This is a genomic window from Spirochaetota bacterium (assembly GCA_017999915.1).
Classification (GTDB): domain Bacteria; phylum Spirochaetota; class UBA4802; order UBA4802; family UBA5550; genus RBG-16-49-21.
The window spans coordinates 1-44,165 of record JAGNKX010000027.1; the positions used below are offsets into that span (position 1 = coordinate 1).

At 56.0% G+C, this 44,165-nt stretch carries 39 protein-coding genes and 1 tRNA gene; 20 read left to right on the forward strand and 20 right to left on the reverse strand.

The genetic code is table 11. The features are described 5' to 3' along the window. Window positions 1-127 (reverse strand): flagellin (locus tag KA369_23925; GenBank protein ID MBP7739039.1); only part of this gene is annotated, 127 nt, incomplete at its 3' end. Between the two features lie 177 nt (window positions 128-304). On the opposite strand from KA369_23925, the gene KA369_23930 reads away from it, so the two are divergent. From KA369_23930 to KA369_23940, 3 genes are read left to right on the forward strand one after another with little or no spacing between them, the layout of a single operon-like run. After that, window positions 305-3,055: a PBP1A family penicillin-binding protein gene (locus tag KA369_23930; GenBank protein ID MBP7739040.1), complete on the forward strand. Its 2,751-nt coding sequence runs from the start codon at window positions 305-307 to the stop codon at window positions 3,053-3,055. A gap of 41 nt (window positions 3,056-3,096) precedes the next feature. Further along, window positions 3,097-4,050 (forward strand): hypothetical protein, encoded by a 954-nt coding sequence (locus KA369_23935; GenBank protein MBP7739041.1) that lies wholly within the window; start codon window positions 3,097-3,099, stop codon window positions 4,048-4,050. A 25-nt stretch (window positions 4,051-4,075) separates the two neighbouring features. Then, on the forward strand, window positions 4,076-4,639 hold the full coding sequence (locus KA369_23940; GenBank protein MBP7739042.1) for an isochorismatase family protein: 564 nt from the start codon (window positions 4,076-4,078) through the stop codon (window positions 4,637-4,639). Window positions 4,640-4,652: 13 nt separating this feature from the next. On the opposite strand, the gene KA369_23945 is transcribed toward KA369_23940, so the two are convergent. The 3 genes from KA369_23945 to KA369_23955 all read right to left on the reverse strand — a co-directional run bounded on the left by KA369_23945 (window position 4,653) and on the right by KA369_23955 (window position 7,371). Further along, window positions 4,653-5,633 (reverse strand): hypothetical protein, encoded by a 981-nt coding sequence (locus KA369_23945; protein MBP7739043.1) that lies wholly within the window; start codon window positions 5,631-5,633, stop codon window positions 4,653-4,655. Next, entirely contained in the window at window positions 5,634-6,560 is a 927-nt protein-coding gene (locus tag KA369_23950; GenBank protein MBP7739044.1) for a hypothetical protein, read from the reverse strand. It abuts the gene before it with no gap. Between the two features lie 67 nt (window positions 6,561-6,627). Further along, window positions 6,628-7,371 (reverse strand): dihydroorotate dehydrogenase electron transfer subunit, encoded by a 744-nt coding sequence (locus tag KA369_23955; GenBank protein ID MBP7739045.1) that lies wholly within the window; start codon window positions 7,369-7,371, stop codon window positions 6,628-6,630. 195 nt (window positions 7,372-7,566) lie between these two features. Here KA369_23955 and KA369_23960 point away from each other — a divergent pair. Continuing rightward, a tRNA-Arg gene (locus KA369_23960) sits at window positions 7,567-7,638 on the forward strand. Window positions 7,639-7,676: 38 nt separating this feature from the next. Here the strand turns inward: KA369_23960 and thpR are convergent. Together thpR and KA369_23970 are read right to left on the reverse strand one after the other, a co-directional pair. Next, window positions 7,677-8,255 carry an RNA 2',3'-cyclic phosphodiesterase gene (gene thpR, locus KA369_23965; GenBank protein ID MBP7739046.1) on the reverse strand — a complete coding sequence of 193 codons (579 nt, stop codon included), beginning with the start codon at window positions 8,253-8,255 and terminating at the stop codon, window positions 7,677-7,679. Next, window positions 8,245-8,973, reverse strand: a complete 729-nt coding sequence (locus KA369_23970) for a hypothetical protein (GenBank protein MBP7739047.1) — start codon at window positions 8,971-8,973, stop codon at window positions 8,245-8,247. The genes thpR and KA369_23970 overlap by 11 nt, the downstream gene beginning before the upstream one ends. Before the next feature lie 140 nt (window positions 8,974-9,113). Here KA369_23970 and KA369_23975 point away from each other — a divergent pair, with 140 nt between their 5' ends. Next, window positions 9,114-10,109: a potassium channel protein gene (locus KA369_23975; protein ID MBP7739048.1), complete on the forward strand. Its 996-nt coding sequence runs from the start codon at window positions 9,114-9,116 to the stop codon at window positions 10,107-10,109. 28 nt (window positions 10,110-10,137) lie between these two features. Here the strand turns inward: KA369_23975 and KA369_23980 are convergent, their stop codons facing one another. From KA369_23980 to KA369_24000, 5 genes are all read right to left on the reverse strand, one after another. Further along, a complete protein-coding gene (locus tag KA369_23980; protein MBP7739049.1) occupies window positions 10,138-12,015 on the reverse strand; it encodes a response regulator in 1,878 nt (625 codons plus the stop codon). Window positions 12,016-12,075: 60 nt separating this feature from the next. Continuing rightward, window positions 12,076-13,422, reverse strand: a complete 1,347-nt coding sequence (locus tag KA369_23985) for a hypothetical protein (GenBank protein ID MBP7739050.1) — start codon at window positions 13,420-13,422, stop codon at window positions 12,076-12,078. 16 nt (window positions 13,423-13,438) lie between these two features. Further along, window positions 13,439-14,008 (reverse strand): hypothetical protein, encoded by a 570-nt coding sequence (locus tag KA369_23990; protein MBP7739051.1) that lies wholly within the window; start codon window positions 14,006-14,008, stop codon window positions 13,439-13,441. Window positions 14,009-14,295: 287 nt separating this feature from the next. After that, the gene (mnmH, locus tag KA369_23995) at window positions 14,296-15,330 is read right to left on the reverse strand and encodes a tRNA 2-selenouridine(34) synthase MnmH (GenBank protein ID MBP7739052.1); all 1,035 of its coding nucleotides are present in this window, start codon (window positions 15,328-15,330) and stop codon (window positions 14,296-14,298) included. Window positions 15,331-15,365: 35 nt separating this feature from the next. Continuing rightward, a complete protein-coding gene (locus KA369_24000; protein ID MBP7739053.1) occupies window positions 15,366-16,043 on the reverse strand; it encodes an NUDIX domain-containing protein in 678 nt (225 codons plus the stop codon). 179 nt (window positions 16,044-16,222) lie between these two features. Here KA369_24000 and KA369_24005 point away from each other — a divergent pair, with 179 nt between their 5' ends. The 5 genes from KA369_24005 (at window position 16,223) to KA369_24025 (ending at window position 23,030) form a co-directional block, all read left to right on the forward strand. Next, on the forward strand, window positions 16,223-17,233 hold the full coding sequence (locus tag KA369_24005; GenBank protein ID MBP7739054.1) for a hypothetical protein: 1,011 nt from the start codon (window positions 16,223-16,225) through the stop codon (window positions 17,231-17,233). Window positions 17,234-17,237: 4 nt separating this feature from the next. Beyond that, window positions 17,238-18,053, forward strand: a complete 816-nt coding sequence (locus tag KA369_24010; GenBank protein ID MBP7739055.1) for an STAS domain-containing protein — start codon at window positions 17,238-17,240, stop codon at window positions 18,051-18,053. 404 nt (window positions 18,054-18,457) lie between these two features. After that, window positions 18,458-20,284: a long-chain fatty acid--CoA ligase gene (locus KA369_24015; protein MBP7739056.1), complete on the forward strand. Its 1,827-nt coding sequence runs from the start codon at window positions 18,458-18,460 to the stop codon at window positions 20,282-20,284. A gap of 330 nt (window positions 20,285-20,614) precedes the next feature. Then, entirely contained in the window at window positions 20,615-21,691 is a 1,077-nt protein-coding gene (locus tag KA369_24020) for a choloylglycine hydrolase family protein (protein ID MBP7739057.1), read from the forward strand. Between the two features lie 598 nt (window positions 21,692-22,289). Then, entirely contained in the window at window positions 22,290-23,030 is a 741-nt protein-coding gene (locus tag KA369_24025) for a GGDEF domain-containing protein (GenBank protein ID MBP7739058.1), read from the forward strand. Window positions 23,031-23,242: 212 nt separating this feature from the next. Here KA369_24025 and KA369_24030 read toward each other — a convergent pair whose 3' ends face one another. From KA369_24030 to KA369_24040, 3 genes are all read right to left on the reverse strand, one after another. After that, entirely contained in the window at window positions 23,243-24,007 is a 765-nt protein-coding gene (locus KA369_24030) for an SDR family oxidoreductase (protein ID MBP7739059.1), read from the reverse strand. A gap of 21 nt (window positions 24,008-24,028) precedes the next feature. Then, window positions 24,029-24,937 carry a 3-hydroxyacyl-CoA dehydrogenase gene (locus KA369_24035; GenBank protein ID MBP7739060.1) on the reverse strand — a complete coding sequence of 303 codons (909 nt, stop codon included), beginning with the start codon at window positions 24,935-24,937 and terminating at the stop codon, window positions 24,029-24,031. A 95-nt stretch (window positions 24,938-25,032) separates the two neighbouring features. Then, complete coding sequence (locus KA369_24040) at window positions 25,033-26,235, reverse strand: acyl-CoA dehydrogenase family protein (GenBank protein MBP7739061.1); 1,203 nt, start codon at window positions 26,233-26,235, stop codon at window positions 25,033-25,035. Window positions 26,236-26,662: 427 nt separating this feature from the next. Here KA369_24040 and queF point away from each other — a divergent pair, with 427 nt between their 5' ends. The 5 genes from queF to KA369_24065 all read left to right on the forward strand — a co-directional run bounded on the left by queF (window position 26,663) and on the right by KA369_24065 (window position 30,259). After that, window positions 26,663-27,058 carry an NADPH-dependent 7-cyano-7-deazaguanine reductase QueF gene (gene queF, locus KA369_24045; protein ID MBP7739062.1) on the forward strand — a complete coding sequence of 132 codons (396 nt, stop codon included), beginning with the start codon at window positions 26,663-26,665 and terminating at the stop codon, window positions 27,056-27,058. Window positions 27,059-27,091: 33 nt separating this feature from the next. After that, window positions 27,092-27,661 carry a DUF2937 family protein gene (locus KA369_24050; GenBank protein ID MBP7739063.1) on the forward strand — a complete coding sequence of 190 codons (570 nt, stop codon included), beginning with the start codon at window positions 27,092-27,094 and terminating at the stop codon, window positions 27,659-27,661. Between the two features lie 127 nt (window positions 27,662-27,788). Beyond that, complete coding sequence (locus KA369_24055; GenBank protein ID MBP7739064.1) at window positions 27,789-29,048, forward strand: ATP-binding protein; 1,260 nt, start codon at window positions 27,789-27,791, stop codon at window positions 29,046-29,048. An 89-nt stretch (window positions 29,049-29,137) separates the two neighbouring features. Beyond that, complete coding sequence (locus tag KA369_24060; protein MBP7739065.1) at window positions 29,138-29,437, forward strand: hypothetical protein; 300 nt, start codon at window positions 29,138-29,140, stop codon at window positions 29,435-29,437. A gap of 12 nt (window positions 29,438-29,449) precedes the next feature. Then, a complete protein-coding gene (locus KA369_24065) occupies window positions 29,450-30,259 on the forward strand; it encodes an RNA methyltransferase (protein ID MBP7739066.1) in 810 nt (269 codons plus the stop codon). Here the strand turns inward: KA369_24065 and KA369_24070 are convergent. Beyond that, a complete protein-coding gene (locus KA369_24070; protein ID MBP7739067.1) occupies window positions 30,231-32,702 on the reverse strand; it encodes a WG repeat-containing protein in 2,472 nt (823 codons plus the stop codon). The two genes, KA369_24065 and KA369_24070, sit on opposite strands and share 29 nt — an antisense overlap. 335 nt (window positions 32,703-33,037) lie before the next feature. Here KA369_24070 and KA369_24075 point away from each other — a divergent pair, with 335 nt between their 5' ends. From KA369_24075 to KA369_24090, 4 genes are all read left to right on the forward strand, one after another. Further along, window positions 33,038-37,900 (forward strand): glycogen/starch synthase, encoded by a 4,863-nt coding sequence (locus KA369_24075; protein MBP7739068.1) that lies wholly within the window; start codon window positions 33,038-33,040, stop codon window positions 37,898-37,900. Between the two features lie 243 nt (window positions 37,901-38,143). Next, window positions 38,144-38,770 (forward strand): hypothetical protein, encoded by a 627-nt coding sequence (locus KA369_24080; protein ID MBP7739069.1) that lies wholly within the window; start codon window positions 38,144-38,146, stop codon window positions 38,768-38,770. Then, a complete protein-coding gene (gene holA / locus KA369_24085) occupies window positions 38,767-39,783 on the forward strand; it encodes a DNA polymerase III subunit delta (protein ID MBP7739070.1) in 1,017 nt (338 codons plus the stop codon). Before KA369_24080 ends, holA begins: the two co-directional genes overlap by 4 nt. Before the next feature lie 15 nt (window positions 39,784-39,798). After that, complete coding sequence (locus tag KA369_24090; protein ID MBP7739071.1) at window positions 39,799-40,542, forward strand: hypothetical protein; 744 nt, start codon at window positions 39,799-39,801, stop codon at window positions 40,540-40,542. Window positions 40,543-40,825: 283 nt separating this feature from the next. Here the strand turns inward: KA369_24090 and KA369_24095 are convergent, their stop codons facing one another. After that, window positions 40,826-41,446 carry a hypothetical protein gene (locus tag KA369_24095; protein MBP7739072.1) on the reverse strand — a complete coding sequence of 207 codons (621 nt, stop codon included), beginning with the start codon at window positions 41,444-41,446 and terminating at the stop codon, window positions 40,826-40,828. Window positions 41,447-41,743: 297 nt separating this feature from the next. Here KA369_24095 and KA369_24100 point away from each other — a divergent pair, with 297 nt between their 5' ends. Next, entirely contained in the window at window positions 41,744-42,028 is a 285-nt protein-coding gene (locus KA369_24100; protein ID MBP7739073.1) for a hypothetical protein, read from the forward strand. Between the two features lie 303 nt (window positions 42,029-42,331). Here KA369_24100 and KA369_24105 read toward each other — a convergent pair whose 3' ends face one another. The 4 genes from KA369_24105 to KA369_24120 form a co-directional block, all read right to left on the reverse strand. Further along, window positions 42,332-42,736: a putative toxin-antitoxin system toxin component, PIN family gene (locus KA369_24105; protein MBP7739074.1), complete on the reverse strand. Its 405-nt coding sequence runs from the start codon at window positions 42,734-42,736 to the stop codon at window positions 42,332-42,334. After that, window positions 42,733-42,951: a ribbon-helix-helix protein, CopG family gene (locus KA369_24110; protein ID MBP7739075.1), complete on the reverse strand. Its 219-nt coding sequence runs from the start codon at window positions 42,949-42,951 to the stop codon at window positions 42,733-42,735. Before KA369_24110 ends, KA369_24105 begins: the two co-directional genes overlap by 4 nt. A gap of 325 nt (window positions 42,952-43,276) precedes the next feature. Next, window positions 43,277-43,582 (reverse strand): helix-turn-helix transcriptional regulator, encoded by a 306-nt coding sequence (locus KA369_24115; protein ID MBP7739076.1) that lies wholly within the window; start codon window positions 43,580-43,582, stop codon window positions 43,277-43,279. 1 nt (window position 43,583) lies between these two features. Then, window positions 43,584-43,913, reverse strand: coding sequence for a type II toxin-antitoxin system RelE/ParE family toxin (locus tag KA369_24120; protein ID MBP7739077.1), 330 nt, complete (start codon window positions 43,911-43,913; stop codon window positions 43,584-43,586). Window positions 43,914-44,165: the final 252 nt, after the last annotated feature.

Here is a 44,165-nt window from a genome sequence, read left to right on the forward strand (position 1 = left end):
CGTCATCGCCGGCCTTGTTGATCCGCATGCCCGATGAGAGCTTTTCGATGTCCTTGGTGATGTTCCAGTCGTGAAACTTGAGGGTGCGGTGGGAAAAAATGGCCGCAACGTTGTGGTTTATAATCATATTTTTCCTCCTTGAAATTCGTCACCATCATCCGTGATGGCGCTATATTTATGATTTCCTTCTTTGATGTTCGTCATAATGCACTATTTGCTTAATATATTATTTTATGAAAATGTTCATTTTTATTCTTGAAATTATATAACGGCGGAATGATTTTAACCTGGAAACGAGGATACCATGGCTAAATACGAGGGAAAGGGGACACGGCTGTCGAAGGACGGCATAGGCAATGCCTCTCAGGCAAAGCCTCCCGTGTCTGAAAAAGTTAAAGGCGCCATCGCTCCGGCCGTCACCCTGTTTCGCAGGGGCGCGGCAACCATCGGCGGCGCCGCAATGGCCCTGTTCGGCGCAATAAGGGGAAAGATCCCGGAGAAAGCCACGGTGAAAGCGGGGGCGATCCTGAGGTCGGTGCAGGTGAAGAACGCCAAGCGCTACGCCCTGTCCGCCTATTCCATTACCGGCACCCTTGACCGGGCCGTAGGCGCGGCCGTTGACCTGGTCCGCTCTTTCGTCGGGGCTCTGCGCCGCTCTCCGGCCCTGGTGGCTGGCATTGCGGCAGGCGTCATTCTCGCCTTCGGCATCATCCTTGCCATCGATTTCAGCAGGGTGAAGTCCCTGGCCACCTTCCAGCCCAGCGCGACGACGAAAATTTACGACCGCAACGGCGTACTGGTGTCGGAGCTCTTCACCCAGAAGCGCGACGTGGTCCCCCTGAAAAAGATACCCAAAGACCTGGCCAACGCCTTTATCGCCATAGAGGACAACGAATATTACGAACACTGGGGGGTCAATCCCAAGGGGATCGTGCGCGCCTTTCTGGTAAACATCTTCTCCGGCAGGATCAGGCAGGGGGGGAGCACCATCACCCAGCAGCTGGCCAAGGTCCTCATGACCTCTCAGGAACGCAGCTATTACCGTAAAATAAAGGAAGCCTTGATAGCGGTGATGATGGAGGCCACCTATTCCAAGGACGAGATACTGAGCCTCTACCTGAACCAGATTTTTCTGGGCCACGGGAGCTATGGCGTCGAGGCGGCCGCCCGTCTCTATTACGACAAGCACGTGTGGCAGCTGAACCTGGCCGAATGCGCCCTCCTGGCGTCTCTCGCATCAGCCCCAAACCAGTTTTCGCCGATACGCCACCCGAAACGGTCCATGCAGCGCCAGAAGATCGTTCTCGCCAAGATGGTGGAGACGGGCGCAATCTCGGTCAGGCAGGCGGAACAGGCCTATCTGGATTTCTGGCCCGACTATCTTGATTACCTGAGCGGCCTGTCGCCTTCCATGACCGCCATGAGCTCCCGGACCAACAAGGCCCCATGGTTCACCGAGTATGTGCGGCGGGAGCTGGTGAAGAGATACGGCGCCGAGATGGTCTACGAGAAGGGGCTGCAGGTCTACACCACCATGGACCTGAAAAAGCAGGTCGCGGCGCAGGAGACTCTGAAAAAGAGCCTTGACCGGCAGAGCGTGACTTCCGCGAAGCTGGCTTTCCGGAAGGAGGACTATATCGTAGAGAACTACTCCGACATGATAGAGCTTTTCTCGGTCCTCTTTGACATGCCCTCCTTCAAGAAGAAGGGATCGCGGCAGAGGGAAAAGATCAACGGCTTCATCCGCGATGAAATCGTCGAGGAGCTGGACGCGCTCAATTTCCTGGTCGGCATGGACAGCGTGAGCAAGTTCCTCGAAAAATACAAGGAAACCTACCTGGAAGACAAGAACCTCCAGAGGGTGGAGGGGTGCGTCATTTCCATAGACCACCGGAACGGCTTCATCGAGGCCATCGTCGGGGGGAGCGAGTTCACCTCCATCAATCAGCTGAACCGGGCCATGCAGGCGAAGCGCCAGCCGGGATCGTCCATCAAGCCCCTCATATACGCCGCAGCCATCGAAAGCGGCGAATTCACTCCCGCAACCACCGTCCTCGATTCGCCGGTGGTGTTCCTCGATAACGAGGGAGGCGACTGGATACCGGAGAATTACGAGGGGGATTACTCCGGGTTTGTCCGCCTCCGCAAGGCCCTGGCCCTGTCCGTCAACGTGGTGTCCATACGGATATCCCAGCAGCTGGGCATTGAATACATCATGAAGTATCTGGCGAAGCTCCTCAAGTTCGACAGGACCGAGGCGAAGGAGCGCATCCAGCGCAATTTTTCCATCGCCCTGGGGTCCATGGAAGTGAGCCCCTTTGAGCTCACCAGGGCCTACAGCATCATCGCCAACGGCGGCAGGGACGTCATTCCCTTCGCCATCCGGTACGTCAAGGACCGGGAGGGGAACATACTGGAAAACCGCGAGGAAGAGGTGCAGAAGCTCCTGGCCGACGAGGAAAAGGACGGCGACATCCAGATCATAAAGCCCGAGACGGCCCAGGTCCTGATCAGCATGATGCAGAGCGTCATCACCTCCGGGACGGGCGGCGCCGCGTCACCGGGCCGGCCGGCCGGCGGCAAGACCGGCACCACCAACAGCTGGAAGGACGCGTGGTTCGTCGGGTTCACGCCCCAGGTCACCACCGGCGTCTGGGTCGGGTACGACAAGATGGGGCTCTCCCTCGGCATCGGCCAGGCGGGGGGCGCCGTGGCCGCCCCCATATGGGGCGATTACATGCGTGAAGCCCTGAAGGACGAGCCGGTCCTGGATTTCCCGCAGTTTGCATCGCTTCAGACCCATGAGGTATGCGACAAGTCTGGGCTTCTTCCCTCGTCGGACTGTCATGACACCGTGGAGGAGATCTTCGTTCCCGGCACGGTGCCGGAAAAAACGTGCAATGTCTGCGCCGGCGTCATCGGCGGCGTCAGGGTCCCCAAGAAAGGGCCCGCAAATAACATTTCGAGAGACCAGAAGCAAACCATCATTCAACAGATGGAAAAGAAGAAGGACGAGTCGATCATCGACCATATCGGAGACGACCTGCTGGAATAGCGGGCGCCGGGATGAACGGGCGCGGGGGCATTGTGCAATCCATGAAGAGAACAGTTCGTATCTGCGCGGCCGCGATGGCGGCCGTCATCGCCGCATCGGCCGCCTATGCCGGTCCCATTTCCGCGCGGATCGGCATCAGCGGGCAGGTCTGGTACAGCTGGTGGCAGCCGCCGTGGAAAAACGGCGACCGCCTCACCGTTCCCCAGGCGGATATCCTCGCCTCCTTCCCCTACAGGATCAAAGGTTATGAGACCTCGCCGGCTCCGCTTTTCGGGTTCGGTGTTTTCGCCGAAATCCTCAAGACATGGTATTTTTCTTCTTCGTTAATGTTCGGCAGTTACCTGTCCCGGTCCGCCTCGGCCGGCCCCAATCCTCCCTACGCCCTGTCGAAGCTCTCATTCCACCGCGAGATAAACAAATACGATTTCGACGCGAACATCGGCTACCGGGTGAACCGCTATTTCAGCGTCTTTCTCTGCGTCAAGACCAGGGCCTACGATTATACCGAGCGTATCAATAACGCCATCGTTACCGCGGCCGAGTCCATGGTCTACAAGGCCTCGGCCCGGGGCGAGCATGTCGACGTGGGCCCGGGCCTGGGCGTGAGCGTCATCGTGCCGATGCCGAAGTACGAAAATATTTTTTTCCAGTTCCATGGCTCCGGCATGGTGCTGGCAACGTCCGCTTCCTACACCAACGACTACCAGTACCGGATGCTGAACGGCGCCCTCTCGCTGCCCGTGGGGCAGTATGAGAAAGAAAGCTTTTATTCATGGTGCGGCCAGGGAGACCTCTCCCTGGGCTACACCCTTCAGTCCGCCGGCGTGACCTTCATGGCCGGCGGCAGATACGAGGTCACCTATTACCGGCACCACCGCCTCATCAAGGGGTTTCTCCGCTACAACGGGCGCTATGACCACTCCTACGGCATGACGGTGTCCATTGCCTATGCCGTGACGCTGTTCGGCCCGGACCCGGTGAAGATGTACGAATAAACAATATAACCAAGGAGAACGAATCATGGACGCCAATGCTTTTTTGCTGAAGCGCGACGATACCGCGTTGATCGTGATCGACATGCAGGAGAGGCTCGCCGCGGCGATGAATGAAGCGGTCATGGCGCAGGCGGTAAAGAATACCGCCATTCTCATCGAGACGGCCAGGACCTTCGGGATGCCCGTCGTAGTTTCGGAGCAATACCGGAAGGGGCTGGGCCCCACGCTTCCCCTGCTGCAGGAGAAGCTCGCCGGCTGCGACGTGCTGGAGAAGCTGCATTTCGACTGTACGAGGGACGACGGCCTTGACAGGAAGATCGCATCCGTCGGAAGAAAGACCTTTGTCGTCACCGGGATCGAGACGCACGTGTGCGTGTTCCAGACGGCGCTGAGCCTGTTGGCGAGGGGATACCGGGTGGTGGTGGCGAGCGATGCCGTCGCCTCGCGGAGGAAGCACGACTGGAAATACAGCCTGCGGGCCCTGGACCGGGCCGGGGCGATAATCTATCCCACGGAGACCATATCGTTCATGCTGCTGGAGAAGGCGGGCACGCCGGAGTTCAAGAAGCTATCGCCTCTCTTCAAGTGAGGGGCGCGCCGTCCTACAGGAGGTGCTTCATGCGGAAGATCTTCCTCCCCTCGTATTCGCCGGCCGGTATGTAATAATCCAGCAGGCTCTTGGGGAGCATGGCGAAGATATCGTCGGTAAGGAAGAAGCTGTTCGGTTCCGCGTACTTCTGGCCCAGGTGGAACACGGAGTTGATCGAGTCCGACACGATTTCGCCGGTCTCACCCTTGCTCTTGTACACGGTGTTCCCGACGTGCATGGCGATCCGGTAGGAGAGGTTCATGTCGTACTGGATGTTCTCGGCGCTCATGAGCTTTCGGTTCACCATCAGCCGCAACGCCGCCTCGACAATATCGCATTCCTTGCCGTTGTAGGGGAACAGCACCAGCCCGCCGTAATGCATCCACATCCATATCCGCCCGTTCATCGGCGCCACCGAATCCTCGACGTACTGCCTGAAGGTCTCGGTGATATCGTTGAAGAGCTCCGGTGACAGTTCCTTGAGGGCGTTTTTATTGTCCAGCTCGATGAGCATGAAGTAAAAGGTGTAATCCTGGCCCTGCTTGATGTTTTTCCAGTCCGGGCCGGAAATGATGTAGTTCTTTTTCTGCGCCGCGGGCTTTCCCGGTTTCTCTTCGGCGGCGGCTTCATACTGCTTGAATTTCATGATCAGGTCGAGGCGCTTCTGGTCGACGCCCTTTTTCAGGGAAGCCGCCCCTAGGTAGTCGGAGGCGCCGCCGTGAAACAGCTCGGCGATATCGGTAACGGCACCCTTCGGGTCTATAACGCCGTACAGGGACCCCTGGAGCTTGGCCAGGAGCTTCATGGCCTGGGGAACCTCGGTCTTTTTGAGGGACGAGATGTCCACGTAGACAAGGGTCCCGGCGGAAAGGCCTTTGGCGCTTTTTTTCAGATCGGACGCCGGAGAGACCCGGAGGCTGTGCTTCTTTCCCTTCACCGCCGCGGCGAAGCTCTTTTCGATGTTCTTCGTGTTGGAAAAAACCTCTATCTTCATTTACTGCTCCAATGACACGCTGTACGCGTAGAATTTCATTCGATTGTCGATCAGGATGGTCTCAAAGCCCTCGAGAATCGACGCGTCGAGCTTTGAGCTGACCGTGGGGCCGATGGTCATGGAATCCGGCTTGGTGTATTTCGACTCGATCTGCACCGTCTCCTTGATGACGTCGTTTTTCAGGAGATCCGTTACGCTCTGGGTGTACTGGCACATGCCGGTATTCACCGCGGCCCTGATCTTCACCGGCTCGTCCAGGCGGCAGTGAAGGGCGTTGTACACGAAGAGCTCGTTGATGATCTCCATGCCGCTCATGGTCGCCAGGTGGCTCTTGTTGGCGAAATAAAACGCTATCAGGCCGCCGTCACCCTCCCAGTTCCATATGCGGCCGTTCCTCTTGTCGATGGCCCGGTCGACGATTTTTCTGAGGTCCGCGTAGGTGGCCTGGATAAGGTTGTCCGGATACTTCCGGACCAGCTGCGAGTTGCCGACGATGTCAAGACGGAGGAATGACAGGATGTAATCGTGGCCTTCGAGGAGGGCTCCCCAGTTCCTGGTGCGCCGCTTCGCCGGGTCCTCCACGAAAAGATTGTTCTCCATGTCATATATGAAGCCGCATTCCTCGTTGATCATTCTCACGATGTCTTTCAGGTACTTGATGGGGTAGATCCGCCCCTTGTACCCGGTGGTGTGCAGCTGGATGAGAAGCGAGATAAAGTAGAAGAACTTCCCTGATTTAGCCATGTCCCTGACGATCTGGTTTGCGGCGTCTTTCTGGGGGACGACCATGCTTTCGCGGAACCCGGTCCGCTTAAAAAGATCATACCCGTCGATGATGTCCTTGGCTACGTGGGTCATCACGTTGGTGTCCATTGATTCGGAAACCGCCCGGGAGGTGAGGGAGATGAGGCTGCTGGGAATCTGCATTGTCATGGTCCTTGGGTTGTCGTTTGATTCCTACATTTTTAACATTGTATACATATATGGTCAAGTATTAATCTGGCATTTCGCTCCAGTTGATCGCGGCGCCGTTGAATACCGGCCCGTCAACGCAGGCGCGCTTCCGGCCGCCGGTCGTTTCAATGACGCACCCGGAGCAGAGGCCGATGCCGCAGCCGAAGTAGTTTTCCACCGATACCTCGATCGGCGTGGTCCCGGCGAGGGCTGTCAGGGCCTTCATCATGGGCCCGGGACCGCAGGTATAGACCATGTCGTAGCGTTCCTTCCTGAAAAGAGAGGCGGCGATGTCGGTCACGAGCCCCCGTTCTCCCTCGGACCCGTCGTCTGTCGCGACAATGAAGCGGCCCACCGTGTCCCGGAAACGGTCCGGCAGGTAGATGTACTCCCGGGACCGGGCGCCGTATATGAAGGTGATGTCGCAGCGGGATGCCGCCAGCTTCCTGGCCAGATAGTAGAGGGGGGCGTTGCCCACGCCGCCGCCGGCGATGAGGACCCTGCTGCCGGACACCAGGGTGAACCCTGTGCCGAGGGGGCCCAGCAGATCCATCTTTCCCGGATCGCGGCGGGCAAGGATCTCCGTCCCCTTTCCCACGGTGCGAATGACGCAGGAGATGATGTCCCGCTCATGGTTGAATATGGAAAAGGGCCGCCTGAGGAGCGGGTCTATCCGGTCTGATACGCGGATGTTGAGGAATTGGCCGGGCAGGGACGTCTCCACGCAGCCTTCAAATTCAAGAAGATAATGGTCTTGTGACACGGGACGGGGTTTTTCTTTCATCCGGATCATACAACCTATCCATCTTTCAGATTGGGCCCCATGGTCAAGTAGAAATTTAATGTTTTTCCCGAAGGCTTGGTTCCGCTCCTGAAGGCGGGGTCATGTGATCCCGCCTTCAGGAGCCGTGTTTTTTAAAATTAATTCATTGACAATGGTGCCGTGTTTATTTCTTTTTAACATTCAAGCCGAACGAGCGCCCCCGTAGCTCAGTGGATAGAGCAGTGGCCTCCGGAGCCATGTGCGTACGTTCGATTCGTACCGGGGGTAATGGCCAAGGCGAGGATGCGCATCCTCGCCTTGGCTGTCTATGATAATACCTTTTCTTCCAGAACCGTGTAGAGGGGCCCCTCCTTTCTCAGCTCCGATTTGAACAGGACAATCCGGTCAAACGCCGATTTCCCGAAAACCGTGTCTTTCCGCGCCGTCACGAATTCCGCGCACTCCGGCGGGAGTCTCATTTCCTTTTTTACGCGGGCCAGGGTGAGGTGCGGTTGAAAGGGCCTGGCTTCCTTCCGAAAGCCGTGTTTATCGGCAAGGTTCTCGATGAGAAGCCGCACCCGTTCCACGACCGCCCTGTCCAGGTCAAGGCCGCACCAGACCACGCGGGCCCTCCTGACGTCGGGAAACGCCCCGAGGCCATGGAGCGTGAAAGGTATGGCCCGGACGCCGGGATCAAGGGCCCTGAAGTCATCGCGCAGGCGCGCAAGGGCGCTCTCACCCGTAACGCCCAGGAACTTCAGGGTTATGTGATAGTTCTCGGGCTCGACCGTTTTAAGGGCGCGGCTGAACCTGTTCAGGTCCCCGTAAACCGGGCCGAGGGCTTCCTGAACGCCGTGGGCCGGCAGCGCGAAGAAACACCGTGTCATGTGCTCTTTATTCGTCATCGTCCGGAACCCGCTCATTTTTCCCGGTATCCGCCGCCCGGTATTCGCGGCGGGTGAAATCGATAAGGACCTCCCTGGTCCCTCCCAGGGCCGCTATGGAGAAGCGGAGTTTGAATCTCCTGATGCCAGGCGGTATTTTTTCAAAGGCCATGACCGCAAGGACCGTGTCACGGGGAGGAATGAAATCCAGCCGTGTTTCGATGGTGTCCCTGTCAATGTCGATTTTATACAGCGCTTCCTGCTCTCCCGTCATGCGGCGGATGGAGAGCAGCCTGTCGAAATCGCACCACCCGTAGGCCGGGGACCTGAATCGCGCGCCGAGACCGTCCGCCCGCAGGGCCTCCATGACGGCGTCGCCTGCCACGATCTGCGCCTTCTCGATGCGGAGCGGGGCATTGAGGGTGTTTTTCAGCAGCACCAGGAACGCCGACAGGGTGGGCGTGCGCTGAAGCGCCATTTGCGGCCCCGGTTTGCGATACGCCGCCGCCTTCATCAGGTCCTTCCACCGCGCTTCGTCGACCGGTTCCACCGTTATCTCGCAGTAGATGCTGCGGACCCTGGCGGCCCGGGCCTGGAGGATGTCGACGGCGATGTTTTCCGTGGGCAGTATCTCCCGCACCAGGGAGCTTCGCTGTCCGCACGACAGTGTGAGCGGGAGGACCAAGATGAGGGCAGCGGCCGCTGCGGAATGGATCCATTGCATGGGTGATGATTTCATTGGGACCGGACCGGCGCGCGTGATGCGCTTCTGGCGACAGGGTACCGCGGGGAACGGCGCCATGTCAATGATAAAGCGCTGTCCGGCCCCGGGAAAAATATATTGACGTGTGAAAAGATCGGCGGTTATAAGTAGGGGTAATGAAAAACCTCGGAAAATCATTCACCCTGCTTTTCATCATCATCGCCGTCGGCGTTTCCGGCTATTATGTCATCGAGGGCATGACCCTTTTCGAGGCCTTTTACATGACCATGATCACCATCTCCACGGTCGGCTTCCAGGAAGTGCAGCCCCTGTCGACCGCCGGACGGGCCCTCACCATCGTCATCATCAGCGGGGGGATCACCACCGCGGCGTACACCATCGGGACCCTCGTGAGGACGTTTGTCGAAGGAGAAATGAAAAAAACCCTCGGGAGAAGGAAAGTGGAAAAGAAGATATCCCATCTGAACAATCATTATATCATCTGCGGGTACGGCCGCATCGGGAGCCTCATCTGCAAGGAGCTTTCAGAACACGGCCAGAACTTCGTGGTGATCGAGAACGACCCCTCGGCGATCGAGCGCATGGAGGCCGACCGGGTTCTCTACCTGCCCCTGGACGCCACCGTTGACGGATCGCTCATCGAGGCGGGCATCATGAACGCCCGGGGGATCGTGACCGCCGTCGGGTCGGACGCGGACAACGTCTTCATAGCCCTGACCGCGAAGGGGCTCAGGCCCGATATCTTTATCCTGGCCCGGGCGTCGGACGAGGTCAACGAGATCAAGCTGAAGCGCGCCGGCGCCTCGCGGGTGGTGTCGCCCTACCTCATCGGCGGCAAGAGGATGGCCCACGTGCTGCTTCGACCCACGGTGGTCGACTTCATGGACATCGCCGCCGCCGAGAGGGACCTGGGGCTTCAGATGGAGGAGTTCCACGTCATGGCGGGCTCCCACCTGGTGGGGAAAAACCTGGTGGAGAGCAACCTCCGCAAGGAATACGGGGTCATTATCGTGCTTATCAAGAAGCACGGCGGCGAGCTCATATTCAATCCCCAGCCCGCCGAGGTTCTCGAGGCCGACGATACGCTGGTCGTGCTCGGTACGATCGATGACATGAAGCGGATGGGGAGTGAAATACTGGGCTCCCGGTGAGAGAATAGGGAATCGCGCCGGCGGCTCCTCAGGAGCCCCGCTTCTCGCCCAGGATCCTGGATATTTTCTTCAGCAGGTCGTCCAGCTTGAAGGGCTTCGGAAGGAAAAGGTCAACGACGTTTTTGTACCCCTTGATGTTGTCGAGCATCCACCCCGACAGGAGAACCGTTATGGTGTCCTCCTTGATCTCCTTGATGCGGGCCGAGAGCTCTATGCCGGTGATGCCGGGGATGCCGTAATCGGTGATCACCACGTCATAGGGTTTCCGCCTGAATTCTTCGATCGCCTTCCTGCCGTCGTCGCAGATGAACACGCGGTTGCCCATCTTGTCAAACAGCTCGAACAGTATTTTCTGGAGCGGCACCTCGTCCTCCACCACGATGATGTCGAGGTCGCGGAGCCGGTACGCGCTCTCCTTCGCTTCCTGCTTTTCCCGGTTGATGAGGATGCGCGACGGGATGATCGCCTTGATGGCGTATATCTCGGGGGACTCTTCCTCGATGATTTTCATGTTGATGACTTCGGCGACCTGCCGGATATCGATGCCGGAGAATATGTTGACGAAGGCGGGCGGTGGAGTCTGAGCCGCGGCCCCGGTGTCCTTCTCGGCTTCGACGGAGAGGTGCAGGTCGTGGTTCTGGCGCAGGGTGATGCCGATGGTGCCGGTCTTCTGTATCGTGTTGGAGACCTTCAGGATGATGGACGTGATGATCTCCCGCAGCAGCCGGGTGTTGGTGTTGATGTACACGTTGGAAAAGTATTTTTTGTCCACCCGGATCGTTTTCATGTTGTCGATATTGTAGACCTTGAACTGCATCTTCGAGAATTCGATGGCGTCCTCTATGACGTCAACGAGGGGCTCGGTGACGCTATCCCCCGTTTCCTGGGCGCTGCCGATGAAGTTCTGGATCCGCTTCACCTGGCCGGCGATCTCCAGGGCCGATTCCTCCATCATCTGGATGCCCTCGATGACGGAGTCCTTTTCCGTGATCTGCATCAGGAGCTGGGTTTTGTTCAGGATGACGTTTACCGTGTTGTTGAGGGAATGGAGGAATCCCTTGGTTATATCGGTGAAGAGCCGTATGCGGTTCGCGGCGTTGATCTGGTCCTTCAGTTCCTTGACCTTGGTGATGTCTTCCATGATGATCTCGATCGCGGTTATCTCCTTGTCTTCCACGATGGGATAGAGGGTGAGATTCGCGATCTTTTTTTCTTCTTCCCTGGCCGTCACCCGCGCCTCGCCGATGCGCTGGAACGTGGTCTGCCCCGAGACCAGGCCGGTTATCGCTTTCCTTACCTTGTCAGCGTCCGGACCGAATAGGATGTCGAAGGTGACGGTCTTTTCGTTCAGCAGTTCTTCGGCGCTGTAGCCGGTGAAGCCCTCGATGGAGTGGCTGCATTTTATGATCTGCATGTCCTCGTTGACGCGCACGATCGGCATCGGTGAAAATTCAAAGTGGAGGTTGTCGTACCGGAAGTTTTCCTCGGAGATGATCGACAGTGTCGACCGGTCGAAGGAAAGGAGACGGTCGTCGACAATGATCATGAGGGCCAGGATCGAGGCGACGGAGTCTCCCGCGAACATCGGAAAGAGGTATATTTCCACCGGGAGATGGTTTCCGCTGGGGGAATTGACGATGGCAAAGCAGCGTTTTTCGGTTCCATGCAGCGCCGCAAGGTACGACTGGGCGATGCGCTTGCGGTATTCCGGGAAAAACGGGTGCTCCCAGTCGAGGCGGATCTCGCCGTTGCCGGCGTCAAAAAAATCGTGGTACGCCCTGTTGCCATAGATGATCAACCCCTCCTTGCCGATGATCGAAACAGGGTGCTTCAACGCCTCAAAAATGGCATACTCGGAAGAAACGGACAGTTTCTCTTCCGTCTTGTTTTCGAAATCAACACTCATCTGAAAAATAAATCCTCTGCCGCCGTCATGGCTCCCGGGGCGGCCATGACGGCCGGTGTATTATTCTACGGTGCGAATATTGATGAAATGCTTTTCTCTGCTTTTTATTTCAAAATTAATCATCTTGGTGTCCAGCACGCCGCCGTTGTAGCCGATATACTGGACCCTGGCCGTGTACTTGCCCGGCCCGAGGCGCATCCTTCCCAGCTGGAGGTTTGCGGGAAGGGTGTGCCAGCAGCGCAGGTCCGGCCTGATGGTGGCGAAGAGGGCCGTCCCTGTGCCGGCGCCGACCAGGAGGCCCACCAGCGCCGAGAGACCGCTGTTGCCGTCGGAGAGGTGCCGGGTCGCTTCACTGGCCGCGACGCCCGCGGCTGCTGCGATGACCGCTTTCACGATGATCGATCCGGCGACCTTTGCCTGGAGACGCCCGTAATTGTCCTCCATGTTCTTCATGGCCGTGTACTCGATATTTTCAAGGGAATCCGTGGTGATCTGCTGGCCCAGAACGGCCACCCTCAGGTTCTTGACCTTGTTGGAGCGGATTTTAAACTTCGGTATGGGGTTTTCCGCCAGGCCCACGGTGGTCAGGATCGATGAGGCGGTTACGCCCGCGGCCAGGCTCTGCGCGCTCAGGGCGACGTTCACCGCCGAGTTCATGCCGGGATCTTCCAGGAGCTTGCCCCGGGATACCTTGATGGGGCTGCGGCCCGCCTGGAATATCACCACCAGCTCGCCGGTGTTGCCGGAAGTGTTCTGCTTGAGCAGGGCCAGGCCGTCACGGGCCATTGCCAGATCCGGTTTGAGCTGCAGGATCTGCTTGTATTCCACCTCCGCGTATTCCCGGTCATCTTCGCTGTTGCCCGCTACGAAGCGCTGCTCATGGGCGAGGGCGGTGAGGTACTTGGCCATGATGTTCTGCTTGTACCGCGCCTGGCCGTTCTCCGTCTTGATCTTCTGCAGCTCGTTATTGACGGCCTTGAATTCCACCGCCGCGTCGTCATACTGCTTCAGCATAAGAAAGTTGATCCCCAGGAACATGTGGACGAGGACCTTTTCGAAGTCCTCGCCGCGGTAGTTCGTCACGGTCTGGTCCGTTATGAGCGCTCCGACCTCCTGGGAAACGCTGATCGGTTTAATCTTGGCGATGCTCGCGGCCTTTAATAACACCTTATTGCTGTCCTCGTATTTGCCGGCCATGTGGAGAAGATAGCCTGCTTCCATCATGAACAGGAGTTGGTCCTTTCCCGACTTGTTCACATAGGGAAGGAGCATTTTCGCCGCTTCATACTCCTGTCCCTTGTAGAACGCTTCTTCCGGCGCGTTGATCACCTGGCGGTAATCCTTGGCGCAGGATGCCGTGATCACGATGACGAACAATACGGCAAGTGTGGTTAATGTTCGTTTCATTGGTATGTCTCTTGTCTTAAAAGTCGATCCGGTCGGTTGTCGTGGCTTTTAGGAATTCCTGCCTGTCCTGCCACCGCGTGAGCCCCGTTTTCAGCTCCTTCATGGAAAGGGTCACCGTCAGGTACTGGACTTTTTTGCCGTTGACATAGCGGACATTTTCATTGATATTGCCGAAGAGGAAAAAGTTGGGCGATCTGAGGTTGCCCGCCGGTATGGCGCTGTCGGGATCGATGAGGCCGGTCATCCCTTTCTCCATCTCGCTGATGGATTCTTTCGTGTATGATTCCTCGATGAACTGGATCCTCATCTGGATGAGGCTGGTGACCATTTCGTCCGCAAGCATCTTCGTGTCGATATGGTCCGCCGTGTCGTTCTTTATCCGCTGTACTTTGATCAGCGCCGGCTGTTTCCAATCGGCTTTCAGGTAGTTGTACAGTGAGCCGACCATCTTGTTGACCGTGGTCTTTATTTCCCGCGGACCCCACTCCATGGAGCCTTTGTCTTTTGACGCATCCCGGTACTGGGTGCTGCCGCAGCCAATCAGCAGAATGGATATCGCTATGATCGACAATGACACTTTCTTCATATCACAATCTCCTCGGAGTAATTTTTGCTTATACATCCAATGTATAATAAATTTGACATAAGTAAACCATTTTCCAGTTAAAATGGTTTTTTTTGAAGTTGCAACACCCCGCCGGGTGAACATATTGTGTATGTGGATCAATTGATAATTAATGGAAAGGGCCTCTGTAATTGTCAATTAAGTAAAATATTTTTTTATTTTATGGCACGCGCTCCGTCATGGAACTGACGGAGTGTCATTATGTCCCTCCTTGTGATACCGGAAGAACGGCTCTGCGGCAGGGGGATTTACAGGTGGGCCGGGTCCTTGTGCTGCGAACAATAGGCCGCCATGCGCTCCTTCAGCTCATCGATTGCGCCGGCCGTTGATGTATTGTGAACCGTTGCGATGAATTCTTTGCGCTGGAGCGAATGACGGTAGAGGGGATCGTAATACTTTTCGAGCATGATCCGTATGAACTCCCTGATGTGGCCCGCCCTGTACAGTTCCAGCAGGTGATCGACGGTGCCGCGGCCCAGTTTCGGAAAGAGGCTTTCCACGATGGCCGGAATGTTCCTGTCGTCGCAGTGGGGATGATACTCGTCGAAGATGATGTCCACGCGCCGCTCCATGGGCGTGTCAAGATAGATCACCGGCGATACCGCCATCAGCCCGTAGAGCGTTTCCGGGATGTGCAGGTCCCCGATCTTACGCGACTCCCCTTCGATGAGACAATAAGGGGCGCCCTGAAGGTCGCGCAAACGGTCCAGGAGGAGGCTCTCGAAGCGCTTCTGGCTCTTCTGCACGATACCGATGCTTCCGAACACGGAGCTGCGATGGCCGGCCATCTCTTCCAAATCGATGGACCAGGGGAAGTTCCTGATGATATCGGTCTTGCCGGATCCGGTGAGTCCTTGCAGGACGAAAAGGGTCGCCGGCGCGGTTATGATTTTCAGCCGCTCCAGGACATGGCGCCGGTAGCCCTTGTACCCGTGGTCCAGCTTGAATACGCGCAGGCCCAGTGAATCAAGGAGGGATCCCAGCGATCGGGAGCGCATGCCGCCGCGGGCGCACAGGAGCACGATGCTCCTTTCACGGTACGGCAGAAACGACTTCACCAGTTCCCGGAGCTTTTCCCCGACGATCTCGGTGCCGCGCTCGATGGCGGTGTCCCTGCCGGCCATGCGGTAGATGGTGCCCACCTCCTTCCGCTCGTCGTCGCCGAAGAGGGGGATGTTGATCGAGCCGCTGATGTGATCTTCCGCAAACTCCAGGGGGGATCGCACGTCGATATAGACGCGGTCGTCAATGGATAATGATTCGTGGTACGTTATTTCTTTCATGGTCTGGTACGCCGCCCCCGGCCGGGGCCCCGGTATTACAGCTCGGGCATTTTCACGGTCACCGTGACTCCGGCGGCCAGCTCCTCCGCCGCGCCGATTATGACCCGCATGTAGGGCGCCATCGAGATGTGGAAGAGCTGGGGATGGAAATCGGCCCGGCCGACTTTTTTCCTCACCGGCTCCCTGCCGTTGAAGCCGAGCACCTCGATGGCGCTGTCGCCGGCCAGTATCGTCTTCAGGTCGCCGAGGCCCACCGCGAAAATACCCGTCACCTCGCCGTCGGGAAAACGGTACTGGAAGAGATCGCGGTCGTCGCGGAGGATGTAGACGTGCTGCAGCTCCCTCTGGAAGAGAGGGCCGGTCCGCTCCTCGTAGCGGTACCATCCGAGGTCGGTCAGGTTTTTTTTGTCGGGGGTGATCCCCACCTCCTCCCGCGCTTCCTTGACGATCTTGTTGCCGGCGAAGCCGTAGGGGACATGGCCGCCCACCGTGATGTCCAGGCAGTTGGGATAGTTTTCCTTGTGAGGGGCCCGGAGCTGGAAGAGCATTTCCGGCTGCATGTGGACGTCGCGGAGGATCCAGAGGTGGACCGCTTCGTGGGGAACGCCGTCACGGTGGGCGACGTCGCGGGCGACTGAGTCTCCCGTGGGCAGGCCCGTTTCCCAGTCCCAGACTTCAAGAAGCTCCATGGTGGTGATTGAATTATTCTGCATACTGTTACACTGCCAGCGCCCCGGTGCGGTTCTAATCCGCCGGTCCCCGGCGCCATTGGCGGCTCTCCTGCACTGACAGGTTGAAATGATTAAACCTGACGCGATCTTGACAAGCTTTTTTTATTGAAAAATAGCCCCTGAGACTCCGATATATAAAAAGTATAAACAGGTTGAAGAATATGACGGAAAAAGATATCCACGAGGGAGGAAGCCGTTCCGCTTCTCCACTCGTTATAAAAAAGCCGGCTAAAATGATTTTTCCGGTGGGCATTTTTATCATGCTTTTCATCGTGGAGGCAATCATTGCGGCCGGGACGAGCCTCGCCTATTTTTATTACATCGGCAGGAGCAGCATTGCCACGATCGAAACGAACACCCGCTCCTATGCCATGCCCGTTGCCGAGGCCTTCGGCACCATGGCTGAAATGTGCTACCGGACCAAGAAGTTCGATCGCCTGCAGTTCCTATTCCAGGAAAAGATCGGGCAGCGGTCGATCAAGGAGGCGTTTTTCGTCCTCAGGGACGGCAGGGTGATAGCCCATTCCGACCCGGCCACGATGGAACGCCTGAAAGGGAACCTGGCCGGCGACGAGCTGGCGTACAACATGGACCTGATCCTGTTTCCCGTTATCCAGAAAAGCAGAAACGTTTTTTTTACCGATTATAACATCGTAACGAAGCGGGCGCCCTTCGAGCGCCAGTACCGCATGCTCCTGAAGCGCTATTTTTATCCCAACATCGATTCTACCGGGTGGCTCGCGAGCAGGGCAGTGTACGGCAGGAAGAAACCGGTGGGGGCTGTATGCTTCATCATCGGAAAGGACAGGGTCTTTACCTTTCTCGCCGCCCATGCCGAGCGGAGCGTGGGGATCCTGCTCATATCCCTGTCGGTGGCCTTCGCCGTTTCACTCCTGGTGACGCTGGTCGTCATGGTCCGTTACCGGAGCATCCAGAAGCGGGCCCTGGCCGGGGGGGCCGTCGAGACCCCGCACGCTTTCGGTCAGGAGAGCGGTTTTTACGACATGTCTGTCCCGCCGGCCGAGCAGGAGAGGGCCGGGGATGAGGAGCCAGTCGTCGTCGAGCTTATGAGCATCCCCGAGGAATCTTCCGGCGGAGACGCCGTGGCCGCAACGCCCTTTCACCAGCGGCGTGAGATAAAGGATCCGATCCCTGCCGATGACAAGGAGTGACAACGTGGTTATCAATCATACGGAAATGTTCAACGGCCGAGGGGCGATAGTTGAGATAGACGGGCCCCTGGACAGCGTTTCCAGCCCCGGCTTTGAGGATTACATCAACAAGCTCCTGGCGCGGAACATAGTCTTCATCCTTTTCGATTCGGGCAAGCTTGAATATGTCAGCTCCGAGGGGATCGGGCTGCTTCTCTTTTTGCAGAGGAAGATTTACGAGACGAACGGCTTTTTCGTCATCTTCAACATGCCCGATGAGATCATGTCGCTCTATACCCTTCTCGGTTTTGACAAGGTCTTTCGTATCGCAAAGGACCGCGCCGAGGCGGTCCAGGTGATGGACCGCCAGATGGAGCTGCGGAAAAAAGGACTGAAGGAAGAGCCGCCCGCGGCGCCGGCGGAAGAGGTCACGATCGGGCCCGTTGATTCCATGGAGCCCCTGGAGGAACCGGCCCCGCCGCCGAAGCCCGAGGAGAAGCCGGAGATCGGGCCCGAAACCGACGCCCCGGGACCGGAGCCTGCGCCGCCGGGGATACAGCAGCGGGCGCGGATCGTGGAATGCGCCAACTGCAAGTCCCTGATGCGCGTGAGCCGCGACGGGGACTATCTCTGCCCCCACTGCAACAGGGAGTTCACCGTGAAGAGCCAGGAGCCGGCGAAGCGGCCGGTGGAGCCCGCCGCGGGCTCGGCCTTCGGCTCCATCATCGTCGAATGTAAAAAATGCAAGTCCCTGATCCGCATCAAGAAGCCGGGCTCCTACCGGTGCCCCGACTGCAAGACGGCCTTTAAGGTCGCCGAAGACCAGACGGTGAAGTTCTGACCTCACCGGCCCTTGGCCCATATTTCGGATGACGGTTGTTTTCGGAGGAAGAGGGCCCCGAGTTTTTTTCGATCACTATTTTCCATAATTCATTTTTTTTAGTTGATAATATTGCCGATCGCTGTTTAATTATTCATCGAGCATGGTTCTTTGCACAATAATCGAAATAATTCTCAATTTCGGCCCGCCGCGCGACCTAGCGGCGGATTCAGGGCAAGAATTATAAGTTCACTGTCCGGTCTTTTCCTTTAATCATGGCCTTGAGTTGCTTCATGTTAACTGCCACCTGTCTCATCCGGCGGTACCGGTGATGCTGTATTTTCCTTTATAGTGTTTAGTCGTGTCCCTGGGTATATGTCTGGGACAACAGTGATTGATAAACAATAAAACACAGGAGGCAGTTCATGAGCAACTATCCGGAAACTTCTATTGCCGGGATATTCCAGAACCAGGCGGAGAAGCTGGGAGATAAGGCTTACGCCGCCTATAAAAAAGGCGGCGCCTATGTCGATATTTCCTGGAAAGAAATGAACGCAATGGTGCGCAATCTGGCGTACTATCTTCTTTCGAAAGGCATCGAAAAGGGCGACAAGGTGGCTCTTTTCTCGCCGAACCGTTATGAATGGCACATGGCCGCCCATGCCATCACGTCAATCGGCGCGGCGGACGCCGACATTTACGCCACCAATTCCGCGGAGGAAGCGGAATACATCATTGAAAATTCCGATTCGAAGATCTGCCTGGTGGGCGGCAAGAGCCACATGGACAAGGTGTTAAGCGTCAGGGATAAACTGCCCCTTCTCAGGGAGATAATCGTTTTTGATGACGTGAGCGACAAACCGGAGGGAGTGACCCTTCTTTCCGAAGCACTGAAGGCGGGCGAGGCCCAGGCGAATCCCTCCCTCTTCGACGACAGGATCAAGAGCATCCAGCCCAATGATCTATCCACCCTGATCTATACATCGGGAACGACCGGCAATCCCAAGGGGGTAATGCTAACTCACAGCAACTTCGTCTCCAATGTAAAGAACACGCTCTATGGGATGAGAGACAGGAAAACCGGCAAGGACCTTCTCGGTCCCGATGATGTGTATCTTTCCTTTCTTCCGCTTTCGCATTCACTCGAAAGGACCGCGGGTTTCCACGGGGCGATTATCATGGGCGCCAAGACCGCCTTTGCCGTGGATATTTCCACCATCATGGAAAACTTCACGGAAGTGCGTCCCACCCTTATCATCTGCGTACCGAGGATATACGAAAAAATTCACGCCGGGATTCTGGCAAAAGTTTCCAATGCTCCCGCGTCAAAACAGAAGATATTCAACTTCGCCGTCAATCAGGCGAGAAAGAACCTTCCCAATGTGTGCCGCGACATTCCCGGGAGAAGCTTCAAATACAAAATTGCCGACAAGCTTGTCTTTTCCAAGCTGAAGGCAACTCTTGGCATGGACCGCCTGCGTTTCGCCATTTCCGGCGGCGCCCCCCTTTCCGTCGCCGACTGTGAATTCTTCATCGGAATGGGTCTGAAAATCCTTGAGGGTTTCGGTCTTACGGAAACGACCCCGGTCACCAACTTCAACAGGCCCTGGCTAATTAAACCCGGCACCACGGGACAGGCCATCAAGGACACCATCGTTAAGATCGCCGATGACGGTGAAATCCTCATCAAGGGGCCCCAGGTCATGGCGGGGTATTACAAGAACGAAGCGGCGACCAGGGAAGTTATGACCAGCGACGGTTTCTTCAGAACGGGCGACATCGGCGCCATAGATGAGGACGGATGCCTGAAAATTACGGGCCGCATCAAGGACATCATCATCACCGCCGGCGGAAAGAACATATCGCCCCAGAATATCGAGAACAGCCTCAAGACCTCGCGCTTTATCGAGCAGGTCGGGATTATCGGCGACAAGCGGAAATTCCTGTCCGCCCTCGTGGTCCCGGCTTTCGTCGAGCTCGAGGCATGGGCAAAACAGCAGGGCATCGACTACAAGGATTCAGCCGAGCTGCTGACGAATCCCCGGGTGCTTGATATGATGCGCAAGGAAATTGATGAGAACACGAAGCAGTTTTCCCGCGTCGAGCAGATCCGAAAGTTCACCCTTATCAAGGCCGAATGGACCCAGCAGACAGGGGAGCTTACTCCCACCCAGAAGGTGAAGAGGAAGGCCATTTCCGAAAAGTACGCCAAGGAAATCGAAGAGATGTATGCCGGGGACACGGGGGATTGATCGCAGCGCGCGCAAACCCCGGAGCTCTGCTCCGGGGTATTTTATAATTCCTCACAAAACGAATTCAGAAGCTCGGCATGACGGAAGGCATGCCGAGTTTTTTGTGGAAGCGCCCTGCAGGGCCCATGCTCCTGTGGGTGAGGGCCCATCCTGTTGAGGAGCCGTTACGAGTCAGCTAATAGATAGATGGTAACACCGCCGGTGGGGAGCTTTTTCTGTTGAAAAAACCTGTTCCCTGTGCCACGCTGGATTAAACGGGGGCCATCATAATGCCCGGATCGGTGCGTGGTGCGACGCCTTTTCTTGGAATATAGTTGAGGAGAAAACAACATGTATAGAATTCCCATGATTATATGCGCCCTCTGCTTCGCGTTTCAGACCGCGGCGCTTCCCTGTACAAATTTCATCCTGAAAGCAAAAGACAATACTGTTGTGAACGGCCGGTCGATGGAATTTCCGGTTGCCCTTAAATCGGAAATCGTCGTCGTGCCAGCCGGCGTATATGTGGAAAACAAAGACGCCGGAGGCGTCCCGGGGATACGCTTTACGACACGATACGGGTTTCTGGGCATAAACGCCTTCGGCATGAAAGACGCTTTCGTGGACGGTTTCAACGAAAAGGGCCTCTCGCTGAGCGCGCTCATGTACACCGGAGCCGAGTATCAGCGGGCCGTGCCGGGAAAATTCATCAACCTGGATAATTTCAGCACGTGGGTGCTTGGATGCTTTTCGACTGTTGACGAGGTAAAGGCCGCCATGACCACGGTGAATGTTTACGCCGGCACTAGTAAGAAGATAAAAGACATGGGCCTGCATGTGGCGATAAGCGATATCTCCGGAAAAAGCATCGTCATAGAATTCATCAGGGGAAACGCGAATATCTATGACAACCCCATCGGCGTCATGACCAACCGCCCGAGCTTTGACTGGCAGATGACCAACCTGAGGAACTACGTGCACCTGGACCGCAACGACAGGAGGCCCAAAAATCTATCCGGAGTGAAAATCGAGTCTACCGGCGTGGGCAGCGGCATGCTGGGGCTTCCGGGCGACTGGACCCCCCCGTCGCGGTTCGTCAGAATAGCCATTGCCAAGGACGCCGCGCTTGCGCCGAAGAACGCGGAAGAAGCGGTGAACCTTTCGGAGCACCTTCTCAATATAGTGGATATACCGAAAGGCGTTATAAAGGAAAACCCTGTGCCCCTCGTCACCATTTATGGTTACGCGCAGTGGGTCATAACCAAGGATATGACCAACAGGGTGCTTTATTTCAAGACATATGAGAATACGGCCTGGAAGGCCGTTGATCTTAAAAAGTTCGACTTAAAGCCAGGAGCGCCGAGAAAAATGATGGCCATCGATGTAGTGAGGATACCCGCCCCGGACGTGAGCGGGATGCTCAAATAAACATCCGCTTTTTCAGTTGAAATAATGCGTACCCTCTTCCACTCTGGTTTGGATAAACCCGTTGCGTCTCATTGGTTGACGCCCTATCCGGAAAAATTTTCCGGAAATTATTATTGGCAATCCACCCCGCCCGCAGGGGCAGGGTGAAAACCTGTTCTGACTTGGGATATTCGGTGAAGTGATGCTAGACCATGTGATGAACATGTTTTTTATAACCAGAACCGTATTCCTGGTTGTAAATATCATATTACTCTATATTTTTTTAACACCCGGAAGGTCATACGGGTTCCAGATCCTGGTTTTTGTCCTTACGTGGATCGCAACCTATGTGCTGCGTCCGCTGCTATACCTGCTGAACCTTGATCCTCTGCTGGCCAGCTACCTTGTGGGCTTATTATATCTGCTCCCATGCGTGCTGATTTTTAAAGAATCCTTTCACGCTAAATTTTTTATTTTTTTCATGATATTTTCTTTAACCCAGCTTACATTCCTCGTATTCACTTATATAGACCATTTTTTATCGCCGGCGATACCACAGACTTTTATTTTGGCCGGTCTGCTGCTGGAGGCGATGGCTCTGCCGTTGATAAGGCGATACATGAGGTCGCCTGTTAAGGATGCCATCGAAATCTTAACACAGCAAAATTTAAGCTTCACGCTTTTCCCGGTGTTGTCGTTCGTATTGCTGACCTGTTATGCCTTGCAGAAAGAATATCTGCTTTCGGATTTCATAACGCTGGTGCTGTCAACCATCTTGATTTTCTTTGCCTATTACCTGATCGCAAGCACCATATCCAAAACCAGGCGGCACAGGGAGCTGGAGCTGATATCGATGACCGACAGCCTCACGGGTCTTTACAACCGGCGATACATGGAGAAAAAAATCGAGCAGGAGTACGAGCAGTACAAGAGAACCGGCCTTGAATTTGCCATAGTCAGCGCTGATATCGATTTTTTTAAAAATATCAATGACATATACGGGCATGACTGCGGCGACTACCTGCTGAAGTCGGTAACGGAAGACCTGCGCAAATCCGTCAGGACCTATGATACCGTCGCCAGGTGGGGGGGAGAGGAATTTCTGCTGTTATTGCCCGGGACAAGCATGGAATCCGCGTTGATACTGACCGAACGCATACGAAAGACCGTGGAAGCCCGCAGCTACGAATATGAAGGCGTTCACGAGCCGATAAAGGTGACATTGACATTTGGCGTGTCTGTGGCGGGCGCAGGGGATAGCGTTGACAAGATAATAAAGAGAGCCGACATGGCGCTGTACCACGGTAAAAGGAAAAGCCGCAACTGCGTTATCTCGTTTGATGAAATTAATACGCCATAGGCTGTTTTTCCGGCTTAAGCGCCTTCCATTCCCAAGCCGGTTCAGATAGTGGCGGCTTTCTGTATTGCCGGGTTTAAACCCGATACTACAGGGAGCCGCTGCATTCAATGAGATTGCCAGGTTCCCCCTCTCCTTGTTAAGGAGAGGGGGGTGGGGGGTGAGGTCGTAAGGACAGGGGGAAATCGTGAATGGGTTAGTGGTGAGGATCTAACTTACGCCAGCGCGCCGCCATCCACCACGATGGTCGCCCCGGTCGTGAAGGACGACGCGTCCGATACGAGGTACAGGACCGCCCCGGCCATCTCCTCCGGTTCGCCGGCCCGGCGCATCGGGATCATCGGTAGCAGCACCTTGTCCATCAGCTCCTCGTTCTCCGTCATGACTGAGGAAAATTTCGTCCTGGTAAGGCCCGGCAGGAGGGCGTTGACCCGCACCTTGAAGGGGGCGAGCTCCTTGGCGAAGGACTTGGTCATGGCTATGACCCCGGCCTTGGTGATGGAATAGACGCCCTGCATGAGGGCAGGCCTGATCCCGTTGATGGACCCCACGTTCACGATAGCTCCGCCGCCGGACTTCACCATCAGCTTCGCCGCGAACTGGCTCATGAAGAAGTATCCCTTCAGGTTTACCTCCATGGTCTTGTCCCAGGCAGCCTCGTTGGCGTTCAGAACGTCGCCGAAATAGAAGTTCGTGGCGGCGTTGTTCACCAGGATGTCCAGCCTGCCATAGCGGCTCTCTATCTCCTTGAAGAGGTTCGCGATCTCGTCCATCTTCCCGTTGTGGCAGGCGATGGAAATTGCCTTGCCTCCGGCAGCGATAATTTCCTTTTCCACCGCGGTAAGTCCTTCGATCTTGCGGCTTGTGAGGATTACCTCCGCGCCGTGGGCCGCCAGGGTCTTCGCTATCGATTCGCCGATGCCGCGGCTCGCGCCGGACACCAGGGCTGTTTTACCGGTCAGGTTGAAATCGATTTTCATTGCAATACACACTCCATGTTATTATTTGCTGCCCTTGAGAAAATCGGGCTTGCTGAAGGCCGGGTTGGGATAATCGTAGAACCCCTTCTTGACCTTCTGGCCCAGTCGCCCTTCGTCCACGACTTTTTTCATGAACTCCGCGTTCCTGACGGACTGCTTGTCCTTCGTGCGCTGTGCCCAGTAGTTGGTGATGTGGTAGACCGTGTCCGTGCCGATGCTGTCCATGATGGCGAAGGGCCCCATCAGCATGTGGGTGACGCCCATCCAGGCCCGGTCGATGTCCTCCACCGACGCGACCTCCCGCGAGGCCAGGGTCTGGGCCGCGAAGAAGAGGGCGGAGATCATGGCGTTGAACACGTAGCCGTGGTTCTCCTTGGTGAGCATGATGGGGAGCTGCCCGGTCTTCTCCGCGAAGGCCCTGACCAGGGCCACGGTCTCCGGCGCCGTGCCCGGGTGGGGCATGATGTCCACCACGTTGGTCATGCGTATGTCGTGGAAGTGGTAGGCCAGGAACTTCCCCGGCCTGCCGGTGGCCTCCGCGATCATGGAGGGAAGGAGCGTCGACGTGTTGGTGGTGAAGATCGTCCGCTCCGGGCAGAGCGTGTTGAGCTGGGCGAAGATCTTCTTCTTGAGCTCCGGGTCTTCCGGCACCGATTCGCTCACGATGTCCGCGTCCCTGGCCGCTTCCTCGAGATTGGTGGAGGTGCTGATGCGGGCCACGGCAGCGTCGGCCTCTTCCTGGGTTATCTTTTTGAAGGCCACGAAGCCGGCCAGGAATTTCGGAATTGTCCGGAGGGATTTCTGCAGCACCTCCTCCTTGATGTCGTAGATGACGACGGCGTATCCGCTCAGGGCGCAGGGGATGCTGATCTGCGTTCCCATGGTGCCGCCGCCGATGATGAGTACCTTCTTGATGTCGTTGATGTCCATTGTCCGCTCCTGTTCTGTTCTATGATTGCCCTATGGTTCCGGTGCGCCATTATGCCGGCGCTGCTTTTAGCCACCCTTTGTCATTCTATGTAATGTCATCGCGGCTTTTCGTATTTCCTGAGATAGCGCTTGGCAAAAGAGGACTTGTGCACCTCGTCGGCGCCGTCGTAGATCCGCGCGGCCCGCTCGTGGCGGAAGAAGTAGGCCAGGATCGTGTCGTCGGTCATGCCGAGGCCGCCGTGGACCTGGAGGGCCCGGTCGATGACGTGCTGCATGGTGTTGGCCACCACGAACTTGATCAGGGCTATGTCGTCCCGGGCCTCCTTGGCGCCCAGGTTGTCGATGCGCCACGCCGCGTTCAGGGTCATGAGGCGGGCGGCCTGGATCTCGGCGGCGGACTCGGACACCCAGTTCTGCACGGTCTGCCGGGTGGCCAGGGTCTTGCCGTCGGCCGTGATCTTCCGCTCCGACGCGCGGCGGCACATCAGGTCGAAGGAGCGGTTGCAGATGCCGATCCAGCGCATGCAGTGGTGGATCCTGCCCGGGCCCAGGCGGTCCTGGGCGATAACGAAGCCCATCCCCTCTTTCCCGAGGAGGTTCTTCTGCGGCACCCGGCAGTTCTGGTAGAGGATCTCGCCGTGGCTCGCGTAGTCGCTGCCGCTGTGGCCCATGACCGGTATGTTCCGCACCAGGTTGTAGCCGGGGGCGTCGGTGGGCACGATGATCATGCTCGCCTGCTGGTAGGCTGGTGCGTCAGGATTCGTAACCGCCATGACGATGGCGAACTTCGATCCGTCGGCGCTGGAGGTGTACCACTTGTGGCCGTTGATGACGTAGTCGCCGCCGTCCTTCACCGCCGTGGTCTCCAGCATGACCGGGTTCGAACCGGGCATGTCCACCTCGGTCATGGAAAAGCAGCTCCGGATATCGCCCGCGGCCAGGGGCTTCAGGTACTGCTCCTTCTGCTCTTTGGTGCCATGGAGGTGGAGGATCTCGATGTTCCCCGCGTCCGGGGCCTGGCACCCGAACACGTAGTGTCCCAGGGGAGAGCGCCCCAGCGATTCCGACACCAGGCCGTGCTCGACCAGGGTGAGTCCCATGCCGCCCAGGTCCCTGGGGATCTGGGGGCCCCAGAGCTCCATCTGCTTAACCATTTTTCTTTTTTCCGCCAGGGCGGGGACCATGTCGCGGAACTCCGCGGTAAGGTACTCCTGCTCCAGGGGGATAAGCTCCTTGTCGACGAATTCATCAATCATCGCGAGAATGGTTTTCATTTTGTCTGATATTCCGAAATCCATAATTGCCTCCGGGGTGTTTCCTGATTATTCCTCCCCCTTGATGGGGGAGGTCAGGTGGGGGTGAATTACTGCTGATTGTGTCAGGCGGTTGAATCACCCTCCCCTGTACCGCGTTCCCGGGATGGGGTTGATGCCAGCGCAGGCACAGTAGGTGTCGAATGCGTTGGTATCCCATCGAGGGAAGGGGCTGTAGAATAACCTAATGAGCTATTCTATAAAACTAATATATGGGTGAGGGTATAATTAGTCAAGAAAAAAAGAGCGAACGTTCGTTATTTTTTATTTATGGATATCAGCTCCGCAGGGGGATATTTTTTCCTTGATTTCCCAGCTTCGGACCGATATCAATACTAAAAGCAGGATAGGGATGGGCTGAGGGTCCGACGCGCCGTCCCGGTGGCACAAACAATCGCGCGGGGTACCAACCATGGCCGTTGCCGAAGGCAAAATATTCGAATTTGAAGATGAAACCGGCATCCGGGCGGATTTCCTGGAAACCATCGATTATGGGGGAAATCCCCAGGAGATCACCTACGAAACAGACGAGTTCAGCGCGGTCTGCCCCTTTTCAGGGCTTCCCGATATCGGCAGGATCATTGTCGTTTATATTCCCGGTACCAAGCTCGTTGAATTGAAATCCCTAAAATACTATTTCGTATCCTTTCGTAACGTCGGCATCTACCAGGAAGCCGCGACCAACAGGATCTACAACGACCTGTACCGCTGCCTGGAGCCGAAGTATCTCATGGTCAGGACCGTGTACAACGTCAGGGGAGGGATCCTCTCCACCTGCGTGATGGATTCGGAGAAGATGAAGCGCTGATGGATTTACGCGGAACAACAAGGGGGTTGGATCATGCTTGATAGAAACGCGATACTCCTCGCCCCGGTCAGGTTCGTCGATTCCCTCCTGGACCGGATCTGCGCGGCCCTGGGGGCCGTGGCCCTGGCCCAGTTTCCCCAGTTCTGCGCCCAGTACATCCAGCGCCTCGGCGGCCACGCGGACGAGGCGGCGCGCAACATCGAGAAGTACCGGGAGATCGCGAAGGAGACCGGGAAGAGCCTCTACCAGTACAGCCAGCACCTCCTGAATTCGAAGGACCCGGCGGTGTTCAAGACGGGCCAGAAGATAGCCGGCGACCTGGAGCGGTACAACCAGCTCGCCGCGGCCCTGAAAGAGCTGCAGAACGCGCCCTCGTATAAAAAGTTTATCGTGTTCATCCAGAATGTCGATCTCGACATCGCCCGGTCCACGCTGAGCAATTTTATCCCCGGCCTGCCGGTCACCGTGGAGGGGGCCGCCTATGCCGCGGCCGGTATCATCATAGGCATGATAGTCTATTTCTGCGTGAGCAGGCTCGTCATCGTGGCGGTGAAAAAGATCGGGGGGAAGAAGAAGCCGGTGATGAACCCGATGGCACGATGATGCTAAATTCCCTCCCCCTTGAGGGGGGAGGGTGGGGTGGGGGTGACTAGATGAAAGGACACCCTCCCCCGGCCCCTCCCATCAAGGGAGGGGGGAATGCAGGGAATAATTACACCCGAGGAAACCATTGAACAAACCTGAAGAGATTCTCATACCCTATGACAAGATGAAGGAGCAGATCGAGAAGGAGCTCCTCTCCTATTACGACAAGGGGGACGCCGGGGACCTGGCCCCGCCCCGGATATCCTTCGAGAAGGGCGCCACCCTTATCGCCTTCGGGACCCATCCCATAACCTCCCCCGTGCTGGTGGACTTCCTCCTGGTGGTGAAGAAGTATCTCACCCACGTGCGGGTCCACTCCTTCGACAGCGGCTACTACGCCTTCCAGGCCCTTAACAGGAACATCTTCAAGACCGAGAACATACTGGACAATATCAAGGTGGAGTTCTTCGTGCTTTCCACGTCTTCCAAGGTGGAGATAACCAAGAAGGGGAACCTCTCCCAGGAAGAGGTGAACATGGTCATCGAGCTCTTCCAGCACGCCCGCGCCGCGGTCCGGCAGGACCCGGCGCACCGCCTGCGGATGCTGGGGGCCTCCATCGTGGAGCCGGACAAGGACCTGGGCTGGGACTACATCGCCGGGTACGACGAGGTGAAGCGGAAGATACGGGAGTCGATCATCCTTCCCCTGAAGAATCCCGACATGTACGATTCCATCGCCCGGATGACGCGGAAAATCTTCGAGTCGAACCGCCCCCGGGCCATCCTCTTCGACGGCGCTCCCGGCGTGGGCAAGACCACGGCGGCGCGGATCATCGCCGGGGAGTCTGAGCTCCCCCTGGTCTACGTGCCCGTGGAATCGATCATGTCGAAGTGGTACGGCCAGTCCTCCCAGAACCTGTCCCAGGTCTTCGACGCCTGCGAGGACATGGGGGGCGCCATCATCTTCCTGGACGAGATCGATTCCCTGGCCGGCTCCCGGGACCAGAACATGTTCGAGGCCACGCGCCAGGTCCTGTCGGTGCTCCTGCGGCGTCTCGACGGCATCGATTCGGCCGCGACGACCATCACCATCGGGGCCACCAACCGGAAGGACGACCTGGACCACGCACTGATAAGCCGCTTCGACCAGACGATCCTTTTTCCCCTGCCGAACGCGGCTGAACGGTCCGCCATATTCGGGAACTACGCCAAGCACCTGGACGGGGATGAGTGCTCCCACCTGGGCGAGCGTAGCGAGGGCCTCTCCGGCCGCAACGTGAAGGATATCTGCGAATTCACGGAGCGGCGATGGGCCCGGAAGATCCTCATCAAGAAGAGCGAGCCGACGCCGCCTCCCTTCGATTTCTACCGGCAGTCGCTGCGGATCTGGAAGGAGACGAAGTGATCGATCGGGGAAAAGGTTCCTGCAGACCTTGGGGCATGTGGGTTTATATCTGATTGCGGAATTATAATAACACCATAGGAGAAAAATCAATGAAATCATCCTTGCTGATGACCGGCATAGCCATCGCCGGGTTTCTGGCCATGTCAGTGTTTACCTTCGCTGATCAAAAGCTCTCGGAGCATGAGGAGAACTTCGTTAAAAAATGCACGGCCGAATGCGGAAAACTGAAGAGAGCGGACTGCGGGGATATCCGCGGGCAGCTCGTGAAATTCGTCACCGCCACTTCGCTCATGGGCGAAAATAATCCCCTGGCCTTTGAGGACATGAATTCGGCCGGGAACAGGCTGGCTGATATGTGTCCCCAGGCCATGGCCAATCGGAGTTTCTAGTGCGACGGGATGATGGGAGATCCCATTACGTCGATCGATGACTCCCGCCTGGACGTTTTCCGCAACGTGCGGGACCGTGATTTAAGATCCGAGGGGATCATGATCGTCGAGGGACATCACTGCGTGGAGCGGTGCGTCGCCGCCGGTTTTGATGTCCTGTCCGTCCTCTGTGAAAACGGCCGCCATGCGGGGCCCCTGGCGGACCAAGTCCGCATTCCGGTCTACGGCGTCGGCCGCGATGTCATGGAGCGGGTCGCCGGGTACGGGTTCCACCGGGGCATCATGGCCGCGGCCCGCAGGCCCGCGGCTCTTGCCGCCAATGAATTCATTTCAACGTTATCCGTGGAGTGTCCCCTCGGCATCGTCTGTGTCGACCGCTGCGCCTCAGGGGAAAACCTCGGCAGCATCGTGAGGAGCGCCCATGCCTTCGGGTACGGCGCGGTCATTGCATCGGCCTCGGCCGATCCCTTCAGCAGGCGCGTGATCCGCGTATCCGCGGGGAGCGTCTTCTCGGTTCCGGTCATCGAGGCTGAGGACATGGGGGAAGTCGTCCAGGCGCTAAAGCGCGTCGCCCGGTGCCGGGTCTATGCGGCGGTCACGGACCCTTCAAGCGCCGCCTTTGACGCGTGCCCCGTGGCGCGGCGCCGGGCCGTGCTCCTGGGCAGCGAAGGGTCCGGCCTCTCCGGGGACCTCGCCGCCCTGTGCGACGAGGCGGTCCATGTGCCGATGAGCGGCGCCATCGACTCGCTCAACCTCGCCGTGGCCGCGGGGATCATATTGCAGAGATTCGGCATTAATTCCCCTGGTTCTCCGAGATGGTGAATTCCTTGGTGAAGACACCGTCGGTTGAGAACTGCTCATGGTTGCGGCAGCGGGCATAGACGCGGAATTTGAGCTTGTCCCCGGGCTTGTAGCGCAGGCCCGCCGTGCCGCAGTTCGATTTCGGGTTCCATTTCACCGTGTTCCCCTCCCGGGGGAAGTTGCTCCCTTTCTGCACGTTGTTCAGGAAGGGCTGGAACATCCAGAGCTCTCCCTCGCCGCTGGAACAGCGGCCTCCCCTGGCGCGGATCGTCACCGTGTCGTCGAGGTTGCAGGGGATTTCGTCGTCCCTCGGATCATAATCGAAGCCGGTGATCTTCTCTATGTAGGGATCCGGGTCCTTGACCGTTACGTAGGTTATTTTTTCGGGACCGTCGGCGGAGACCTGTCCTGTCCTCGAGTTGCGCGCCATGACGAAGACAGTGGTTTTCACATTGTCGCCCTTCATGAATTTTTGCACCGGGTACTCGAATTCGTTGCTTCCGAGCCACTCGGTCTCCCGGGGGGCGTGGCCCTCGAATTCGAAGCGGAACCTGTACTGGGCCGGGAAGTCGACCTTTGACGCCGTGAGCTTCGCAGTGGCGCTCGCCGGCACGGGTTTCGACGTGTCTATGTTGATTTTCAGGTGGTCCGGCGGATAGCATTTCTTGGCGCTGCCGCAGTCCTCCTGTGGATTGACCCAGAAGCCGGTCAATCCCACGGGGCCGCCGAATATGATCTGGGCCCAGGTCCAGGTGAGTTTCACGCCGCATCCCCGGTTTTCAGCCTTCACGCGGGCGTTCTGCAACACGATGATGGCGGCCATGACATAGCAGATCGGTTCCAGGATCTCCGACATGAACCCGATAAAGTGCACCATGTGCTCGGTCAGTTCCAGCACGGTCTCGAGGATCCACATGTAATCCTCGCCGACGAAAAGGTAGAGGAACCATATGGAGGAATCCCACTTTGACTCGCCGTGGTCGCTTCCCCCGGAGCGCGGCTGTTTTTTCCGGCCCTCCGGGAGCAGCGTCTTTCCCTTCAGGGAGATGAGCACCCTCAGGTCGCCGCTTTTCACATAGGTGTCGAAGACGCCGGATTTTTCCACGAAGAACCAGAAGTCCCGGTCGTTCATGGCGGCGACGCCCCGCGAGAGCGCCTCGGTGAGGTGTCCATTGACAGTGGCTCCGGGTCCCTTCCGGGCAGCCGTCACCAGTGCCCGCATCATGCTCTCCTCGCCGGTGTTCGGGTGGCGGCCGGCGTATTCGTCTGTTACGGCCATGGCGCCGTCAAAGTCACCGAGGCCGCAGAGGACCTGGGCCTTGAACAGGTAGGCCCTCCTGCCGTGGCTTTTGCCGATTTCATCATCGAGAAGGTTCACTGCCTTTCGCAGATATTCCCGCGCCTGGTCAGCCTTACCCTGGTGCCTCAGCACCCCTGCCATGAGGATGTTCAGCTTTATCTCGTCGATACCCGACGGTCCCGATGTTGTGGGCCCTTTCGGCCGGACCGGGTCGTTCGTGTTTCTCACCGCGGTCCTGAGGTCGCGCAGGGCCCCTGTCCGCTTTCCGTCCCTATCGATGAAGCCGCCCCGGCCGTCCTCCACCACGAGGACCAGGTCGTCGTGAAAATCATCGGCGAAGGAGAACCGGTTCTGTACGGCAAAGCCGCCCTTGTGATCAAGGTAGCCCCACAGCCCGTCCTTCTTCACGGCCGCGCGGCCGCGGTAGAACGGGTCCGCCGCCTGGAACTGTGGATTGATCGCGTTTTTGCCGTTCTTGCCGATGTAGCCCCAGAGGGTGTCGATCTTCACCGGCGCCAGGCCCGTGTCCCTGTCGAAGTTGCCCGCTCCGTCGAATTGAGGCTGTATGATCATAGCGTTCCGCTGGTTGATATATCCCCAGGCATCGTCGCTCTTATCGGTCCGCACCGGCGCGAGACCTGCGCAGAAGTCCCCGGTATCGCGGTAGGTCGGGTTTATTTCTATCTTTCCCTTCTTTTGTATGAAGCCCCATCTGCCGCCGATCATCACGGCGGCGCGGCCCTCGGAAAAGGACCGGGCCCCTTCGAATTGCGGCGCAATGGCGAAGTCCCCGCGCCGGTTGATGAAGCCCCAGGATCCCTTCACCCGCACCGCTGCCAGGTCCTCGGAAAAGTCCCGGGCTTCGTCGAACCGGGGATTGATCTCCATGCGGCCGCTCCGGCTGATATATCCCCACATGGCGACAAGCTTCACCGCAGCCAGGCCCTGGGAAAAGGGGGATACCAGGGCGAACTGCGGGGGCACCGCCACCCTGCCGTGACGGTCCGCGAATCCCCATTTTCCCTTAATTTCGTATCCAGCCAGTCCCTCGGAAAAGGTCATGGCGTCCTGGATGTCATCGGTGGTGACTCTGGCCTGCCGGACGCATCCGGCTGCGATGATCAGAAAGAGAATGCCTGCATTACCGATCCATTTAATTATCATCGAAAAACCTCCCTGGGTATCGCGGCTGCGGCACGGGCGTATATGATATAGTCGATGGACAGATCTTTCCATCGACTGATACTCAATGGCTGTCATGGTCGCCCGTAACAGTATACATAACGTACCATACCCCGGCGGAATGGTAAAGTGGAGGGAGTCCTTTATTGTGGTAGGATTGGAAACGAATCACCTGTCGGGTTTTGTCTTACATGAGGAAGCTGACTCTCACCGCTGAATCATTTTTTGTATTGACGGGCGGTTCGATGGCACTACAATGAAGACGAGGATTCGAGACAGCGCTTTCATTGCGACATATTCCTTCGAGGTATCGATACGTGGAACCAGTCATCGCCAGCAGCCTCTGCCGCTTCCGCATCACCGACGAGCACCTTATTACCGACAAAATAGTCAAGGAGCATATAGCCAGGGCCTTTGCGGAAAACCGCTGCTACGAGTTTTACCTCGACCGCGACGTGGTGGGGAGCATCCGCGCCGGGGAGCCCGTGGAGCTGTACCGGGAGCGCTTCATCGACATGCGCAACAGCGCCTTCGATATCGTCTCGAAGGGGGACCAGACCGTGCGCGGACGGCTCATGAGCGACATCCGTCTCTCATCGCGGCTCATCACTTCCTTCGTCTTCGCGCACCGGGCGACGGCCGAGGCGGACTTTGATACCATCATGGCGCGGCGCTTCGTCATCGTGAAGGAATTGCCGGGCGTTCCCACCATATTCCATATCTCCCCCGAGACCACGGTGATATCCCACGTGGGGCAGGGGCCGCCCTGGACCGAAATCCCAACCATTTACCTGGGCCTGAAAATCTTCGACGCCCTCACGGCGGAGCAGAAGCGCGGCGCCGGAGTGAAGCTCTTCGGCGCCTTCAAGCTCCTCCTCATGATCGAGGAGCGGGCCATCCAGACCGGTTACAACCACTCGGTGGTATATCCGCCGGCGGTGTCCCGCTCCCTGAATTTCCTGGTGGACGAGACCCTGCGGAATGCCCAGCAGTTCGAGATCGAGGAGGCCCCGGGGGAGGTCGTCGAGAAGCGGGTCCGGAAGTTCAGCGAGGCGAGCCGGGCCAAGTACCTGCGCGAGCTGGACGCCCGGGTTCACGGCGACATATTGAACTTCCACTACGAGCGGAACCTGGAGGCGGTGAAGTCCCTGGAGCGCCTGGCCCGCCGATACAAGATGGCCGGAGATGCCGCCTCCCTCCGCGAGATCGTGCGGCTCCTGGTGGCGGCGTCGGGCCACGACATCCACGAAATCAGGAACAGGGCGAACATCGTCCTGGAGAGGATATTCGCGCCCAAGGAGTTCGACGCGCCCCTGGCCACGCGCTTTGCCAATGTCCCGGTGGGACAGGCCTACCGCTTCACCTTTGAAATACCGGGCGCCCCGGTCATGTACCACCTGCGGATCTACCGGAACAGCACCGGCGAGAATATCTTCCTCGAGAAGGACATCGATTGTATCGAGATACCCCTGGTCCACGAGGGCGGGGAGCAGTACGCGGCGGAATACATCTTTGACCGGTACGGTCATTATGATTTTACCGTGATTTTGAAGAAGAGAAAGAACGCCGCCTGGGTGACCCTGCCGGGCCTGTCGGGAAGGATCAACGCCATGCCGGACATCAGGGGCGAGATCATCCTCGAAATTTTTGCGGATATCCACGGCCATACCAGGACCTACTGGACCGACGGGAACGGCCACCCGGGCCTGGTCTACAACGAGAACGGCGAGGTGATACGCCTGGGCAGGTTCGCCGACGTCACGGCGCACCTGGAGGACATCAAGAAGACGTACAGCGTGACCACGATCTACCTTCTGGGTGTGCAGAAGCGGGGGCGCAACCACGATGACTGGGCCCCGAACGCCACATCGCCGTCGCCCTTCTCGCCCATGAGCCTGGTCGACATCGAGCCGGCCCTGGGCGGTGAAGAGGAGCTGAAGGAGCTCATCGGGAAATGCCACCGCATGGATATCAAGGTCATCGTGGATATCATCCCCCACATCAATCGCTCCAGCGATCACCTGTCCGACGCCTTCGCGGTCAGGACCTACGACGACGGCGGGAACCTGGTGGTGCGCGCCTCCACGGACGGGCGCTACGGCTCCTGGAACGACGGCAAGCTGCTGAATTACCGCATGTTCGAGGTGTGGGAGTGGCTCTCGGATTCCATCACCTCCCTTGTCGAGCGGTTCGATATAGACGGGATACGGTTCGACTCGGCCCACGCCGTCCCCATCATGATGAAGAAGAACAACTTCCCCTTCGTGTTCGAGCGGAAGCGGGAGCTCGCGGAGATGGTGGAGGGGACCATCATCGTCAACGACCGCGAGGACGACCATTACGTCACGACCGGGTACTACGACTCCGCCTGCCGGGACCTCATCGCCGTGCCGCTCCATTTCTTCCTCATGCTGAACGTGGAGAAGAAGATGAGGCAGCTGAAGAAAGAGTTCTTCATCAACGTGGCGGAATGCTACTGGGGCCACGAGCGCTTCCTCACCCGCACGGGCCTCATTCCGTACAACTCCTCGCTCTTCAAGATCTGCGAGAACATCATCCACGGGAAGACGGACGTGCGCGAGATATACCATATCTACGACAGCTACTTCCCATCCGCCCTCCCGGAGGGGACTGAGATGCTGGGTATCCTGGGAAACCACGACGAGCGCAGGGCCCTCAACACCTTCGGGCACCGGGGCCTCCGCGCCGCCGTGGGACTCACCTGCTTCATGAGCAGCGCCATCATGGACTACGAGGGGAGCGCCGAGGGCGAGGGATGGAAGGTCTACCTGGACAACATCTACGTCAACTGGAACCAGTTCGAGTACGCGGCGCACCGGAGCCTGCAGCCCTTCTACGGCGAGTGGTACAGGTTCCACCGCGAGGAGCGGGGAAAGGGATATCTCATCTGGGCCAACAACACCATGGTGGCGGCCGCGGCGAAGTTCGTGGGAGAGGAGATCTGGCTCGGTGTGTTCAATTTCGCCGACGCGAACCAGAACGCATCCCTCCAGTTCGACAGCCCGGTCCTGCCGATACCGCGGGACCGGTGCTACCGCCTGAGCGATCCCCTCTACTCGAACCTGACGGGCCATTATAACTACTACACGGGACGGGAGCTCGCCATATCACACGTTAACACCGTGGTCTCCTTCACCGAGCGGGTGAAGCTCCTGAGGCTGGAACCGGTTGACCCGGCCGAATACTACCACGACTTCCTGAGGGATTCCTTCTTCAGGCTCTGCCAGATGTCCAATGTGCAGCAGATACAGAGCAATTTCGCCTATGAGGAAATGGCGAAGAATTGCGGGACCTACGAGGCAATCACCGCCTTCATCAAGGAGCACCTGGTGCCGGTGTTTTTCAAAGAACACCGCGATATGATCGACCTGGGCCTGAAAAGAGGGGCCTTCTACCTGGTGAGGAGCGGCATCCTCAACGGCCGTACCGCCCTTGAGTACGCCCGGAAGATGTCCCTGGACACGGACCTGGCCCTGGCCGCCATCGGCAGGGACCTGATCGAGCACAACCGGCGGGGCGCCCTGGTCTTCATGTCCGCCGAGGCGGAGCCCTTCTCCAAGAGCGGCGGCCTCGCAAACGTCGTGTACGAATTGCCCCGGGAGCTGGTGAAGCTCGGCGAGGAGGTCTTCGTCATATCGGGCTACTACAGGCACGGCGACGACAAGTCGGTGCGGAAGATGCAGGATGCCGCGAAAAAGTACAACCTGACCTACACCGGCGTTAACGTCTCCTTCAAGATCATGGGGGACGATTACCAGGTGGGCGTGCACCACGCCGATGTGGAGGGGATCCACTACTACCTCCTGGACCATCACGAGTTTTTCGACGGCCTCTACTGGGGGGTCACGTCGGTCGAGAAGATCAGGCGCCGGGTGGCCTTCTCCCGGGCCTGTGTCGAGGTGATCACCGCCTTCAACCTGAACCCGAGCTATACCTTCACCAACGACGCCTACGCCGGGATCTTCAACGGCATCGTCAAGTGCGACCACTTTTACCTGAACAGTCCGGCCTTCGGGAGAAACACCTTCCTGCATATCGTCCACAACGGGGGGTGGCAGTACTTCGACGCCTACCACCGGATGGAGAACGGCTTTGACCTGTTCAACCTCTTCAACCTTCCCACGTGGAACGCCGGGGACTTCTGCGATCCCGTGTACCCGGAGCGGCTCAACTGCATGGCCGCGGGAATACGCTTCGCGGACCGCGTCATCACCGTGAGCCCGTCGTACGCGCGGCAGATCGAGTACGCCTGCGACGGCCTGGAGCGGATTTTAAAAAACGTCATCGGCATCAGCAACGCCATCGGCAGCGACTTCAAGGTCAACCTGATCAAGAGATTCGAGGCTTCGCGCTTCGTTGCCGGGGCGTACCCGCTCTTCGCGGAGCATGTCAAGTCGGACGACGCCCTCCGCGCCAAGCTCGAGGAGAGGTATCCGGAGCTCCTCGGGGGCCAGAACGGCGTCGAGGCGGTCGCCGACAAATCGCGGCAAGCCATGCTGATGCGCCTGCGCAACAAGCTCTACCTCCAGTGCGCCCGGGGGCTGAAGGTGGACCCGGACATTGTGCTCTTTTCCTATATACACCGCGTATCGGAGCAGAAAGGGTACCAGCTCCTCCTTGAGGCATCAGAGGGGATATTCAAGAACCTGAAGTTCCAGGGCGTCATCGGCGGCGCTGTGTCTTCCGGCGACCGGCGGGGCGAGGAGATAGCCCACGGTCTCTACCTCCTGGGGCAGTATTATCCCGACATGGTGAACGTCTCCCTCGGCTTCCAGGATATAACGGCGCCCCTGCTGGCGTCGGACCTCTTCCTCATGCCGTCGATGCACGAGCCGGGGGGAATATCGCAGCTCGAGGCCTTTGCCGCGGGAAACCTGGTGGTGGCCCGGGCCACCGGCGGTCTCCGGGACACGGTCTTCCCCGTCCAGGTGCAGGGCAACGAGATCAAGGGGAACGGCTTTCTCTTTACCGACTTCAATTCATGGGCCTTTTACGACGCCATGGACCGGGCACTCCAGTTCTTCAGGCAGAACAGCGAAGATGTGATCCACCGGGTCCGAACGAACGCGGAAAGGTCCGTCTACTACTGGGACCGGCCGGCCAGGGAATACGTTGAAACCATATACACGGTCACGGAAACCATCAGGGTGCTTGAATGAGCGCCCGGGGATTGCATATTCAGCGAAACATAAAAAATGGGATAGTATTACTATCCCATTTGTTGCGAAAGGTCTTCTAATGACCGCCCTAAATGTATCAATGGAAGACCATAAGAGTGTAAAATGATTAATATTATATTCGGCAGCGACCGTGGAAAAGTTTAGCGGTTTTTTAAAAAAAATAAAAAATAAGGATAGTATTCCTCCCCTGACCGTTCTAATCAGGTGAAAGCTATTAAAATAATGAAGAAAATGAAGGGCTGGCTTCTGTTGCTCATGATGGCCGCCGTCGCAGGATGTACCGCCGAGGTACGCGACGATGAGACTATGACCGGGAAGATTATCTCCAGTTTTGAGGGCGAACCGGTGGTGCCGCGCAGCGCGAACCGCCTCTTTGTCATGGCCCCGGTGAACGGCACCGGCGTTGACGCACTTTCGTCCCGACTCCTGAACAGGATCAAGGCCGCTGTAAGCCTTGACGGAAGACTCGGCATCGATCCCGATGACGCGCAGGCCGACCTGCGCCTGGAAGTGCTCATCACGAAATACATGATACAGAATGTTTCCTTTGACGCCATCGGCCGGGCCGTGCGCAAGCGGATATGGATGACCGCCGACGTGCGCCTGGTGAACCTCAAACGTAACAGGGTCATCTTTTCCGAGCCGGCGATCCAGGCCTTCAGGGTCTATTCGGACCTGGAACAGCCTATCGAAAGGGAATCCCGGGTGTCGGAATACGTTCTGGACGAGATGGCGAAGCGGATCACCTCCAAGACAGTCACCGGATGGTACACCGACCAGATGACCGAGATCGAAAAGGGAAAGCCCGGTGACACGATAAAGATACGCGGCGAGGGAAAACAGCCATGACCACCAAGTATCCGAACGCGAAACAATTCAAGCGGGAGCTCGACGGCGACCGGCTGGAGCAGCGCTATCTTTTCCTCGGCGAGGAAGAGGGGGACAAGGACAAGATCATCAACCGCATCATGGTGATGGCCTTTGACGATCCCGTTGAGCGGTCCCATGCCGCCGGCAGGTTCCATGTCGAAAACGATGAATTCCTTGCCGGTGCCGAGTTCATCCTGTCGACGCCGCTTTTTTCCTCCAAGCGGGTGTGCGTCATGTATAACATCGACAGCCTGTCTGCCGCCCGGCACGGGAGCGTGTTCCAGGAGATGGTCCGGGAAATACCGGGGCAATCGATCCTGATCCTGACGACGCGGGAAGTCAGGCCGCCGGCCTTCATGGCCCCGGTGCTGGATCGGTTCAAGGTGGTGCAGTTCTGGCGCTATTTCGACAGCGATATCCACGCCTACATCACGGCGGCCATACGGAAGCTCGGCCTCGAGATAGACGACCGGGCGGCGGAGCTTCTCGTGGAGCGTACCGGCAACGACATCAAGAAGATCGACGACGCCATCGACATGATAAGGTACTCCGGGAAGACGGGGCTGGTCGATGCCGACCTGGTGAAGAACTGCGTTGACGACGTGAAGGACGCCTCGGTGTTCGATTTTGTCGACGCCCTGTTCCGGAAGGACCCGAAGGCCCTCGGTCTGTGCAAGAAGGTCAAGGAGGACGAGACGCCGGACCTCAGGATCCTCTACCTGATCACGCGCCAGGCCGAAATGATCGAGACGTATTACGCGCTGGTAGGGAGCGGGGTGCCGCCCGAGGAAGCGATGACCAGGGCCGGCGTGTACAGCAAGAACAGGGAGAAGTTCTGGCGCTATACGGAAACCTTCCCCCGGGAGCGGCTCAGGCGCGTTTTCGCACTGATCAGCGGCACCGACTATTCGCTGAAAAGCGGATCAGCCTCGAAGGATCTGATTGCCAGCCCGGTATTCAACCTGGTGTCTGACATTCTCTTTACCATGTAACTGGAGGGTGTGACCATGAAATCAGAAAAACTATCCACCGGCAGAGTGAAAGCGGCGCGGCCCCACCTGCTCCGCCTAGTGTATTGCCTTTTTATCTTTTCGTTTGTTCTTCCCTATGTCGACGTGGTGGGATGTTCCACGAAAAAACTCTCCACCTACCGGGGCTTCGACCTGATCACCGGGACTCCTGCAGTCTTTTACCTGATCGCCATGGCCCTGTTCATCGCCATGATCGCGTTCTCGTTTTTTCGGAAGGAGCCCTCGCGGTCCCTCGGGGCATTCGGGTCGGCCTGGCGGGCCATGGCCTCCGCGGCAGCCGGCTTCATCATCGGATTTCTACCGGGCATCCAGTTTCTCTTCGATAATGTGTATATGCTTGCGGGCCAGCTCCTGGGAATCGCCTGCACGGCCATCGTGTTTATGGACGGCACGGCGGTATCGATCGGGAATTACGTCGCACTCAGGAAGGAGACGCCGCGCGTCCCGGGCGCCACGGCGCTTCCGATGGTCCTGTCGAAGGTGCATTGGGTCGCCCTTATTTTTTCCCTGGCACTGGTCCCCCTCTACGGGTATTCTCTCCGCGGCGAGGCCATGATCGCCGTTATGTATTTCATCTTCCTGTCCATTCCCTTCGTGCTCTCCCAGCTCATCGTTCTCCAAGGGGTGAAGCGGGGCGAGCGGTGGACCCTCCGGTGGGCTCCTGCGGTATGGCTCTTCCTGGCGGGTGTGGCGGTCCTAACGGTGATAAGCCTGTTTTGACTATTCGGCATTGTCGGGCGCTCCGCAGGTTCCGCACAAATCTTGACATGCTGTCGACGGGCGGAACTAAAATCCCGATGCCAATCCATGATTGAATGTAGGGGTTTTGGCACTGCAAAACCGGGCCGCAGCCGGAGGGATAAGCGCGAGTGCGGAGCATCGCAGGCCTGTCTAAGCCGGCCCGGGGAGCGGAGCGGCTATGCCGCGTTATTTAAGGTTAGGCAGCCCCTCGCAATAAATTAGTATTTATCTTCACTGTTTACAAAAAACAAGCGGCAATAATTCAATTACGAATCGGGCGAAAATTAATTCTCTGCCCAAGATCATACATAAATTTGCCCTTATCCAAAATCACTTTGACCATATCGTTGTTTTTAACATCAGGGCTATCATTGACGATACCTCCTTCTTGAATACGAATGACTTTATCTTTATAGAAATAATACCGCATCTCTTTCTCCCATTTGTAATTTGACTTTTTAAAAATATTGCCATCACTTTCCTTTGCATAATAAAAAAGAACCTTCCCATCTGTCGAATAAAAGAATTCTTCATAATATACTCGTGATTTTTCTGATAATTTTCCTCCAAATTGGTAATAACATATAGATTTGCGAAGACGCTGATTTTCATTAACGTCATTATCCGGTTTTGTCGGGTCTATAATGTAAAGCTCCCGGTAAAAAGTTACCTTGTTGTACACGAGAAACGTTATGGGCATTGCACTCTGGCGTATTTCACAAGTCGATATATTCGGATCGCTTTCTTTATCTGATTTTAAAAATATATTAGTAATTGTATTATACTCGGCCTTGATGTTGGTAATTTGAGAGCTATCAGCCGAATAGGCTATTGAGTGGAAAAACAAAAAAATAGCTATTAAAGTGTAAAATGTGGGTTTCATAGCAACCTCAAAAGTTTTATAATCAGTTTGTCCGATTCTAATACAATAATCTCTCCGCACAATGTATTGTAAACGAAAGCGGGCAAATTAAAAATATACGAATACTGTACTGATCTTTTCTGTTCTAATTGATTTCGCATGATCATCAAGAAAGTTGCAGTAATTTCAATAAATTTCTAGGCCAATGTCCAGGACTTTTCCTGTTGACATGTCCCTTTTTTATAATTTACATGAGAGGGAGCAGGTGCTGATTATAGTTGGCCAAGATTCCTTGATTTTTAATATGAGGTAATAGAAGTGAAAAAATTATTTATTCTGACATTCTTCATCTCGGCAATAATAATTTTTCTGGCTATTTTCATTGTAACCGACAATGCATTTGCCGTATACAAGTTTAGAGAATATTCAGTATATTCAATACATTGTATTGGTGCAGGACCCAGACATGAAGGTAAGGGAGATACCTCTGTAGTAGTACCTCTCCATAGCGCTGAAGATACCGAGAAGCATGCATTGCATGTTGCTCACAGCAGGAGTTTAAAAAATTGCAAAGCAGAAAAAAATGTAGTATCATTTAAATAGCGGAATAGACATAAAAAATATATTCAAAAAAGGCTTTTCTTAGTGTACAGGCCGGCAGGACGCCGGAACCCACCGAAAAGAAAAACATTAAGGCTGTGCCGTATGTCGCTTAACATCTCAGGCGTAGCCGAACCTGGCGAAGCCAGGTTGCCGAAGCGCCCCGCCAGCAAGGCGCGTTTTAACTTCCCCAAAACCGCGCCGTAGCTGGCGGGCAAAGCGCGAGGCCGAGCAGCACCGCAGCGAGCCTTAGCGAGCGAGGAGCGGAGCGGTTATGCTTTGTTATACGCACGTTTTGCCCCGCTCTTATTCAGGTTTATAATACTTTTCAATAAATTGACGTGGAGATATGATCTTTATTTTTAAATATTCTTTTAATGATAATAAATCATTATCACCTGTAATAATGATGTTAGCTTTTACATATTGGGCCAATAATAAGATATTATTATCATCTTTATCCCGACATAACCCAGGTAAATCACCTTGGGGAATAATTTTATTAAATATATTATCAAGAAATAAACTTACACGTTCAGTTTCTGGTTTGGAAACATGCATTTTGACATCTAATTTTGATAAAACCTCATTGATTATCCAAGGAGATATAAATAATTGATGCTTATCAATACATATATTCAAGACTCGTGAAGATAGACCCTGAGTAATTAAAGCAGATAAAATGACATTAGTATCAAAAACAATTTTCATGAAATATCTTTAAATACATCTTCATCGGTAAAATAGCCGGCTTTTTCTGCATATGGTATGAGAAGATTTCTTAATTCATCAAATTCTTCTTTCACTATATATTTTTCAATAGCCTTTTTTACTAATTCACTTTTTGAAACTCGCAACCGCTTTGCGGCTCTTTCGACCTTGTTTTTAAGTGCTTTATCGACACTAATTGTTAATATTTCTCTCATGATATTTACCTGCAATATTACTGTAATAATATGTAATACAGCTATAAGAATTTGTCAAGAATAATTATAATAATAACGGGGCAAAATGGCGTATAACATTTCAAACATGGCCGAACCCGCGAAGCGGGTTCCCGAGCGCCTCGCCGGTGAAGCGTGTTTTAACCTCCCCAAAACCGCGCTGAAACCGGCGAGATAAGCGCGAGTGCCGAGCACCGCAGCGAGCCTTAGCGAGCGAGGAGCGGAGCGGCTTACGTCTTGTTAAGTGAAGCGGCCGAATAGAGTAAAGTTTATTCGCTTTGAGGCACGGATGCCGAAAAGCGAGTTTTTATAACCCTGTCTTTCTTTTTAAATGTATTACTGGAACAGCGTCCAGAGCTTTAGCAACTCTTCGTAAAAATGATAAAGAGATATTTTTATAATTACCAGATTCGATTCTTGCTATTGCCGGCTGGGAAGTTCCAACTTTATCCGCTAATTGCTTTTGCGTCAACTTATAGCTTTTTCGTAAATTAATAATTTCTTTTGCCAGGCTAAATTCTTCTTCAAGAGAAGTATATTCTTTCTTAAATTCTTTGTTTTTTAATTCATTTTTTAGAAGATCATTATAGTTATATGATTTAATCTTTTTCATATTATGCCTCAATATAAAGTTTCATAAGTTTTAAGGCCTTATCAATTTCAGATTTATTTAATTTTTGCTCTTTTTTGATATAGCCAGAAGTTATAACATAAATATACTGTTCATGATGGAAATAAAACAATCGACATATATTATTGCCAAATTTAATTCTTAATTCAAAAAGATTCTTTGTTCCAGTTACTTTTTTCGTATGTGGCTCTTTCAAAACTGGTCCAAATTCTTGTAATAGTTCAATAGTTCTAAATGCCTTTGCTCGTAATTTAACTTCTAGATTTATTAAGAAATCCTTTGCTGTTTCTAATATAATTACAGAATATTTCATTTAAGTAATATATCAAATATGGTATAATTTGTCAAATAGAATTTATTGATCAAATAAGCCCGCCAGGAAGGCGGGCAAAAAATATCCTGAGGCCGTTTCACTTAACATCTCAGGCGTAGCCGAACCCGGATAACGTATAGTATCTTTCGCACATTTTTCATGCAATAAAAAAGTCCTCTAACTGACGAAAATTAAATTACCACATTTAAAACAGTCAGGAGGAGGACTTTTATGAAAGCTGATAAGATTATC

Bases quoted from the DNA above. Each gene is read 5' to 3' on its own strand.
- KA369_23930 (MBP7739040.1), top strand. From the start codon at position 305: ATGGCTAAATACGAGGGAAAGGGGACACGGCTGTCGAAGGACGGCATA.
- KA369_23935 (MBP7739041.1), top strand. From the start codon at position 3,097: ATGAAGAGAACAGTTCGTATCTGCGCGGCCGCGATGGCGGCCGTCATC.
- KA369_23940 (MBP7739042.1), top strand. From the start codon at position 4,076: ATGGACGCCAATGCTTTTTTGCTGAAGCGCGACGATACCGCGTTGATC.
- KA369_23945 (MBP7739043.1), bottom strand. From the start codon at position 5,633: ATGAAGATAGAGGTTTTTTCCAACACGAAGAACATCGAAAAGAGCTTC.
- KA369_23950 (MBP7739044.1), bottom strand. From the start codon at position 6,560: ATGCAGATTCCCAGCAGCCTCATCTCCCTCACCTCCCGGGCGGTTTCC.
- KA369_23955 (MBP7739045.1), bottom strand. From the start codon at position 7,371: ATGAAAGAAAAACCCCGTCCCGTGTCACAAGACCATTATCTTCTTGAA.
- thpR (MBP7739046.1), bottom strand. From the start codon at position 8,255: ATGACGAATAAAGAGCACATGACACGGTGTTTCTTCGCGCTGCCGGCC.
- KA369_23970 (MBP7739047.1), bottom strand. From the start codon at position 8,973: ATGAAATCATCACCCATGCAATGGATCCATTCCGCAGCGGCCGCTGCC.
- KA369_23975 (MBP7739048.1), top strand. From the start codon at position 9,114: ATGAAAAACCTCGGAAAATCATTCACCCTGCTTTTCATCATCATCGCC.
- KA369_23980 (MBP7739049.1), bottom strand. From the start codon at position 12,015: ATGAGTGTTGATTTCGAAAACAAGACGGAAGAGAAACTGTCCGTTTCT.
- KA369_23985 (MBP7739050.1), bottom strand. From the start codon at position 13,422: ATGAAACGAACATTAACCACACTTGCCGTATTGTTCGTCATCGTGATC.
- KA369_23990 (MBP7739051.1), bottom strand. From the start codon at position 14,008: ATGAAGAAAGTGTCATTGTCGATCATAGCGATATCCATTCTGCTGATT.
- mnmH (MBP7739052.1), bottom strand. From the start codon at position 15,330: ATGAAAGAAATAACGTACCACGAATCATTATCCATTGACGACCGCGTC.
- KA369_24000 (MBP7739053.1), bottom strand. From the start codon at position 16,043: ATGCAGAATAATTCAATCACCACCATGGAGCTTCTTGAAGTCTGGGAC.
- KA369_24005 (MBP7739054.1), top strand. From the start codon at position 16,223: ATGACGGAAAAAGATATCCACGAGGGAGGAAGCCGTTCCGCTTCTCCA.
- KA369_24015 (MBP7739056.1), top strand. From the start codon at position 18,458: ATGAGCAACTATCCGGAAACTTCTATTGCCGGGATATTCCAGAACCAG.
- KA369_24020 (MBP7739057.1), top strand. From the start codon at position 20,615: ATGTATAGAATTCCCATGATTATATGCGCCCTCTGCTTCGCGTTTCAG.
- KA369_24025 (MBP7739058.1), top strand. From the start codon at position 22,290: ATGAGGTCGCCTGTTAAGGATGCCATCGAAATCTTAACACAGCAAAAT.
- KA369_24030 (MBP7739059.1), bottom strand. From the start codon at position 24,007: ATGAAAATCGATTTCAACCTGACCGGTAAAACAGCCCTGGTGTCCGGC.
- KA369_24035 (MBP7739060.1), bottom strand. From the start codon at position 24,937: ATGGACATCAACGACATCAAGAAGGTACTCATCATCGGCGGCGGCACC.
- KA369_24040 (MBP7739061.1), bottom strand. From the start codon at position 26,235: ATGGATTTCGGAATATCAGACAAAATGAAAACCATTCTCGCGATGATT.
- queF (MBP7739062.1), top strand. From the start codon at position 26,663: ATGGCCGTTGCCGAAGGCAAAATATTCGAATTTGAAGATGAAACCGGC.
- KA369_24050 (MBP7739063.1), top strand. From the start codon at position 27,092: ATGCTTGATAGAAACGCGATACTCCTCGCCCCGGTCAGGTTCGTCGAT.
- KA369_24060 (MBP7739065.1), top strand. From the start codon at position 29,138: ATGAAATCATCCTTGCTGATGACCGGCATAGCCATCGCCGGGTTTCTG.
- KA369_24065 (MBP7739066.1), top strand. From the start codon at position 29,450: ATGGGAGATCCCATTACGTCGATCGATGACTCCCGCCTGGACGTTTTC.
- KA369_24070 (MBP7739067.1), bottom strand. From the start codon at position 32,702: ATGATAATTAAATGGATCGGTAATGCAGGCATTCTCTTTCTGATCATC.
- KA369_24080 (MBP7739069.1), top strand. From the start codon at position 38,144: ATGAAGAAAATGAAGGGCTGGCTTCTGTTGCTCATGATGGCCGCCGTC.
- holA (MBP7739070.1), top strand. From the start codon at position 38,767: ATGACCACCAAGTATCCGAACGCGAAACAATTCAAGCGGGAGCTCGAC.
- KA369_24090 (MBP7739071.1), top strand. From the start codon at position 39,799: ATGAAATCAGAAAAACTATCCACCGGCAGAGTGAAAGCGGCGCGGCCC.
- KA369_24095 (MBP7739072.1), bottom strand. From the start codon at position 41,446: ATGAAACCCACATTTTACACTTTAATAGCTATTTTTTTGTTTTTCCAC.
- KA369_24105 (MBP7739074.1), bottom strand. From the start codon at position 42,736: ATGAAAATTGTTTTTGATACTAATGTCATTTTATCTGCTTTAATTACT.
- KA369_24110 (MBP7739075.1), bottom strand. From the start codon at position 42,951: ATGAGAGAAATATTAACAATTAGTGTCGATAAAGCACTTAAAAACAAG.
- KA369_24115 (MBP7739076.1), bottom strand. From the start codon at position 43,582: ATGAAAAAGATTAAATCATATAACTATAATGATCTTCTAAAAAATGAA.
- KA369_24120 (MBP7739077.1), bottom strand. From the start codon at position 43,913: ATGAAATATTCTGTAATTATATTAGAAACAGCAAAGGATTTCTTAATA.